This window comes from Segatella paludivivens DSM 17968 = JCM 13650 (assembly GCF_000373185.1).
Lineage (GTDB): Bacteria > Bacteroidota > Bacteroidia > Bacteroidales > Bacteroidaceae > Prevotella > Prevotella paludivivens.
Map to the genome: position 1 here is coordinate 115,343 of NZ_KB890638.1, position 57,671 is coordinate 173,013.

Genomic DNA, 57,671 nt, shown 5'->3' on the forward strand with positions numbered 1-57,671 from the left:
GACTTGTTCACTGGCACTTTAAACATGCCCTTGCTAAAATTGTGCCAACAATTTCAAGTACCCTATATACTCAACCATACACGAATACAACAGCTGTACCAAATACAGATGTTTGGCAAAATATTGATTACTATCAGACAAAATATCTCATTAAAAGTATAACTATTTCAAATGCAAATAAACAAGCTACACTTTCTTTGCAAAATAGCATAGCGAGTACTCCTGCATGGAATAATAAGATTGGTACTATTGACTATCTTTTAGACACAGAATTAAACGATGGAATAAAATATACACCAACAACAGATCAAACAAATAGCTATAATTGGAATAAGGCTGGAATATATACGACAACAACGACATTATTACCAGAAGGACAATATCTTACTTTGATACCCAAATTAGCTGCAGAAAATGGTAATTTAAGAATAAGTGTTACTTATGAAACACTGACACAGATTACAGAACAAAAACAAAAAAGAGATAAATCTTGGTGGTGGTATGGTAATTGGTATAATTATGGTTCCCCAACAACAACATATACAAATCAAGAAACCACTATTGCTAGTGATATAAATACAGATTTCATTGGAGGTAGAAAATATCAGCTTAATATTAATATTCAAGCTAACTACATTGAATTGACAGCAATCCCACAACCATGGGAAGACGTTTCACAAGTAATTGATACGGAAACAAATCTTATTACGATAGCTCCAGGTGGTGGTATAGAATTTGACGCTGTACAATATGGAGATTCTATTGACAGGACAAACGGTATTGTTTATTTAAGGAACAAGACTTGCGCTCTTAATTTCAATATTGCCACACCTCGTGGAGCAACTTGGCGCGCTGCGCTTATTCAGTCTGGAGACATAGACGCATTCCAATTTGTTGATGAAAATGGAACTGTTCTCTCAAATCAAAATCCTCAGGGAAATGTTGGAACACAAGCGACATTAAGGGTAAGAGCAAAAAATGCCACAAATAGCACTGATAATTCGGCTATATTAAGAATTTATGTTATTCAACCGAATCAGTCTACAATAGTAAAGACGCTTACAGGAAGCGACATATTTAAAGAATATAAATTTGTTGAACCTGCAAACGTAAAGAATTAAAATAGTTTGAAAAAGTATTATGAGAACCATTTTTAAATATACATATATACTAGCGATGTCATTTATAATTATGGCATTATATAGTTGCTCTGAAAAAGATCTTGCTAATGAAGAAGAAACATCTTTAAAAGATGGGTATATCTCTTTTGTATTATATCATACTACTGCAGAAAAGAATGGAATAGAAACCACAACCCGAGCAACGATAGATGGCCAAGACCAATTAAATGAAAATTATATAGACAACACTACGATATTCATTTATAAAGACACAACACAAGCTGCACTACAAACAATACAAGGGCAGAGTGTTTCTATACAAAATGATGGTTCTTATATCGCTAGAACCAGAATTACAGATGATTTAAAAACTGCTTTATCAAATGGAGGATATGCATATATTGTTGCTAATCCTACGGGAAATTTCAATGAAGGAATGACGCTCGCAGAAGTTAAGAATTCAATTGTTTCTTCTGATTTTACTGCGAATAATTCTGGCATTCAAGATAAGTTTACAATGTCTGGCGGCGAGAATATATCTTGGAATAATAATGCGGCCTATTCTACAGTCCCTTTGTATAGGTGTGCAGCTAAAGTCGTGATATACTCTAATATAAAAGAGTCTGTTGACGAAATTTCTAACAGTTCTACCATAACTTATACTCCAAACTTAGGAAGTATGACTATCAGTTTGCTCAATGGGGTGAATAAAGGCATGATCGATGCTAACTATACAGCAGCCGATGCAGACTATTTCAACAAGCAAGAAACTCTTCAGCAAACAGATTTATCAAAGACGTATGCTGGTATAGAATATAATTATTCTCATATTCCATTCTATAGTTATCCTACATCATGGAAGGAAGTTGATCCAAAAGAGACTGTCGTAGAAATATGCATACCTTGGACTGTGAAAGGAGAAAATAGATACATGAATACATATTATCAGTTAAGTATAAATAGCCAAAATAGAAAGATTGAGCGCAACCGCCAATACACTATTTATCTTAATATTAATAATATTGGAAGTCCAAATAAAGAAACACCCGTAAAACTTAGTCCATCTAGCTTTACTATCCTACCCTGGGGAACAGTTGATGTTGGCGCTGGTAGTAAGACTGACGAAAACGTTAGCGGTGAATTCCATAAATATCAATATTTAACTGTTGATCCTAAAAGTGTAATTTTAAATAACCAAACTTCAACAATAATAAAATATACTAGTTCTTCTGCCTTAGATAAAACTAACACAAAGGTTACACAGGTAGATTATTACACTTATGAGACTTCTGGAACTCCAAGATCTAATGTTCTAACCAATGCAAATGATTTGGCCCAATATAAAATAGACATAACATCAGATAAAGAGCTAACGTTTACTCATGAGTTTGACGGTACATACACATATCAGAACATACACCTGCAAGTAACAAATAATGAAGGGTTGACAGAGACCGTAATAATAACTCAATACCCGTCACTCTATATTTCTACTGAAGATGGAGGAAATGCATTTATTGATGGATACTTTGCTAGAGTAGCTAATGCGACAATGTCAGGTGCTGCAAAAAATTCAGACGGAACTTACTATAGTAATAATACTAAGTATTATAGTTCTTCAAAAGATAACTATGTAACAACTCCATATGGCTATTTATTTGCTTCTTTAGGTAATTTGGCACAAACACAAATCACAAATGTATTTGTAACTGGGTTCAATTCTGAAAATGGATACTATACTGTAGGTGGAGAAACATATTACTATAAGATTGGCGACCCACGAGTAAATGCAGGTTGGACAAGTTCTTCCATTACTAAATACCTTTATAAATCAACAGGTATTACTTCATGGAATTCTACAGATTGTGCTAATCTAATGATTGCATCAACATCATACTCATATCGTTCTGTAATAGCGCCGTCATTCAAAGTATCTTCTGCATGGGGACAATGTTCACAGGATGGTGTTACATTCTCTAACGCCCAGAAACGTGCTGCAACATATCAAGAAAACGGTTATGCAGCAGGAAGATGGAGATTACCAACTGAGGCAGAAATAATGTTTGTCGCTTATATGCAATCACAAGGTAACATCCCTACTCTATTCATTGATGGTGCAAATTACTGGGCTAGTAGCGGAAGATACTACAATAGTGGTAATTTCTATGACGCAGGTAGCAATGTTCAATGTTATGTAAGAACTGTTTATGACACATGGTATTGGGGAGGCACTAAATGCCCTATTGGAACTTATACTATAAAGACTACAAAATGATGAAAAGTAAATTACATTATATATTATATCTGATTGCTATAACAATATCTTTTATGGCATGCTCAGAACACGACTTACTTACAAACTCAGGTACATTTAAATCAGAGGGGCTACCTGTTGAGATAAATGGTTCACTAAATACTCCTGACGTTCAAGTAATAAGTACTCGTAGTCTTGGAGAAACTCCGGATATCAAAAAATTGTATGCTATAGTTTTTGATAACAATGGTCTACTATTGGAAGTTGATACATGTAAAGCCGCTAATAGCAATGGTGAGAATATAAGTAATTTTTCGACAGCAAGTGACGGTCTCACATATTTTCATGTAACACTGCATACATCAACAACTCCGAGAATAGTACATCTTGTAGCAAATTTCAATCCAGCGTTCACCACTATACTAGACGAATCCTCACTAATGAGGAAAATGGTTGTAACAGATTCTATTGACTCGTATTGGCAGAGAATTGTATTTAACGAAGGTATTTATATTAATTCAAATGGAACTGTAGATCTAGAAAAAACGCTACCCAAAATGCAAAATTTAAAATTAATAAGAAATTTTGCAAAGGTAACTGTGAGTATATCAGACAGTATAAAGAATATATTTATACCACAGGGATATTATGTATTTAATCAACCCATATCTGGAACTGTAGCTCCATATAATGTTAATACAACTATAAATGAAGATCCATTAATTAGCAGATTTGCTGACTATATAGCCAGCGATGGAACAACTATGTCTTACAAAGAACTGCTTGCTCAGAACTATTACGGATATGAACCAGAAGATAGGGCTTTTAAAGTAAACCCAGATCCAACCAGTGCTAGTTTTCCATGGAAAAGTATTTCTGAGCCGACATACATATATGAATGCACGCATCGCAACGACCAAGATAATCCTTATATCATAATAAAGGGTACATATATGGGAAACTCTATTTCAGGCTCTTCTGGAGTACCAACATATTATAAGGCTGACTTCTGCTACCCTACTGACCCAACAGGTAACGTTGATAATACATCTATGACATACTATAACCTGATAAGAAATTTTCAATACAACCTAAAAGTGACGAGAATTTCGGGGAATGGTTCAAAAACTTTGGCTGATGCAATAGTTGGAGGTCCAATGAACAATTTTATGGGGGTAACAACAGCTGGTAATATTACGAATATAGCTAATGACTCGTCACGCCTTTATGTAAGTTTCACTGATGAAATGTTTACGACAAAGGATCCTATTGTCATAAAATATAAGAACGTATTCAATATGCACAATCCATCAATTACTAGTGATGATGAGATTAGTAACCTTAGAAGAAGAGAACTCAACACAACAGATTATACAGGCAAACACTATGTTAGAATATTTGGACTTGACGAAGAAGACAAATCACCAATAGGAACTATTAAAGGTCCCATCGCAGCATCTGCAACTATTAGTAGCGGTAATGATGCCAACGGATGGAGGACTATAACGATACAACCTACAGATTTACCAACAAGTAGTCTTGAACAGAAGATCCAAACTATCAGTATTTATAATTCCGACGGATTACAACGATACATAAATCTATACTATCGTCGTCCCATGAACTTTTCGGTAGAGTTAAATCCTACGAACGTGCCTTCTTCAGAAGACCAGAATCTTGATGTAATAATTGGAATTCCAGGAGATTTAACAGCACCACGCTTTCCGCTTACATTTAAGATTGAACACAATAGCAATGCCATTTATCCAAATGTGCAAGCTACTGGATTTAACGAACTACCTGTTGTTGTAGGAAAATCAATTATTGATGGAACTACCGACTCATACTATTATACTAGGAATATAAGCTGGAACGAATACAAGAACACTGGTACTAGCAATGATGGACTTAAACGCTTCCATTGCTACTTTAAAACTTATAAAGCAAACAGTGCTGGACAAATATATGTGGCAACTGATAAATATTTCATAACACAACCAATCACTGCAACGCTAACAAACTACTAGATTGTTGAGATATAAAGTATAGAAAAAAGCATTATATCTATCAACATGCTTGCAAAATAATAAAAAAAGTATTAATTTTGCAGCCATGAGAATAGATATTATTTCAGTAATACCAGATATGATGGAAGGATTCATTAATGAATCCATATTAGCACGTGCACAGAAAAAAGGATTGGTAGAAATTCATCTACACAATCTAAGGGACTATACTCTTGATAAATGGAGACGCGTAGATGACTATCCTTATGGTGGAAGTGCTGGAATGATTATTCAATGTGAACCTATCGACAGATGTATTTCTGCACTGAAAGCCGAACGTGATTATGATGAAATCATTTATACTAGCCCCGATGGAGAGCAGTTTGATCAACATGTTGCCAACGACCTTTCATTAAAAGGTAACATCATTATTCTTTGTGGCCATTACAAAGGCATTGATCAACGAGTACGTGATCATCTTATCACACGTGAAATTAGCATTGGAGATTATGTACTTACTGGTGGAGAACTTGCAGCAGCAGTAATGACAGATGCTATAGTTAGACTCATTCCTGGGTCAATAAGTGATGAACAAAGCGCACTTAGTGACTGTTTTCAAGATGATATGCTAGCAGCACCTATATACACAAGACCGTCAGAATATAAAGGTTGGAAGGTTCCAGATATACTACTCAGTGGCAACGAAGCCAAGATTCGTAAATGGGAATTTGACGAAGCAATGAAACGCACAAAAAACATGCGTCCAGACTTGTTAAAATAATTCGGCGTTATTTTTAATAAACTCTTCACCAATACTGAATCCTTCTTCGTAAAGTCTTTCCAACTTATCAATATCTTTTTCTATTCTTCCAACTTCAATTGGACGTAAAGGACGGATACACTTTATCTGTCCACTTTCTTCTAATCTATTAACAAGTTCAATCTGCTGATTATAAGCGAAGTGGCGTCTACTCAAAGCGACCCTTAAACGTGGATAATTCTTATAAACATAATGTGGAACTTTTCTATCCTTTCCATTGTCTCTCCACCCCTTATTTCTTGTTAGAATTACAACATTGTTTTTATATCCCATGTCTATTGCTCGCTGCACAGGTATGCTATCAACAATACCACCATCAAGCATAGGAATTCCATCTACATCAACAATTTTACTAACATAAGGTAGACTACTGGATGCTCTTACAATATCCAGCGAACGCTGATGATCTTCCAACTCTTTTAAATACATAGGTTTACCTGTGAGACAATTTGTTGTTACCATCTCAAAATTTTGTGAATGTTTAAAATATTCATCAAAATCAAAAGGTAAGAGTTTGTTAGGAAACTTATCATAAAGAAGTTTGCTATCAAAAATACATCCCTGTGAAACAAGATGACGGATGCCTATATAATTATAACGCGCAAGATAATCAATATTTGAAATACGCGCACGTCGTGGTTGGCGGCTAACATAACTCATTCCATTACATGCTCCAGCAGAAACGGCAACAATATATTTAAAATAAATATTATGCTTCATGAAAGCATCAAGAACACCACTTGTAAAAACTCCGCGCATTCCCCCACCTTCAAGAACAAGACCAATATTTCGAGTAATAACCATATATTCTAATAATTTTGCACCAATTTATTCAATTTTCTTGCAAAGATAGTGTTTTTTAATTAAAAAAGTGTAACTTTGTAGGCAAAACAACAAAAAATTCGCATTATATGTTTGATACAGCTACTTATGTGAGACGCCGTAACGAACTTAAAAAGCTCGTTAAGAATGGCGTCATCATTCTTTTCGGAAACAATGAATCACCAGCCAACTTTCCAAACAATGGGTATCACCCTTTTCGCCAGGATTCATCGTTTTTATATTATTTTGGACTTCAAAGAGATGGTCTAGTTGGAGTAATAGATATTGACAATGACAAAGATATACTAATTGGTGACGATATAGATATAGAGGATATTGTTTGGTTTGGGGCAGTTGACAGCATTCACGACATGGCACAAAAGGCTGGTACAACAGATTCTGCTCAAATGAAAAGCCTAAAGTTGATTTGCAATGATGCAATGAGCAAACACCGCAAGATACATATTCTGCCACCATATAGACATGACATTAAGATTCAGATATTCGACTTGCTAGGTATACATCCTTGCCAACAGAAAGAATCAGCAAGCATGCCGCTAATTAAGGCTGTTGTGAAGATGCGCTCTACAAAGGAACCACAAGAAATTGAGGAACTTGAACGTGCTGCCGTAATAGGATATAAGATGCACACCACTGCTATGAGACTCACTCAACCAGGAGTCACTGAGAAATTTATCGGGGGACAGGTTGACGGCATTGCAAATTCTTATGGTTCTATGGTTAGTTTCCCTACTATATATACCCAGCATGGTGAAATCATGCATGGTGCACCATCAATGAATGTGCTTGAAGAAGGTAGACTTGTGCTTTGTGACGCAGGTGCAGAAACAATAAACAACTACTGCAGCGACAATACACGAACAATGCCTGTAAGTGGAAAGTTCACCCAAAAGCAACTGGAAATATATTCAATTGTAGAAGCATGTCACGACTATACTTTGGACGTAGCAAAACCAGGAACAAAATATGCAGATGTACACTTTGCTGTTTGCAGACTTATGTTTGACAAATTAAAGGAACTTGGGCTTACCAAGGGAAATACAGACGAAGCAGTTAAAGCCGGAGCACATGCAATGTTCCTTCCACACGGATTAGGACACATGATGGGAATGGATGTACATGATATGGAAAGTCTTGACCAAATAAACGTAGGATTTGACGAAGAAACTCGTCCTAACCTAGAGCAATTCGGAACAAACTGTCTTAGAATGGGACGCAGACTAGAAGAAGGTTTCGTTGTTACAGACGAACCTGGAATATATTTCATCCCAGCACTTATTGACGAATGGAAAGCAAACGGACACTGTAAAGATTTCCTAAATTTTGATAAATTAGAGACTTATAAGGACTTTGGAGGAATAAGAATAGAGGATGACGTTTTAATAACAAAAGACGGATGTAGATTCATCGGTAAGGATCGTATACCTTATCATCCAAAAGACGTAGAGAATTTTATGGATAATAAATAACATTATATTGGTTTAAATGAGAAAATTATTAGTAATGGCACTCCTTGCCTTAACGGCAGTAGGTGCGACAGCACAGGAAAAGAAGGCTGAGAAAAATGTAAACAAGCCGGTATTCACTGTAGTAAGAGAGAACAAAATTACAAGTATTAAAAATCAAAGTCGTAGTGGCACGTGTTGGAACTATTCTACACTAAGTTTCTTTGAGGCTGAGATTCTTAAGAAGACAGGCAAGACTTATGATCTTTGCGAATCATTTGTTGCTAATAAGACTTATATGGATCGTGCTATTCAGGTAGTACGCTTACATGGAGATTGCCAATTTGCAGAAGGCGGTAGCTCATATGATCCATTGTATTGCCTTGAGCATTACGGTATCTGTCCAGAAAATGCAATGCCATTTGCAGGTAGTCTTTATGGTGATTCACTAAACAATTACAATGAGTTTTTCAGTTTAATGACTCCTTATGTAATGGCTGTTGCAAAAAGCGATTCAAAGAAGTTGTCTACTCAATGGAAAACTGGACTACAAGGTATCCTTGATGCTTACCTAGGCAAGTGCCCAGAAAAATTTACTTATGAAGGAAAGAATTATACTCCTAAGTCTTTCGCTACAAGCCTTGGTATTGACGCTGACGATTATGCAAGTATAACAAGTTATACACATCACCCTTTCTGGAAGGGATTTGCTGTTGAAGTTCAGGACAATTGGCGCAACCCTCTTTCATGGAATATTCCTATGGAAGACATGATGCGTATCATTGATAATGCTGTAATGAATGGATATACTGTAGCGTGGGGTGGTGACGTGTCTGAAGACGGTTTCACACGTGATGGACTTGCTTACAATACAGACACAAAGAAAGTACAAAGCCTTACAGGTAGCGACATGGCTCGTTGGCTGAAACTAACAAAGACTCAGAAGAATAATATGATAGACTCTTTGGGCTGCAAAGTTCCAGAAATAATACCTACACAGAAAATGCGTCAGGAAAGATATGACAACTGGGAACTTACAGATGATCACGGTATGCTTATATACGGTATCGCCAAGGACCAGAATGGCAAAGAATATTACATGGTTAAAAACTCATGGGGAGAAGCTGGTGAATATAAGGGAATTTGGTATATGACAAAGAACTTTATAGCAGCAAACACTATGGACTTCATGGTTAATAAGAATGCCATACCAAATGATATCCGCAAAAAACTTGGTATCTAACATTTGATATCAAAAAGAAATAGAAGGCACAAACTGAAAAAACATTTCAGTTTGTGCTTTTTTTTTGTTTTTATTTTGTAACTTTGAGCACAGTTTTTTATTTCATAAGCAATAAAAAATCATAAAAGACATATGTTTTAAGCATATTATAACCAAGAAGAAAATAAAAACGATATAAATGCATTTCAAATGGAATTACGAACCACCTACACCAGAAGAGAAACAAGCAGCTAAAGAACTTGGTGACAAGTTGAGTATCAGTCCTATTCTAGCACAACTCCTTATCAAGCGCGGTATTAATACCGAATACGCTGCCAAGAAATTCTTTCGCCCACAATTAGCCGATCTCATAAATCCATTTCTCATGAAAGATATGGATATAGCAGTAGAACGTCTGAATGATGCAATGGGCAGGAAAGAGCGTATTCTTGTATATGGAGATTACGATGTTGACGGATGCACTGCTGTTGCACTGGTGTACAAGTTTCTTCAACAGTTCTATTCTAACATAGACTATTACATACCTGACAGATATGATGAAGGATATGGAGTAAGTAAAAAAGGAATAGACTATGCGAATGAAACTGGTGTAAAACTTATTATAATACTTGACTGCGGTATAAAAGCAATCAAGGAAATAGACTATGCCAAAAGCCTTGGTATAGATTTTATTATTTGTGACCATCATGTTCCAGACGAGACAATGCCACAAGCTGTAGCTATATTAAATCCAAAGAGACATGATGACACATTCTCATATAAAAGCCTATGTGGATGTGGCGTAGGATTCAAATTCATGCAGGGTTGGGCTAAGAACAATGGCATTCCATTTTCAAATCTTATTCCTTTACTCGATTTATGCGCTGTTTCGATAGCAGCTGATATTGTTCCCGTAACAGATGAAAACAGGATAATTGCATTTCATGGACTAAAACAGTTAAACCAAAATCCAAGCATAGGTCTGAAAGCTATTATTGATATTTGTGGTCTAAACGGGCGAGAAATATCCATGAGCGACATCGTGTTCAAGATTGGACCAAGAATAAACGCTTCTGGAAGAATGGAAAATGGAAAGGAAAGCGTTGACTTGCTTATAGAAAAAGACTATGGAGTGGCAATAAAAAAGGCGAAGCATATTGATGAATATAATGAGCTACGTAAGGATATTGACAAGCAAATGACAGAAGATGCTAATACGATTGTCTCAAAACTTGAGAATCAGAAGCATCATTCAAGCATTGTTCTTTATGACGAAAACTGGAAGAAAGGTGTTATCGGCATTGTAGCCTCTCGCCTCACAGAGATGTACTTTCGTCCAACTGTTGTTCTAACTAAAGACGGTGAATTTGCAACTGGGTCAGCCCGTAGTGTAACAGGCTTTGACGTTTATGCTGCGATTAAGAGTTGCCGTGATTTACTTCTTAATTTTGGCGGTCACACATATGCAGCTGGTTTAACTCTAAAATGGAATGATATACCGAAGTTTAGAGAAAGATTCCAAAAATATGTTGAAGAGCACATAGAACCGGAACAGACAGAGGCTAATATCAATATTGATAGTCATATAGATTTCAAAGACATAACTAAAAAGCTCCACAACGACTTAAAACGTTTCGCTCCTTTTGGTCCGGAATGCACCAAACCATTATTTTGCACTCTTGGTGTTTATGATTATGGTACTAGTAAAGTTGTAGGAAGAGAGCAGGAACATATAAAACTGGAACTTGTTGATTCTAAGTCAAGTGATGTTGTAAACGGAATAGCATTCGGTCAAAGTGCATCCGCACGATACATAAAAAGTAAAAGATCGTTTGATATAGTATATACAATTGAAGAAAATGTTTTTAAGCGAAACCAAATTCAATTACAGATAGAAGACATTCGTCCAGAAGAAATAAAAGAAGAATATAAGGCTGAATTATAATGGAATGCCGGCAGATACTACAACAATATTGGGGGTATCCTGATTTCCGGGGAATACAAAAAGATATTATTGAAAGTATTTATGCCGGACATGATACCCTTGGGCTAATGCCTACAGGTGGAGGAAAATCTATAACTTTTCAAGTACCGGCATTGGCAATGGATGGAGTGTGCATTGTTATCACTCCACTTATTGCATTAATGAAAGACCAAGTTGACCACCTGCTAAAACTTGGTATCAAAGCTGCTTCTATATATTCTGGTATGACAAGACCTAAAATAATAAAGGTTCTTGAAAATGCCGTATTTGGAGGAGTGAAGATTTTATATGTCTCACCCGAAAGACTTGCATCAGAGCTTTTCCAAGCCAAATTAAAGCACATGAAGGTGAGTTTCATCACTGTAGACGAAGCCCACTGTATAAGTCAATGGGGATATGACTTTAGACCATCCTATCTTAACATTTCAGATATACGCAAACTAAAACCAGATGTTTCCATATTGGCATTAACAGCTACTGCCACAACTGAAGTTATTGATGACATACAGGAAAAACTGGGATTTAAGGAAAAGAATGTCTTCCGCATGAGTTTTGAGAGAAAGAATCTAACTTATGTTGTAAGACTTACATCAGATAAAGACCAACAACTTATTCATATTCTAAATTCTGTAAAAGGTTCCGCAATTGTTTATGTAAGAAGCAGAAAACGCACAAAAGAAATCGCTCAAATGCTTAAAGATAATGATATTGAAGCAACTTACTATCACGCAGGGCTAGAACATTACACAAAAGACTTACGACAAAAGGAATGGCAGAATGATACAACACGCGTAATAGTGGCTACAAATGCATTCGGTATGGGTATAGATAAACCGAATGTAAGAATAGTTATCCATATAGACTGTCCAGACTCAATTGAAGCCTATTTTCAAGAAGCAGGACGTGCGGGACGAGATGGCAAAAAAGCTTATGCTGTCTTGCTATACAATGACGGAGATTGTAGAAAGTTACATAAACGTGTTACTGATAACTTCCCTGAAAAGGAATATGTTAGAAAGGTATATGACAGTTTAGCTTATTTCTATCAGATAGGTGTCGGTAGCGGCATAGGACATACATTCGCTTTTGATATAGGCAAATTCTGCCATAACTTTGGACTGTCCATGATTCTTGTTGACTCATCATTAAGAATTTTAGAAAGAGCAGGTTATATTGTTTATGAAAACGATCCTAAAAACAGTGCAAGACTTATATTCCTACTTAGTCGCAATCAGCTTTACATACTTGAAAATCTTACAAATAATGAAGATAAAGTAATAACTACCCTACTCCGTCTGTACGGTGGACTTTTCAATGATTACACATATATTGATGAAGTGCTAGTCGCTCAAAAATCAGGACTTACACAACAACAGGTATATTTGATATTAAAGAATCTGACCATGAAAAGGATAATTCATTTTATTCCACAACGGAAAACACCTTACATCTCATATTCAAAGAGTAGAGATGACGGTGAAAGGATTATCATCTCAAAGAGTGTGTATGAAGACAGAAAAATTGAATTTGTAAAGAGGATTGAGGCAATCATAGAATATGCCAAAAATGATAATGTATGCAGAAGTAGACAGTTATTAAGATATTTTGGTGAAACAGACAGTAATGACTGTGGATTATGTGATGTTTGTCTTGAGCACAATACAGACCAAGCTTCAGAAGATAGAATTTCTTTACCGAAGAAAAGAATACTTGAAATGTTGAAAGACGGGAAAAAGCATCATATTACAGAACTAAATGAAATGAACATTCCTGACAGGCAGTTGGATGAAGCATTAGAATTTTTAATTAATGAAGAATACATCATTAATGATTGTGGATATATCATGATCAATGATAAGTAGTCTTTACGCGCAACACTCAGGTTTACTTATAATATAAGTTACGATATTATTCCAGCGTGAAAATTATAAAAAGGAACATGTAGGATATCTAATAGACATGCATTAGTAAACGTAGTAATTATCAATGTTTTACATTAATCATATATGATATTCATGTAATTTTATTATTACCACTGTTCTTAGTCAATTTAGGGGGTGATGTACTTCAAGGAATAGAATTGGACTCTCTATCAGAAAAAGTTTTTTCAATGTAACTAATGTCACTTTGTCACAAACCCTTTGTTTATAAGGGNTGAGCGAGTGACATTAAGTGACATTATCGGCCTAAAAGTGACATTAAACTCCAAAGCACACCTTTTTTTAGTGTTTTTTTAGCAATTATGCTATTTACACCATACATATTTTTTACACTGATTGAGTTTTATCAAATATATAGATTGACTTTTCTAAACAGCATATCTAGTTCAAAAAACCATTACATACAAATAATAAATATGATAGAATCAATTTGAAAGTGTGGAAATAACTTTCGAAGCTGAATGCACAAACGCCTACCCAAATTTCAAAGCCTTTTGAGCAATCGGATTACATCAGCAAATATACAATTCTACTACATCAGTATATATGTAATTAAATTACATCAGCATGTGTGCAACCCGATTACACAACGTAGGTAACTCGATTACACAACGTGTGTAACCGTGTTACATAACGTGAGTAATTCAATTACACTCGTTGTGTAATAGAATTGTTGAACATGAAAAAGGATACTACTTAGAGCTGGTAAACAAATCATTATCAGAAATACTGTCTTTAGCCAGATTAGGTTTATAGAGGATATCACCCCTAAATTAACGAAAAACCATTTACATAAAAAAACTTTTAGTAATAATAAAGCATTTATGGTTTACTATTTAACCAAAACAACAAACTATATATATTATGCAAAACGATTATGAAATTATAAAGAGTACTATGAGTAACAATATACAAAAAAGGGAAATCTCCCTCACAGGAAACTTCCCCTTACAACATTATGTACGAGAAAAAAATTAATTATTTTCAGGACGAAGTTTACGAACTGTATTACCAGCCTGCCACATTTCCTTGTTGCGCATAGCCGCTAATTCAGCATTCAACTTCTCACGATAATCAGACATAGAATTCTTATCAATAGAAATCTGAGCCTCATTACCAGTCTTTACACTAAGGTATAGCCATTGCATAACTGGCTTAATAGCTTCACGGAAACGAGGAGCCCAATCAAGAGCACCACGCTGCGCTGTTGTAGAACAGTTAGCATACATCCAATCCATACCCTTAGCACCAAACAATGGCATCAAACTTTGAGTTAATTCTTCAACAGTTTCATTGAAAGCCTCAGATGGAGTGTGACCATTTTCACGCAATACATCATACTGTGCTTCAAGCAATCCCTCAATGGCACCCATCAAAGAACCTCTTTCACCAGTCAGATCAGATGTAGCCTCACGCTGGAATGTAGTCTTAAATAAATATCCAGCACCGATACCAATACCAAATGCTATAGTCTTGTCCTCTGCATGACCAGACGCATCCTGATAAACAGCATAAGAACAGTTCAATCCACGACCTTCACAGAACATGGTACGAAGAGAAGTACCAGAACCCTTAGGTGCAACCATTATGACATCAATATCCTTTGGTGGAATGACATTTGTACGATCTTGCCAATTGATAGCAAATCCATGAGAATAATACAAAGTTTTGCCAGCAGTTAGATACTGCTTAATTTTTGGCCAAACAGCAATCTGACCAGCGTCAGAAAGCAACATACAAACAATTGTACCTTTTTGTACAGCTTCCTCAATTGAGAAAAGAGTCTTTCCTGGAACCCAACCATCTGCAAGACATTTTTCATAAGTTTTACCTTCACGCTGACCTACGATAACATTAAATCCGTTATCACGCAAGTTACAAGCCTGACCTGGTCCCTGAATACCATAACCAATTACGGCAATCGTTTCATTTTTTAGTACTTCACGAGCCTTCTCCAAAGAAAATTCCTTACTGGTGACAACAGTTTCTACAACTCCACCAAAATTCATTTCTGCCATATTTTAAAAAAAATGTGCGCCCTCATTAAGGGATCGCGGGTTATTATTATCCCTTAGAATCATGCCTGTCTTTTCCAAAGACAGTCGTTTTATAGATCCATTCCACTACCTATCCAAGGTTTCAGCTAGGGATTTCAAATATTTTTCGTACGCAAAGGTAACACTTTAAAACGAAACTACCAAACATTCTTTCAATCTTTTACAAAATTAACCATACTTCTAACAACTTCGACTTCATCAGCATTTATTTTAGAACTTTTTGTTATTCTTATGCAATATTCATCTTCAGAAGTATGCTCACTGTAAAAATTCAATTTATCTCCACTGTGACTTTCTGCAACATATGCAATTTCAAAGCGTTTAATTGTATTATGAAGATACCAATCTAAATTCCATAAATCAAGAATATGTTCAATATATTTTACACTATTGATATGTCCATTTATATCAACATCACTATAGTTTGTATCTATGGTCCTTACAAGCTTTGCATCTGCAGACATCTTAACTCGTGAACATTTAGCGATAGGACATTGTTTTTCTTTATCAACATAGTCAAGAATAAGACCATCATGAACAGCTAATATGTCAACAGGCTGACGCGTATCAGTGTCTATCATAGCCCAAATGCTCTTACCATATCCATAAATCTTATTTGAATCAGAATTAACAACTGTGAAATTTCGACTTGTGAAAAATTTCATAACACCGTCTACCCATGTCTCAATATTAAACTTATCATATGATATAGGCATATCAGTCATTTCTATTGCCAACCTTGACAGGACCCAAGTCTTGTGAATTGGATTTAAATAGCTCATCCCGTATCCACGCTCATTAGAATGGAAATCAGCTGCATTCAACATATGATTTCCCAGATGTCCCATAAACAAATGTTTCGAAAAGTCGCAATGAAAAGGCTCAGCTAAAAATTTATAGCAACCAACTTTATCCAAAATATCAGTCATTATCTTTACTCTCCTGTTCGTGTAAGAAATCAGATATAGGTTCATCAAAACTTCTTGTCACTGCTATACGGCCACTTCTTGTATATTGTAGTAGACATTTAAAATCGTTTAATTTATTAAATAAGTCAGCGATATCCTCTGTCAAACCAGCTAATAACACAGTACTGTAAGTATGGTTGACTTCCATCATACGCGCATCATGCCTACGAATAGTACGAGATACTTCAGGGTTATCCAACAATACAGGCGTTGAAATTTTAAAAAGAGCCACTTCGTGAATAAAGAGCTGTTCATCAGTATAATAATCAGCTTTCACAACATCAATTTTCTTCTCAATGGCTTTTGTTATTTTATTTATCTGCTCTTCATCACTCCATGCAGTAATCGTATACTTGTGTACATTTAATATACTGCTAGCAGAAACATTTAAACTCTCTATATTTACTTGTCTACGAGTAAATACCGCCGTTATTTGATTTAATATACCGGCGATATTCTCAGAATAGACTAATAATGTATATAATTTTTTTTCCATTTACTTAAAATTTGAAATACTAATAATCAAGTTCAAGCAACATTCCATCAACACTCTTTCCAGGTAATGTCATAGGAACTATATCTTCATTTTCCTTAATGGAACATTCCAAGAAATAAGGTCCCTTTGTTGAAATCATCTTTTCAACTTTAGAACGCAAATCTTTACGGTCAACAACAAGATCATAAGGAATGTTATATGCCTTAGAAATTTCCTGATAATGTGGATTCATCATATGAGTGAATGAATAACGACCATTAAACATTAAATCTTGCCACTGACGTACATTCCCTAGGAAATTATTATTAAGAAGGATTATCTTTACAGGTGCCTGTTGCTCCATTATAGTGCCAAACTCTTGTATACTCATCTGTAAGCCTCCATCTCCACAAAAACAACAGATTGTTCTTTCTGGAGCGCCAAAACTTGCACCGATAGCCGCAGGAAGCCCAAATCCCATTGTGCCAAAACCTCCACTAGTAACAATAGAACGCTTATTTTTAAACTTAAAATAGCGACTAGATATCATCTGATTTTGACCAACATCATTCACCAATACGGCCTCTCCATTAGTAACTTCAGCAACAACATGTGTAACCTCGCCCATCAACAAAGGACCTTCTGTTGGATGAATACCTGGCTCAATGACCTTCTCCGTTTCCATATCATCATATTTCTTAAACGAATCACGCCATGCACGATGATTATTTTCATTCAACAAACTTGATATCGCAGGAAGGGTTTCCTTACAGTTTCCCAATACTGCAACATCAGCTTTAATGTTTTTATTTATCTCTGATGCATCAATATCAAGATGAATTATCTTTGCTTGTTTTGCATATGTAGAAGGTAACCCAGTAACTCTATCACTGAATCGCATACCTATTGCTATAAGTACGTCGCACTCCTGAGTTTTCATATTGGCAGCATAACTACCATGCATTCCCAACATACCAATATCTAAAGGATGATCAGATGGTAATGCAGACAATCCTAGCAATGTGCGACCAGCAGGAATGTCGGCTTTTTCAAGGAACTCGACAAGTTCATTCTGTGCATTTCCTAATTCAACACCCTGTCCTACCAATGCAAACGGTTTTTTTGCCCCATTGATTAGCTTTGCAGCTTCTTCAATAGCGCTACTGTCAATTGCAGGATATGGATTATATGACCTTACATTGTCAACTTTTATTGGATTCCATTCGCAAGTATGGTTCTGTGCATTTTTTGGAAAGTCAAGAACAACAGGTCCTGGACGGCCAGAACGCGCAATATAAAAAGCACGGCTCACAGCCCAAGCCACATCTTCGGGACGACGTATTTGGTAAGCCCATTTTGTAATAGGTTGTGCGACTCCTACTAAATCAACTTCCTGAAAAGCATCAGTACCCAAAGCTCCAACGCCTACCTGTCCTGCTATTACAACAATTGGAGTGGAATCCATCATTGCATCAGCAATACCCGTCAATGTGTTAGTAGCTCCCGGTCCACTAGTCACAAGGCAAACACCAACATCTCCACTGACTCGTGCATACCCTTGGGCAGCATGAGCAGCAGCCTGCTCGTGACGTACTAAGATGTGATCAAACATCTTCTTTTCACCTCTAGTGTAACCATACAAAGCATCGAATACAGGCATTATCGCACCACCCGGATAACCGAATATAGTCTTAACACCTTCATTATGCAAAGAACGCATCAATGCTTCAGAACCTGTAATTACTTCTTTACTCATTATATATAACTTAAACTACTAAAACATATTCAATATCAATCAATCATTCTTACGCCACCTTTATCAGCAGAACTAACACTTTGAGCATAAGCTCTTAAAGCTTTACTAACAACTCTGTTACGCTTTAAAGGTTGTTGTTTACGTACAGACAATTCCTCATCACTTAGTTTTACGTTTATACTACGGTTCGGAATATCAATTTCAATAATATCACCATCTTTTATCTTACCGATATTACCACCAGCAGCAGCCTCTGGAGAAATATGACCAATACTCAATCCAGAAGTTCCACCAGAAAAACGTCCATCTGTAATCAATGCACATTCTTTTCCCATGTGCATACTCTTAATATAAGAAGTTGGATAAAGCATTTCCTGCATACCAGGACCACCCTTGGGACCTTCATGTGTAATAACTACACAGTCTCCTTTTTTAACTTTGCCACTAAGTATGCCATCACAAGCATCTTCTTGACTATCAAAGACAACAGCAGGCCCAGAAAAATGCCATAAAGATTTATCAACTCCAGCTGTTTTAACAACACATCCATCTTGAGCTATATTTCCAAATAGAACACCAAGCCCACCATCTTTAGTATAAGCATGTTCAAAATCCCTTATACATCCATTTGAACGATCTGTATCAAGACTGTCCCATTTCTCATCCTGACTACCCATTTGAGTAGAAAATCTATGTCCAGGTGCACTATGGTAAATTCTATCGGCATCAGGATTAATAGTTGTACCTGTAATGGAATATTTAGAAAGAGTTGCATCAAGTGTCATACCATCAACTCTATTTGTATCTCCATGAAGCAATCCAGCTTTGTTTAATTCATTCAAGATGCCAAGTATTCCACCTGCTCTATTGCACTCTTGAACGCTATATTTTTGAGTATTTGGAGCTAGCATACACAAACAAGGAACTTTACGACTCAATTCATCAATATCCTTCATTTTGAAATCTACATCACCTTCCTGAGCAACAGCAAGAAGATGAAGGACGGTATTAGTACTACCCCCCATAGCAATATCAAGAGCCATAGCATTAAGAAAAGCATTGCGGGTAGCTATACTACGCGGTAAGACACTATCATTACCATCTTCATAATAAGAGAAAGCATTTTTGACTATCTGACGAGCAGCATCTTTAAATAATTGTATTCTATTTTTGTGAGTTGCTAAGATAGTTCCATTTCCAGGAAGAGCCAAACCAATAGCTTCAGTAAGTGAGTTCATAGAATTTGCTGTAAACATACCCGAACAGCTACCACAACCAGGACATGCACTACTTTCTATTTCTTTCATTTCAGCATCACTTACAGATGGGTCAGCACCCTTAACCATCGCAGTAATCAAATCGGCATTTTCGTTTTTCCAACGACCAGCTTCCATCGGACCTCCAGAACAAAATATAGTTGGAATATTTAGTCTCATTGAAGCCATAAGCATGCCAGGAGTAACTTTATCACAATTTGATATACATATCATAGCATCTGCCTTATGAGCATTAACCATATACTCAACAGAGTCAGCTATTATATCTCTTGAAGGTAAAGAATAAAGCATTCCATCATGTCCCATTGCAATACCATCATCTATAGCGATAGTATTAAACTCTGCAGCATAACACCCCATACTCTCTATTTCCTTTTTAACAATCTGACCTATTTCATGAAGATGTGTATGTCCAGGAACGAATTGAGTAAAACTATTGACTATTGCTATAATTGGTTTACCAAATTGTTCATGCTTCATGCCAGCAGCAACCCATAAAGCTCTAGCGCCAGCCATTCTTCTGCCTTCTGTACAGACAGTACTTCTTAATTGATGTTTCATACCTATAATGTATTTTTTATACAAATATCATAATTGAGAACAATCTTCTCTTTATTTAATTTGCAAAGATAATTAGAAAATACGAAACAACCAACAATTTAAAGCATATTATTCACAAATACATCATTTATGTAATATAAACGCATAAAAAAGTTTTGATTTATCAAAAATACTCGAAATTAACAATAAAAAAACCCTAGCGGCTGGTGCCACTAGGGAATATCTTAACTAATATAATTCAGTTAATTGTTTGTTACTTTACGTAAACTACAGCAAGACGGTTAGATGTAACACCCTCTACACCCTTACCAGTTGCTTCCTTAACTATAACGCCCTTAGACTTCAAGTACTTAGCAACATTGTTAGCACGAATCTGAGAAACCTTCTTGTTAACCTTTGCAGAACCTTCTGGAGAAGCTGTACCGATAATTTCAACAGTTACACCATTAGCAATATTGTCTAGAACCTTCTTAGCATCCTTAGTAAGGTTAGCCTTACCCTGAGCGAATGTTACGAAAACAGGACATGCTTGTGCCTCTGCAGGAACCTCCTTGATAACTTCCTTGATAACTTCCTTAGGCTTCTTAGCAAGTTCATTGCGAAGATCACTAATCTGAGCATTCAAACCATCAATTTCGCTCTGATCACGTAATTGAGCAATTTTGAAGTTGTGAGTACCATTAGAATTCTTGAACTTGTAAACAACACCTGCATTCAACTGAACGAAAGCATGGTTTACATCAAACTTTGTTCCATCATTTCCTAGGTTGTAAGGAGTGTTAGACTTGTCATTAAGACCATACATAATTGCTGGTTCAATGTAAATCTGCCATGCCTTATCAGCACCAAGGTTGAAAGCAAAATCAAGAGCTACCTTAGAAGTAAGGTTGTTAATGGCTCCAGCTTTATCATACTCAATTGAATTTCCAAAAAGATGTCCCCAACCGATACCAGCAACAACACTAACCTCAAATGGACGTGGCTGACCAAGATAACCACCGAACCAGTTGCTCAAATTAACAGTACCAAGAAGGCTTGTGTTAAGGTAGCGAACAACAGTACCAGTAGAATTCCAAGGTTTATTTGAGAAATAAGCGTTGCTTTCGATTGCAGCACCCAAAACAGGAGTAAAATTACGACCAATGCGTACACCAAAATTAGGATCAAGGCCCTTCATCCAAGAATGACCTGTAGCCTTTGTTGCAAGACCACCATTTATACCTACATAAATGTTGTCAAATGTTTTACTCTCTTCTACAGTCTGTGCAGAAGCAGAAACTGCTAAAACAGCAGCAGTGAATAATAAAACTAACTTTTTCATGTCTCTCTAAAATTAATTAATAATTATTGATTTTTCTATGTTCTAATTTCTGATTGCAAAGTACGTAAAAATTATCGAAACATCCAAATTTTTATTAATAAATTTATGCTATATAACATGAAAAATGAGCAAAATCAATTCAATTATTGTGTATTAAGCACTTTAGCTCATTGTTTTTTGTATTTTGTTTGGTAAATTGAATAACTTTTTGCTATCTTCGCAGTATGAAAAAAATTATCCTCATAACTGGTGGACAACGTTCCGGAAAAAGCGTTTATGCCGAAGATTTGGCTCTTAGTCTTAGTCCAAGCCCCATTTATCTTGCTACAGCACATATTTGGGACCAAGAGTTTATGATAAGAGTTAAGAAACACCAAGAACGACGAGGCTCTAATTGGACAAACATAGAAGAAGAAAAATTTCTTTCACGCCATTATATTTATAATAAGGTTTGTGTTATAGATTGTATAACATTATGGTGTACTAATTTTTTTTATGACAAAAGTCGTGAAGACAAAAATCAGCCTAGTGTTGACGAAGCTTTAAAAGCAATCAAAGAAGAATTTGATAAATTCACAAATCAAGATGCGACATTTATATTTGTAACTAACGAAATTGGTAGCGGTGGCGTTAGCGATAATGCTATACAAAGACGATTCACAGATATGGAAGGTTGGATGAATCAATACGTGGCAAGCAAAGCAGATGAAGTTATCCTTATGGTTTCAGGTATTCCTATAAAAATAAAATAATTATGAAAAGAAGATTTAACATACAATCACCTTGCTTGGATATAAAACAAGACATTCAATACAAAATTGATAATCTAAACAAGCCAAAAGGCTCTTTAGGAATGCTTGAGGATTTAGCATTGCAAATTTGTCTGATACAGCAAACTCTATCGCCAGAGTTATTACATCCTTGCCACATACTTTTCGGTGGCGATCATGGTGTTGAGAGAGAGGGCGTTTCGGTTTCTCCACGTAACGTTACTTGGCAGCAAATGATAAATTTCACAAAAGGTGGAGGAGGTGTAAACATGTTTTGTCACCAACACGGATTTGAATTAAAAATTGTGGATATAGGAGTAGATCATAACTTATCTGACTATCCAAAGATAATCAATCGAAAAATTGCAAATGGTACAAAGAATTTTCTTTATGAACCAGCGATGACAGAAGAACAATTCAGAAATGCAATTGATATAGGTGTCGCTATGACTGATGAATGTATCACAGAAGGGTGTAACGTAATCTGTATTGGAGAAATGGGCATTGCAAACACTAGTCCATCCAGTATTTGGATGAGTATCTTTGGAGGTATTCCGCTTAAAGAATGTATAGGTGCTGGAGCTGGGTTGTCGGACGAAGGTATAAAACACAAATACGACATTTTAAAAAAATCAATTGAAAAATTCAATACTAGCAATCACGATATAATTGATACAATTAGATATTTTGGCGGTTTCGAAATGGTCGGTGCTATAGGAAGCATGCTTAGAGCCGCTGAGAAGCATGTATTAATACTTGTTGATGGTTTCATTATGTCTGCATGCATTTTGGCCGCAAGCAAATTGTATCCAGAAATACTAAAATATGCAATTTTCGGACACTGCGGAGATGAATCTGGACACCGCAAAATGCTAAACATACTCAATGCCAAGCCACTATTATCTCTGGGATTGAGACTCGGAGAAGGCACAGGAGCACTATGTGCCTACCCCATCATTCAATCTGCAGTGAACATGACGAACGAAATGAATAATTTCAATAATGCACATATAACAAAATATTTTTAAAAATGCTTGTTTCAATAGAAAAAGACATAAAATTATACGATCGAATCTGGGCTGCACTAATTTTCTTTACAAGATTACCATTCTGGAGAATGCATCAACCACCCAAAGAAGCTTATGAAACCGTTGTTGAATTTTGGCCTCTTGTTGGGTGGATTACAGCACCAATAATGGCTGTTATATTATTTTTCGGACCAAGATTCATGCCATACGATCTAGCTATAATATTAGCTATTCTATCACGAATAGCGATAACAGGAGCTTTACATGAAGATGGGCTAACCGACTTTATAGATGGTTTTGGTGGTGGAGGTAATGACAGAAAAAGGATTCTCGACATTATGAAAGACAGTAAAATTGGGACATACGGTGTACTTGGAATTACATTCTATCTCTTTACATTTTATAAATGTCTATCTCTATGTTCACCAATGAATGCAGCAATAATGGTAATTGCAGCTGATCCTTTCTGTAAAATGCTAACATCCCAGATTATTCAAATGATGCCATACGCTCGGACTGCAGAAACTGCAAAAAATGGTGTCGTATATAAGAAATTCAATATGCGAGGAGGTATATTGTTGATGTTACAAGGTGGAATCCCTATTTCTATTATCTGGTACTTTTTCGGTTTATCTTATATATGTATTACAGTCCCAGGAATTGTATTGTATTTTCTATATCTATTTGTATGGAAGCGCATACATGGTTATACAGGAGACTGTTGTGGAGCAATATTTCTAATGACAGAATTAAGTTTCTACATAACGTTTATAATTACTCACTATAATTATTTTACAAATTAAGATAATGAAAGTTACACTTATCAGACACACAAAAGTTGGAGTTCCAAAGGGAACATGTTATGGTTGGAGTGATATTCCTGTGGCAGAAACTTTTATGGAAGAAGCGGCTATAACAAAAGAAAAATTAGAGTATTTAAAACCTTTTGATATTGTTTATTCTTCCCCACTCACCAGAGCTCGAAAGTTAGCTGCAGCATGTGGTTATTCAAATCCAATATTAGAAAATAGACTTAAAGAAATGAATATGGGTGATTGGGAAATGCGCTTATATGATGATATCGCTAATGAGGATCCCCATATACTTGATTGGTATAACGACTATATGCACTTGGAAGCAACAGGAGGTGAGAGTTTTCCTATATTATATCAGCGTGTTGCTGATTTTCTTGATGAATTAAAGGATAAGTCATATAAGAATGTTGCGATATTCGCCCATGGAGGTGTTTTGATATGTGCAGGAATATATGGGAAATTATTCAAAAAAGAAAATGCCTTCGAAAATCTTATAGATTACGGAGGCATTGAAACTATAGAGATTTAAGAACCTCTATAGTTCTATTCCAACAACAGAATAAGCTGGGAGTTGGATTATATTATTACCTATTATTAATGCTGAACTTGTATTATTAGCATCATTTGAAATTTTCTCTGTTGTCTTGCTTTCTGGTTTTCCTCCAAACATCACATATTTTATATTTGAAGAAAGATTCATACCATTCACTTTAATACAGACCTTTGTTGGTAATGCGTTAACAAGCTTAAGATATGTCTTACCTTTAGTTTCGTCTCTCACTACACTTGAAGCCACACGATAAGCATACTTATCATCAATATTTATCTTTGAGCTGATATACTTATCACCAGAGTAATTTGAAAACAAAGCCTGGGTTTCATAGCTCGGGGTAGTAACAATATTTGTTTCATCAAAATAAATAAGATCTGGATTCCAATTCTTATGCTTATCATTACATAGCAGCGGAGCATAACTCGCCATTTCAACAACATCAGCATTGCGCTCTATATTGCAAAGATATATCGCTTCAGCTAATGCTGATTCCATAGTTCTTGTATGTGATGCATATTCACCAAGATATACCTTCGGAGCATTTCTATCATAACTGTCATAATAATCAGTATTATGCAAGAACCAACCTGTAGATTCATAATAATGTTCATCAACAGCGTCAATATATTTCTTATTTTGATTGGCAAATTTCCATCCCTCAATATAATCTGACGAAGGATTGTGAAAAGGACCGACAGTGCCAACGACCTCAATATTTGGATATTTAGCTTTAACAGCTTTACATATCATTAAATATCTTTCCTCGAAAACTGTTGATATTAAATCTTCATTGCCAATACCTATCATTTTTAGATTGAATGGAGCCGGATGACCTGCTTCTTGACGCATTTTTGCCCATTTTGAAGTAGCAGGATCACCATTAGCCCATTCTATCATATCTAGTATATTCTGTATATATTCAGGCATTTGATCCATAGGAATACCACATTGTTGACCTCCTATACCCTTTGTGTTAGCAGAAGAATTCTGACAAGGCACTCCCGCAGCCATAACAGGTAAAGGTTCTGCTCCTATATCTTCACAGAACTGGAAATATTCGTAGTATCCCAATCCTCTAGACTGATGATAATTCCAGATATTTCTTTCAGGCTTTCTATCTTGTAAAGGTCCAATAGTCTCTTTCCAATTATATATATTGTCCAGCCCATCACCATGCAACATACATCCTCCAGGGAAACGAACAAACTTTGGTTTAAGATTTGCTATTGCCTGAGCTAAGTCAATCCTCATTCCATGACCTTTGAAGGTTTGATGAGGAAATAAAGAAATCATATCTACAGCTATCTGTCCTTGGTTCTTACCGGTTATAATCAAAGTAAGATTATGAAGCTTATCTACATATTCTTGATGCTTTTTTGTATCTAGTTTTAAATTCAAGTTATACTTAATCCATTCATTACCTTCTATTTTAATTTTTCCTTCGGCAATAGAATTTCCCAAAGAATCAACAAGAGAAATTATTAATTGATTTTTTTTACCATCAATGCAACGTGCAAACATAGAGAAATCAAAATCGTTTCCTTTAGACGAGATTATGTCATCCCATCCTGAATTAATAAGTGAGCTCTTGTTTATTATTGCATAATGCTGATTATTTTTACTTAAAGGTTTATCCGTAGATATAACTATTGGCTGATCTGACTTCCAACCAGTCGAAGCATTCCATCCAACATGATCTTTATCAGTATACTCAAAATCTCTATTTCTTAAAAGTTCAGCATACAATCCTCCATCGGCAGCGTAATTAATATCTTCAAAGAACACTCCGATCAACTTATTACTTATTTTCTTAGTTTTTGTAAAATCAATATCAATAGTTGCATTTATACTATCACCTATATTTGGAAAATGCTTTCCATCATCGGCCATTTTCTCACTATATCTTAGGTTATCCTTATCTAAAGTATTAAACCAGTTTCTGATATAATTAAGATGAAATGCAGGTATTTCAAATTCATTCCCTAAATACGACTTTCCATTTACAGTATCTCTGTCCATTTGCCATAAGACATCAGCTGCCTCCGATTCAACAGAATCTTCCTCAAAATGTCGAAAATCTTCAGAAGCATGGATATATCTCTTACCTTTTGCGGTTTTAAGATAAATATCAAAACCACCATCATCCATTTGGTAAATAATAGGATTATTAACTCCACATTCAGCAACTAAAGGATAGTCTTGCGGGCGCCATGTTATCAAATCCTCAGAATACGCAGCAGCAAAAGTAGGAGCAGTATTATTAACTCCCCAAACAGCACGCCAAGTTCCATCTTTTGCCTTAATTACAAAAGGATTATGCATCTTTTTCTCTGCACCCCATTGACCATAGTCTGAAGAGCACAACTGTCCGACATCATTCCATTTTTCATTCTCACCAAGATAAGCAAGACGCAGTCCTCCGCTTTCTCCTGGAGAATAAACAAATATTTGACATGTTGAATCTTTACCAGATATCATATATTCTGGTTCTACATTCTGCGCCATAGCACTTAATTGAAACACTAGCGATATTAAAAGTACATTTAACTTCTTCATGATAATACATTTTGTCTCATTAAAAGGGGACTGATTCGCATCACTGCGTACCAGTCCCGTAAAAATTAGAGAGTTATAAAAAAATCAAGTTATATATTCTTTTCATTTATAATATTCTTTTTTACCTGCTGCCAATGTATTCTTCATTAGAGAACATATGGTCATAGGACCAACGCCTCCAGGGACAGGGGTTATAAAAGAACATTTTTGAGCGACTTCATCAAACTTTACGTCACCATTAAGTCTAAATCCACTCTTTCGTGTAGCATCGGGAACACGTGTTGTGCCGACATCAACTATTACAGCACCATCTTTTACCATATCAGCCGTAACAAAATTTGGTCTACCAATTGCAGCTATTATAATGTCTGCTTCAAAGCATTCCTTCTTTAAATCTTTTGAATGACTATGGCAAACTGTAACCGTAGCATCACCAAAATTTTTCTGCATCATTAATTGAGCCATTGGCTTACCAACAATATTACTTCTTCCTAACACCACACATTTTTTGCCACTTGTTTCTATACCATAATGTTTTAACAATGTTATTATACCCAACGGAGTTGCAGAGATAAAACAAGGTAGACCAATTGCCATTCTTCCAACGTTAATAGGATGAAATCCATCTACATCTTTACGATAGTCAATTGCCATGATAATTTTTTGTTCATCAATATGCTTTGGCAAAGGCAGCTGAACAATAAAGCCGTCAACATCAGAATCTTTATTCAATCGATCAACGCATAAAAGTAGTTCTTCCTCTGTGACATCATCCTCATAACGAATTAGAGTTGACTTAAATCCACATTGTTCACATGCAATGACTTTGTTCTTGACATAAGTTTCAGAGCCACCATCGTGACCAACCAAAACAGCAGCTAAATGTGGTTGCTTACCACCTGCCGCTAGAATCTCTTTTACCTCTTCAGCTATTTCAGCCTTGATAGCTGCCGCTGTGGCCTTCCCATCGATTAATTGCATTATAGTAATAATTTATATTATTGTTTTGGCATTCCAGGCATTTTCATACCTTTCATGCGGCTCATCATGCCTGCCATCTGATTACCAGTAACCATTTTCATCATTTTACGAGTCTGATCAAACTGCTTTACAAGTTTATTAACTTCCTGTATGCTTGTACCAGAACCTTTGGCTATTCTTTGACGGCGACTAGTATTAAGAATCTCTGGAGTTGTACGCTCTACTGGAGTCATACTTCTAATAATAGCTTCAATACCATTAAAAGCATTATCATCTATATCAACATCCTTTATAGCCTTTCCTACTCCCGGAATCATACTTGCCAAGTCTTTCAGATTACCCATTTTTTTAATCTGCTCTATCTGATTAAGGAAGTCATTAAAATCAAATTTATTTTTCTGTATTTTTTTCTGAAGTCTCTTAGCTTCTTCCTCATCAAACTGTTCTTGGGCACGTTCAACTAGTGAAACAATATCACCCATTCCCAAGATACGATCAGCCATACGTGCAGGATGGAAAACGTCTATAGCTTCCATCTTCTCACCAGTACCAACAAACTTAATTGGTTTAGTTACGACTGTTCTGATAGAAAGTGCAGCACCACCACGTGTATCACCATCCAATTTAGTGAGGACAACTCCGTCAAAATCTAATCTATCATTAAATTCCTTAGCTGTATTAACTGCATCTTGACCAGTCATTGAATCAACAACAAACAATGTTTCATCAGGATTCAAAGCTATTTTAAGATTAGATATCTCTGTCATCATCTGCTCATCAACGGCAAGTCGACCGGCAGTATCCACAATAACAACATCATAGCCTTTAGCCTTAGCCTCTTGTATTGCATTCTTTGCAATATCAATCACATTTTTGCTTTCTGGCTCAGAATATACAGGTACAGCAATTTGTTCGCCTACGACTTTTAACTGTTCTACAGCGGCAGGACGATACACATCACAAGCTACCAACAAAGGTTTTTTATTTTTCTTTGTCTTTAGTATATTAGCTAGTTTTCCACTAAATGTGGTTTTACCTGAACCTTGAAGACCACTCATCAATATTATAGCAGGATGACCTTCAAGTTTAAGTTCAGAAGTATCCCCTCCCATGAGTTCTGCCAATTCGTCATGAACCAATTTAATCATCAATTGACCTGGTTTCACAGCGGTTAGCACATTCATACCCATTGCCTTTTTCTTTACATTGTCAGCAAAAGCTTTTGCTACTTTGTAGTTAACATCGGCATCAAGAAGTGCTCTGCGCACATCTTTAAGAGTTTCAGCAACGTTTATTTCGGTGATTTGTCCCTCGCCCTTGAGTATTTTGAATGAGCGCTCTAATCTATCACTAAGATTTTCAAACATATGATATTTCTTTTTTTATTTCTCTTTCAACGCAAAATGTACTCACTTTATGTCGTAAAAACGATGTACTATACTGCTTTCATGCAAAATTACATAATTAATAATATAAAAAAGAGTGTTAGATAATATTTTAAAAAAAATTAATAGAGTTTCTACTTTACTCTCCATGAATATTTTTATGGTATTGTTACATAATATTGCCGTTTACTGTTTGAATTTCGTAATCAAAGGTAAATGATCACTATAACCATTAAGATATTTTGCTCCTCTAAAATTTCTGAAAGGCTGCACACCGCCATAAATTTCATCTTCAACAAGAAGAAACTTATAATCAGCAATGCTACAACTTATAACCAATGATTTTAGTGTATTACTGCAAAAAACATGGTCAAGACTCCCCCATTCTCCTTTATACTTATATGTTCCTTTAGCCCCATTATTACCACGGGCATCAATCGAAACATCCGTCATTCCGAAATTGCTTATATATTGTAAACTTTTATCACTAGCATAGTCATTAAAATCTCCTGCAACAACAATCTTTGCCAATGGGGAGATTATCTTTATAGAATCAATAGCTGAAATAAGTACCTTAGCAACAGCCATTCTATTTGGTCGTGAAGCCAATTCACCACCAGCTCGACTTGGAGCATGAACAACAAATACATGAATAGTATCGCCGCTGATAATTTTTCCTGATGCGTAAAGGATATCACGAGTAGGTCTCATGTCTTTTATCGGAGTAATTCTTATGGGATGCCAATCAATTAATTGAAACGAAAATGGAGAATATAGCAAAGCCACATCTATGCCTCTTTCATCTGGAGAATTTGTAACAAGATATTCGTATCTGGCCTGGCGGAGTAATGAACGTTTTGTCAAGTCACGCATAACACTGTCATTCTCAACCTCGCACAATGCTACCATATCAGGGAGCATCCAACGTCCAGAATCCTCACCACATGCTATTATTTCCTGACCAATATGATTAATCTTCTTCCAATATCTACCATTATTCCAATAATGATAGCTATCAGGAAGAAACTCAGTATCATTCTTCAGTGAATCATGTTGAGTATCAAAAAGATTCTCACAGTTCAATTCTACGAAAGTAAAAATACTGAGCAACAAATAAAATATTTTCATAACTGAATTATCATACCAGATCCTCTTTTACATGCTGTCTAATCTTGGTAAGATATGCCTTCATCGCTTCAGCATCCTTTTTATCTATAATATCTATCAGTACCTTCAGTTCCTCGCGTATTTTGGACACCTGACCACTTGTATAAGGATTGAACAATATTTCCTGAAGCAGATAATCATCTTCACTTAATACACCTTTAGCTATACGCATGTGACGCTTAAAAGTGGTTCCAGGAGCATCCTGGTGTTTCATTACAGCTGCAAAAACAAATGTAGACACAAACGGAATACTCAATGAGTAAGCTACAGTCTCATCATGTTCAAGGAAGGTGTATTCATATATATTAAGTCCAAGCTTCTGATATAGATCCTTAAAGAATATACGTCCCATGTAATCACCCTCACTAATTATGATTGCGTTTTCCTCACTGAGTTGGTTAAGATTTGCAAAAGTTGGACCAAACATAGGGTGAGTACTGACATAAGGATGTCCACTCTGCTCATAAAAATCCTTCAAACCAGTCTTTACACTTGCGATATCACTAACGATACATTCCGTTGGCAAATATGGCAAAATTTCCTTAAATGCAGATAGAGTATATTTAACAGTAACTGCATTTATAACCAATTCTGGTGCAAAGTTCTTAACTTCGTCCAATGTTGTAAAACGTTGGCAGTTATATGTAAAGCGCATTCTCTTGGCATCTTTCTCATATACAGCCACCTCATGTTCAAAACTGAGCAGGTCGATGAAAAAACTTCCCATCTTACCTGCTCCCATTATCAATATTTTCATCTTACTGATTTACTATTTCCAACTGCTGACGCACACTCTCTTCATGAATATGCTCAAATACCTGAGCTGCAAATTCAGGATTCATTCCACACAGACTAGCCTGTGCACCACGTTTTTCTAGTATTTCATTATAACGTGTAGCTTGAAGCACAGTCATATTATGTTCCTTCTTGTATGTACCAATTTCACGACAAACTCGCATTCGTTTTGCAAGAAGGTCCATCAGCTGATTATCAAGTTCATCTATTTGTGAACGAAGTAGGCGCAGTCCCTCTGTTGTAGTATGTTCATCACGCACAACAAGCAAACTGAGGATATAATCCAATATATCTGGAGTAACTTGCTGTTTAGCATCGCTCCATGCCTCGTCTGGATTGCAGTGGCTCTCAACAATAAGACCATCAAAACCTAAATCCATTGCCTGTTGGCAAAGAGGTGCGATAAGATCACGTCTTCCACCAATATGACTTGGATCACAGATCATTGGCAACTCTGGAATACGTCTGTGCAACTCTATTGGAATCTGCCACATTGGAAGATTTCGATAAATTTTCTTATCATAGCTTGAGAAACCACGATGTATTGCTCCAAGGCGCTTTATTCCTGATTGATTGAGACGTTGAAGAGCACCTATCCATAATTCTAGATCAGGATTTACTGGATTTTTGACTAAAACAGTCACATCAACACCTTTCAAACTATCAGCCAAAGCCTGCATAGCAAAAGGGTTTGCGCTTGTGCGAGCTCCAACCCACAAAACGTCTATACCATACTTCAAAGCCTGCTCAACATGCTCAGGAGTTGCAACTTCAGTTGCAGTGAGCATGCCTGTTTGTTCTTTTACTTTTTTCATCCAAGGCAGAGCTTCCTCTCCCTTACCTTCAAAACCACCTGGTTTTGTACGTGGTTTCCAAATACCCGCGCGGAATATATGGCAGCCCTTGGCTGCTAGTTGTTTAGCTGTTGTAAGTACTTGTTCTTCTGTTTCTGCAGAACAAGGTCCGGCAATTACACATGAAGGACGTTCATTATCGCTCGGCAAATTAAGGGATTGTAATTCGAGTTCCATAATTGTATATATTTTATTATCTATTCATATTTGTAATATCACCATTCAATAGCCTTTATTCTATCAAGGGCTGTCTTAAGGTTTTCATCTTTTGCACAAAGACTTATTCTTACATAGCGTTTTCCATTTGATCCAAAAATCAAACCAGGTGTTATAAATACCCTAGCCTCATGCAATACTCGTTCAGTGAGTTCCTCAACATTTGAATATTTTTCTGGAATCTTGCCCCAAAGGAACATTCCTACTTGTTGTTTATCAAATTCGCATCCCAAAGTTTTCATTATATCTTCTGCAATATCTCTTCTGCGACGATATACATTGACATTATATTCTTGATGCCACTCCTCACTGTTTGTATTATATGCTTCGGCTGCCGCAAGCTGGATACCACGAAATGTTCCACTATCAATATTGCTTTTAATCTTCAATATCCAACTTATAAATGTGGCATTTGACGTACATAGTCCGACACGCCATCCTGGCATATTGAAAGCCTTACTCATTGAATTGAATTCTATACAACAGTCCTTTGCTCCAGGAATCTGCAATATTGAAAGTTTCTTGCCTACATTGAGTATAAACGAGTAAGGATTGTCATTTACCACAATGATATCATGCTTTTTAGCAAAATCAACCAAACGTTTGTAAGTTTCTACACATGCATTCCCACCAGTTGGCATATTTGGATAGTTAACCCACATCAATCTTACGTTTGTGAGATCCATTTTTTCAAGTTCATCGAAATCTGGTTGCCATCCATTATCTTCTCGTAAATTATAGTTTACGACCTTTGCACCAAGAATCTTACTCAAACTTGTATATGTTGGATAACCAGGATTAGGTACTAGAACTTTCTCTCCTGGATTTACAAAAGCCAAAGTAGTATGTAAAATACCTTCCTTACTACCAATGAGAGGTTGTATTTCTGTTGCAGGATTAATATCAACTCCATACCATTTTTTATAGAAATTTGCCATTGACTCTCGCAATTCCGGCGTTCCCATGGTTGGTTGATAACCATGAGCATCACTTTGTTTTGTAACTTCACAGAGCTTATCTATTGTTTGCTGCGACGGTGGCATATCAGGACTACCAATAGCCAAACTAATAATGTCCAGCCCTTGGGCATTAAGTTGTGCAACTTCTTTCAGTTTTCTACTAAAGTAGTATTCCTGTATTTCATTAATTCTGTTAGCAGGTTTCATATTCTCCAAGTATTTTTATATTCTTTACCAATGGTGTTATTGCATCAATACTCTGACGATACCTAGTAAGATTGTCAAACGATACATCTACATAAAACAAGTATTCCCATTCATGTCCGATAATTGGCAAGGACTGAATTTTCGTCAGGTTGATATCATAGAAACTTAATATTGTTAACACTTTGCTAAGACTTCCTTCCTCATGAGACAAACTAAATACGAGACTCGACTTGTTGCTTTTATCAACTTCTCTTAGTAAGGCTGCCTTATGTGGATTACTTACAACTAAAAAGCGTGTATAGTTATGTTTGTTGTCATGTATATCCTCCTGCAATATTTTCATTCCATATATATTTGCTGCACGAGACGAACATATTGCCGCCCATCCGGGAATATTATGACTTGAAATATACTCAGCACTACCAGCGGTATCTTCAGCCTCAACAGCTTTCATCTCAGGATGATTTTCAAGGAAGTTGCGACACTGTGCCAGAGCGACTGGATGAGAATGTACTTCAGTTATAGTGTCCCAGTTATCGTCTGGTAGGCAACATATAGAATGTTCAATATGCAGTTTATGTTCACCAACAACGGTCACACCACTCTCTCTAAGCAAGTCATAATTATGCAACAAAGAACCAGCTATTGTATTCTCTATTGCTATGATTCCTATCACCGTAGGGTCTTTCTTGATATTTTCAAACACCTGTTCAAATGTAGAGCAGCATATAAGTTCTATCTGTTCATCATTAAAGTATTGATGCGCAGCTATATCGTGGAACGAACCTATCTCACCTTGTATTGCAATTCTTTTCATATTTTCTTTAACAAAAAACGGTCTCACTCTTAAGAGCGGGACCGTTTCGTATTTATTTTAATTTCATTTTCCTATAAGTCGAAATTTACACGCAACTTCCCGCTTCACAAATCCTTGCAAAGTAAAAATAAAAGTAATAAAAAGATGCGTATGAATTATTCATAACTTTTTTGTTTTTTGTTATTATCGGTTGCAAAAATATAACTTTTATTTGACTCCACCAAAAGAATTACAACAAAAATTACCATTTTGCTTTCATTTTTTATATTTTATAGGCCTATACCACCTATTCCATAAGGATCTACACTGCGATATGCTTGTTCAACCTTCTGCTGTATGTTTTCTGTTCCCTCGGCTGTAAACTCTCCATTTATACCGTTTTGTTCCTTTGGATTCAATTCAAGAACTTGTCGCATATCCTCTTCAGCTCCTTCTTTATCGCCTAATGACAACTTTACAGCACCACGTTCTTTAAAAGCATCAATACAAAATGGATTTTGTTCTATAACCTTAGCATAAAATTCCAGAGCAATATCACTTTCACCCTTAGCTTTTGCTATTCTTGCTCTCAAGAGAAGTATATCCTCACTGCTTTCTGCATTTTCAGCTAACCACTTTGCATCATTTTCAGCACTGTTTAAGTCACCCATTTTTAGCAGAGTCTCACTTCTTAATAGGTATGCGCTATCATATTTTTCATTCGCTGTTATAGCTTTTGTAAGCAATGCAAGAGCATTGATAAGTTCGTTCTTGCCAATACATGCACGGGCATAAATATAGTTTGCCTCAGAATTATTATCATCTATACGTAAAGCTTCAATACATGCATGAGTCATGACATCATAATCTTCCAACATATATGCTACATTTGCCATTCGCATATATATAAGTATGTTGTCAGGTTGCGCTTTCGACATTTCATCCAACTGCTCCAACGCCGGTCTCAACTTATTATTCATTATTAATGCCTGTGAGTAATAATCCCTTAATTCAAGTTCAGGATTTATCTCCAACGCTTTCTCAAAGCATTCTAATGCATATGCAGACTGCCCTTTTTTCAAGGCTCTTACTCCTTCGTATTTTAATACGTCAAAGTTGCGCACTTTTTCGCGCAATCTGTCTTTCTCTGATTTATCGGTGTTCCCACCAAAAAGCTTTTTTAATAGATTCATATTATTCTGCAAGTTTAGAATATACATTATTAGGGATAATGTCTGTACGATCCCATTTAGGCCAGCTAGCACTCTTGACGTAATTTTCTCCGGCATCACGATACTCCATAAAAAGGAAACGTACATTAATATATCCATCAGTTCCGTCTTTAGCCAAGAGATAACAATATGCATATCTACGATAGCCTGTTATCTTGCTTCCTTCCTTGATGGCTGTCATTATCCAATCCTTTTGAGGAACTACACAATGTATAATCTTAGCATCAGGATATTTGCGGGCAAACTCTTCCTTGCTGATCTTTATTTGTTCTTCATCATCAGAGAGATTGTTGTTTGCAAAAAGATCAGTAGTATAGATTGGCATAAATTTCACACCATCGATCTCTTTTAAATCTTCGTTATTCTTTTTTGACAGTTCGTCAACACCAATAGCATCACCGATATTTTTTCCCGTTGTAGAGACCTGTTTCTTTGTTTTCTTCCAAAACGTTGAAACCTTTTTAACCAAAGTCTCTTTCGGGGCATTATTGTTTGTCTGGGCATTAACAGGAAGAACTGTCATTCCGAATGCTAAAAACATAAGATATATCAGATTTTTTTTCATAAGTTTATTATTTATAATGTTACAAAAGTAAAGTAAACCAACATAAATACAAAATATTTTCAGTTAATTTAAGCATACGGCATTATTTTAATATTGTTATAATAAAAAAAATTAATCATACTTCATTAATACTTAATCATTTAGTATCTTTGTGCCCAATGAACAGAATCTTTATATCTATATTATCAGTATTATGCTGGATTACAGCAAATGCTCAAAATGTTATCCACGAGGGACCGCTTCATAGCTTCGATTCGCCCCGTGAGGGATGGCTATTGCCTGGTGACACAATTTATAACGATACTGCTAAAATTGTATATTCAGGAGAAGCTCATAAAGTAGAGCTTGTTGAAAACAAAGAAAATAAATCCAATGACGTGGTAGCCCCTACAATGTTATCACCTTACCTAAATGATTATGGTTGGGGATTACATCGTGGACTTAACATATCTATAGACTTATCTGCTTTTGCCACGATAGGTCACAACCTTCCACACAATGGAGGGTTCACCCAACGCCTCAATGCAACATACTTAGCTCCACTAACTAAAGACAACAAGTTATGGCTTGCCGCTGGTGGATACATACAAAACATAAACTGGGGCAGTGACTCATACAAGGACGGTGCACTTTATGCAGCTTTAGGATATAAGTTCAATGACCATTGGGAAGCATGGGTATACGGACAAAAGAGTGTCACCAATAATTACAGCAATTATTCTAATACATATAATAGGTATATGTATGAACCATATATGTATGGTATGGGTTACGGTACAATGGTGTCTTCAATGGGAATGCCTGGTGCTGACGTCATCGGTGCTGCTGTTAAATATAACTTTAGTCCATCTTTCTCAATACAGTTAAACGTAGAGAGTGCATGGTACAACAATAAAGGATTCAACTATTTCGACCAATACAACTACCCAATCCCTCAACAGCGCTAAGCGGTATATTTTAAGCGAAGGCTGTTGAGTACCACGCTGACACTAGAAAAAGCCATCAATGCGCTAGACCACATAGGTGTTATCTGAAAGTTAATACCAAAAATGTACATTACTCCTGCGGCTAATGGAATACATATTATATTATATATAAAAGCCCAAAATAGATTTTCCCATATCATTCTAACAGTCTTACCACTTAACTTTATTGCTTTTGGTATATTTCTAAGGTCATCTCCAAGAAGTGTAACTTGCGCTACATCCATTGCAACATCAGTTCCATTTCCAATAGCAATACTTACATCTGCCAAAGCAAGAGCTTGCGTATCATTTATTCCATCACCGACCATAGCAACTGTCTTCCCTTGTTTTTGTAATTCCATTACGATATTTTCCTTATCTTGCGGAAGTACCTTACTTTTATAATTAGTTATACCAGCTTTTTCTGCCCAATATCTTGCAGCTTCTTCCTTATCGCCACTCATCATATAAATCTCTACCCCCATATTTTGCAATTCAGTCATTGCTTCCTTTGCGTTTGGTTTAAGCTTTTCCCTATCCTCAAGCGACAACCCATCCACATTGGTAAAATCAATATTTTTATTTGGAATAGTAAGAGTTCCCGTTTTATCTATGACAACAGCATTAACTTTTCTCATTTTTTCCAAAGCTGTAGCATCCTTTATCAAAACTTGCTCACTTGCAGCTTTGCCAATACCAACCATTAGTGCCGTAGGCGTTGCCAATCCCATTGCGCACGGACACGCAATAACTAATACTGAAATAGCAGAAATAATAGCTTGTGGTAGAAATACATTACCACCAATTAGCCACCACATAACAAATGTTATTAAAGACAAGACTGTGATAACTGGAACAAAGATAAGAGCAGCCCTATCTACAATTCTTTGAACTGGAGCTTTACTTCCTTGAGCTTGTTCAACCATTTTTATTATATGTGCGATTGCAGTATCCTCACCAATCTGCATTGCCTTCATACGTATTTTACCTTGACTTGGTATAGTTCCAGCTATTACATTGCTATCTTTAATTTTTTCAGAAGGGGTCGGCTCACCAGTTATCATACTTTCATCCACGTAGGCTGCATGACTGTTCATAAAACTTTCAGCCATTGTGACAACACCATCGACAGGTATTTTATCACCAGCCCTAACTTCCAATATATCTCCCTTCTCTATAGTCGAAATTGGAACATCGTCTATATTATCCCCAACGACTATTTTTGCGGTTTTAGGTTGCATCCCCATCAATTGTCTTATGGAAGACGCAGTTCCGTCTTTTGCCTTTTCCTCTAAAAGTCTACCAGTTAAGACAAAGGTGATTATCATAACGCAAGCATCATAATATGTATGAGCCTCGATGCCTTCTTTTGCCCAATAATCATTTCCCCAAAATGTATTGAATACACTGAACAGAAAACTTATTGATGTAGACAATGCCACTAGAGTATCCATATTGGCACTGCCATGTTTTAGATTTTTCCATGCTGATATGAAAAACTGCCTACCGCAATATATCATTGCTAACAATGCTATTATCATTGCCACCTGATTTGCATTATCTCTAGTTCCCAAATCGATCCACATCATAGATATAGACATGACTATTATAGAGAATATCCACGCCAATATGGTTTTATGTTTCAATATAACAAAACTGCGTTTTTCAATTTCCTCCAAACTTCGATCGGCCTCTATAACCATATCATACCCGATATCGTTTATCTCATGCTTCATCTTTTCAAGAGAAATAACTTCTGGATTAAAATCTATAAGAGCAGAACGTCCTGGTAATGATACAGAAGCTTCATTTATTCCTTCTAAGGAATTCAATTTTCGTTCTACGTTGGCAGAACATGCAGAGCATGCCATGCCAACAATCGGTATTATCTTTTTCATAAATACAATTAAAATATTAATTCATAACGACCAGAATTTTCAACAGCACTTTTGATATCCGTATCAAATACGACCTTATCATCAAAGTCTACAGTAACATTTTTGGCATCAATATCAGCTACAGCGTCATTAACTCCATTAATAGACTTTATTGCATTTTCAACATTTGCCTTACAATGTACACATTTCATTCCGTTTACACTAAAAATTTTCTTTGTCATAATATTCTTTGTTTAATTAATACTTCTGCAAAAGTAATGTTTTATTAGCCTACTGTGTTATAGTATTATGGAAGTTTCTTATGATTTTCTTCAGCAACCAAGCCTATTATAGACCTAGAAACATCATTTTGCTTAAAAGATGTAAAAATATATGAGTTAAATTTGCATATTCAAAATAAAGTTCTTACCTTTGCCGCGCCTTACAGAGATAAGGGCGTTTAGCTCAGCTGGTTTAGAGCATCTGCCTTACAAGCAGAGGGTCGGCGGTTCGAATCCGTCAACGCCCACCAAAGGGTGGTTACCAGAGTGGCCAAATGGGGCAGACTGTAAATCTGCTGGCTATGCCTACGGTGGTTCGAATCCATCACCACCCACTCCACAGAAGAGATTTAGTAAATACTAAATCTCTTTTTTGTTTTACTGCAAATAATTATTTTTATGGAAAAAGTTTTATACATAAAGAATATGGTTTGCGACCGCTGTAAAATGGCTGTCAGAAAGATTATTACTGACAACGGATTGCATATTATCGATTTGGAACTTGGTGTTGTAAAACTTGATGATAACATTAACGAAACAATACAAAACAGATTGCGAAACGAACTCAACACGTTAGGATTTGAGCTTCTTGACGATCACCGCCAACAGACAATCGGTAAAATTAAATCCGCCATTATCAAACTTGTCCATTACCATGACAGTAAATCAACACAGAATATTAGCGACTATCTTTCCAATCAACTGAATAGCGATTATAGCGCGCTTAGCAAATTATTCAGCGAGGTGAACGGAATAACAATAGAGCGCTACTATATTGAGCAGCGCATTGAAAGAGTTAAGGAACTTATAAGATATGACGAACTAAGCCTAACTCAAATATCATTAAAGATGAACTATTCAAGTGTAGCTTATCTAAGCAGTCAGTTCAAAAGTGTAACAGGAATGACGCCAACGGAGTTCAAGGCTCTTCGCAAAAACACTAGAAAGAATTTGGATAGTATCTAGCGTAACTCCCTGAATGTATATATCATTATTGGAATGGTTAGCATGCATGCTAAGCTATCACTTATCAACTGTGTTATCTCTAAACCAAACAAACCAAAGCATTTTGGAAGTATTATTATCAATGGTATGAAAAACAAGCCTCGTCTTGCCGATGCCAATAAATTAGCACGCCAAGGCTTACGACATGTCTGAGTACACATGTTACTAGCCATTGTAAATTCATTGAATGGATATCCTAAGAGTTGCCAACCCAAAGCAGCACCTCCTATTTTTATAACATCAGGATCATTTCTAAACAATCCGATTATGTCATTGCTGAATGATAAACCAACAACTGCACACATAATCAGAAACAATGTACCTAATTTTACGGTAAACCAATATCCCTTCTTTAGTCTTGAATACAACTTTGCACCATAGCAGAAGCCACATAAAGGCTGAAAACCTTGTCCCAACCCAATTACAATAGACATAATAAACATTGCTATTCTAGTGACAATACTCATTGCTGCTATTGCAGCATCACCAAAGGCTCCTGCTGAGAGATTAAGCATTATCGTAGCTGTGCATTCCAATCCTTGACGTGAAAGAGAAGGACTTCCTCCATAAAATATTTCACGAATTGCATTCCATGACGGCGAAAAATTTTTAAAATGAATTCCTATGTTTTGATTCATGTATGAAATTCTCAGTAGGATGCAAAAAGATACTATTTGTCCTATAACGGTTGCAAGAGCCGAACCACGCACGCCCATATTAAATCCAAATATAAACAATGGATTAAGAACAACATTAAGCAATGTACCTGTAACTATTCCCCACATTGCAAACCTTGCATTACCCTGAAATCTCATTTGGTTATTTAAAGTCAATGAAGATGTAAGAAAAGGCGCACCAAGCAATATTATTCCCATATAATCCTCTGTATATGGCAATATCGTTGGAGTACTACCGAGAAAAATAGAAAGAGGTTTAAGCATAATCTCGCCAACAATAGTAAACAACAAACCACACATCATTGAGTAGAAGAATGCTGTACTTGCCATTTTTTGAGCATTTTTGTGCCGTTTTGCACCTAATTCACGAGAAATATAATTACCTGAGCCATGACCAAAAAAAAATCCAAAAGCCTGAATGAAGAACATCACGGAGAAAACTATTCCTACAGCAGCTGTTGCCTGGGTACTAAGTTTTCCTACAAAAAAAGTATCTGCCATATTATACAAACTCGTTACAAGCATTGATATAATAGTAGGAACAGCCATTGTCAATATCACCTTGTCTACAGGTGCAGACGTCAAAAAAGTGTAATTATCTATTTTTTGCATTGCGAATACAAAAGTATTGCTATTTTTACAAACATACAAAGAAATGGTGTGCATTAACAATAATAAGTAGTTGCCCATACTTATAAAAGCGCCACATACAACATTGTATATGGCGCGAAATAATCATTCATTTTTGTCATTCGACATTTAAAAAAAACATCCTGAATAATCTTCTATTTGCTAATTACTATCGAAAAACTTGAAGCTTATAAATTCGAAAATAAATTATTACGTTAAATAGAGACTTTACTTATCATTATTATATTAACTAAAAATGTCAGTACACTCAATCTTAAAGTTGGAGCATTTATTTACACTTGAGTAATGCTTAATGCGAATTCAATTTACTATTTTTATATCTTGTCTTACAGAATAATTATCTTTTTACAAAGAAAGAAAAAGAAATAACAAAAAACAAGTAAAAATACATTTTTTAACTATGTTTCCGTACACAATTTTAAACAAAAATACTACAAAAAATTGTGTACGAAAACAACAATACTAACAACTGAGAATTTGCAACATTCTCTCTGCGCTTCTTCCATCCCATCTATCTGGAATGCCAGCTTTTTTCCAGTTTCCATCAACCATTTCTTCCAAAGCAGAACAAAGACAGTCAGGATCTTCACCTACAAGCACATTTGTACCAACTTTTACTGTTTCAATATGTTCAGTATAGCTATTTAATGTGATACATGGAACTTGATTAAATGTTGCTTCTTCAGCTACATTCCCACTATCTGTAATAATACCGCAAGCATTTGCAGTTATATATCCAAAGTCAAGATAGCTCTGTGGCTCTATAATTTTCATTATAGAAGGGAAACTAGTTGATGCGACTATATCAGCAACAACCTTTGCTGCCTTTCCACGCAAAGAAGCGATTATTGGCATTGTAGAATCTTTCATTCCACGTATCATCGCCTTAATCAACTTTTCTAGATGAGCCTCATCTCCTATCAAAGCCTTGCGGTTAAGTGTGAACAATATATATTTCTTTTCATCTAGTCCTAGTTTATCTAGAACTTCCGGACGTTTCAATCTGCTGTGATTATATCTAAGATTATCAATCAATATATTCCCTACCATATAAACTCTGCTCAATTCTGCACCTTCCTTATTAGCAATGTTGTTGTTGCTTATACCTGCAGTAAAGAGTATATCGCTCAAGCCATCAATTACAAGTCTGTTTATCTCTTTCGGCATGGAAATATCAAAACTTCTTGTACCGGCAGCTATATGGGCAAGTCTTATTCCCTGTTTCTTTGTCACGATCGCAGCAGCCATAGTACTTGCCAAGTCATCAACGACTATAACAGTATCAGTTGGATTCTGTTGAAGATATGATTCAAATTTAGACATAACCAACCCTGTAAGTTCATTGAGGTTTTCACAATCAACGCCAAGATAAGAATCAGGACGATTAATATTAAGATCGTCAAATAGAGAATCCTCTATTGTCTTGTCATCTTCCTTACCTGTAAAAACCAGTTTATAACTGATATCGCGTCCTTCTTCGTGAGCTTTCGCGATAGCTCTTATTATAGGTGCCACCTTTATGAAATTAGGTCGTGCGCCAACTACAATACATATATTCATATTCGTGTCTCATTTATTTAATGCAAAGGTAATAAAAAAATAGAGGTCGCAAATTATTGCGACCTCTATTTTTTACTCTCCCTTGAACAATTCCTTTATTCCTCCAATGCTTCCCATCAGATTTGTTGCCTCATAAGGCAGGAATACAGTCTTTGTCTTGTCGCCAGCAGCAACATCCTGCAACATCTGTATGTATTTCTGCGCAAGCAAATAGTTCGCAGGATTGCTAGACTTTCCAACAGCGTCCGTTATCTTTTGTATTGCTACAGCTTCAGCTTCAGCTTTCTTTATTCGTGCATTAGCATCACCTTCAGCACGTAATATAGCTTGTTGCTTGTCGGCTTCTGCACGGTTTATCATGGCAGCTTTGTCACCTTCACTCTGCAATATCTGTGCTTGTTTATCAGCCTCACTTGTAAGGATTGTCGCACGCTTGTTACGCTCTGCCTGCATTTGCTTTTCCATTGCCTGCAATACGCTTTCTGGAGGAGTTATATCCTGCAACTCAACACGGTTCACTTTTATACCCCACTTGTTTGTTGCGTCATCAAGTACGCCACGAAGTTTAGTATTTATGGTATCACGACTTGTCAAAGTCTGGTCAAGTTCCATATCTCCTATTATATTACGCAGTGTTGTCTGTGTAAGTTTCTCTATCGCGTTTGGCAAGTTATTAATCTCATATGCAGCTTTGAACGGATCTACAATCTGGAAATACAACAATGCGTTTATCTGCATCTGAATATTATCTTTGGTGATAACATTTTGTCTGTCAAAATCATAAACCTGTTCACGAAGATCAATGGTATTAGTATACACATATCTTCCATTAGACATTGATACCATTGCTTTTGAACGGTCTATAAACGGAATGATAATGTTAATACCTGGCTTAAGGGTTGCGAAATACTTTCCAAGTCGCTCTATAATTTTTGTTTCACTCTGTGGAATTATTACCACCGTCATCTTTATGAAGATGATTGCAAGCACTACGGCTGCGATTAAAGCATAAAAAGCAATACTCATAATTTTATTTTATTTAATGATTAAACTGGTTTTACTGTTACTATAATAGACTCTCTGCCTATTATTTCAACTTTCTGTCCTTTGGATATTGGCTCCGTTACATTACTAACGGCTTTCCATTCGTCTCCATCTACTTTTACGTATCCGCTTCCATCAGGTTCTATAGACTCTATCACCGTACCCACTCTACCTATCAGTGCGTCAATATTACTTGCCCTATCCTCTCCGCTTTTGTGCAGTCGTTCTATCAAACGTGGTCGAATCAATCGTATACTCAATATTGAGCATAAAGCCCAAATCAAGACTTGTGCCCAAAATGGCAACACAAACGACGTGAATATAGACACAAAAGCTCCTATGGCAAAGCATGTTACAAAGAAGTCTCCGGAACTTAATTCAAGTATCAGACAACAAAACATCACTATTGTCCAAACCACCCATAAATTACTTGTAATAAATTCTATCATAGCATTAAATTTTTTGTTATAATTAATAGCTACCTTCACTACATATAATTAAATGAAGGTAACAAATATTATCTCCTATTCGATTTACGTATCGACTTCTTTACAGGCTTGTTATTGTTAGCATATCCTGAAGCCTGATAATATTTTAAGGCATTAGGCATAAGTGCCTCAATTGCAGCAATACGCTTTGAATCAGATGGGTGATCGCTGAACAAGTCGTTGTTATTACTACTTCCGCCCTGCTCTGCCATTCTCTTCCAGAACGGTACAGCTACCTCAGGATTGTAACCAGCCATAGCTGCAAATATCAATCCCATGTAGTCAGCTTCACTCTCGTTATCTCTACTGTATTTCAAATTACGAAAAGAGAAGTATTCTCCAGCTATTCCTGACGCAATATCTCCAGTTCCACTTCTAACTGCAGAATTAAGTATAGTCCCCAATGCCATAGTTCCATATTGTTGACGTGCTTTCTTTGACATCTGTTCAGCACTGTGCTTAGCTACAGCGTGAGCAATTTCATGTCCTAGTACAATAGCAAGAGAAGCCTCGTTCTGCGTAACAGGTAGTAGACCTTCATAAACTACAATTTTACCCCCTGGCATACAGAAGGCATTAACCTCTTTGTCGGCAACAAGGTTAAACTCCCATGAATAGTTTTGTATTTCGGAAGTCATATTGTTATTTTTCAGATATGTATCAACAGCTGCTGCCAATCGCTTTCCAACGCGCTGAACCATAGCTGTGCTGGCAGCATCGGTTGATTTCTTAGCGCCTTGCATATACTTTGAATACTCTTGGTTACTATAACTGAGTATTTCAGAGTCAGAAAAGAGTAAATTGTGTTTGCGCCCGGTTATTGGTACAGTTTGTGTTGTACCACAAGCCGATAAGATTAATACGACAACAAGGAACAATATGAACTTGATTCTTTTCATTTTCTTTAATTGATTATAAATTTTAATTGCAAATATATAGTATTTTGAATAAAGCACAAAATAAAACCTATTTTATTTGCTAATTATATAAGTAATCAAAGCTATCATTGCATTTTGGATTATTCGATTAATAGTGACAATACTATTCGTCAGATTTCTAAGAACAAAAAAAACAGTTCCGGAATCACTTCCAAAACTGCTATATTTTGTGATTTGAAATTTCTATGTAGAGCGACGCTTTCGCTCTCGGTTATCCTACAATCTTGAATCTTTACCTTAAATCTAATACCATTCCGAATCACAATCTTTAAACCTAATAACTAAAAACCTAAACAATCTATTAACCTTTTGTTGATGCAAAGGTATGAAGGATTTGAATACATTCCAAGAATAAATAGGATTTTAATCATTATTGCATCGTTTTCTTGACCTAAATCAAATATTTGTGTGCGCACACACACATAAAACATCTTTTGTCCAGTCCTCACCGTTAATTGCCCGTATAGTATTGATACCCAAACTTTTTGCAGCTTCCACATTGTTTGGACCATCATCAATGAACAAAGTTTCCTCTGGCTTCACGTTTTCCTTGTCAAGAATGAACTCAAAAAAACATTTGGAAGGTTTCAATGCACCTATTTTATAACTCACATAAAGTTCATCCATATAATGCTGTATACTGTTTCCCTTTCCGTCAAACTCATTGCTGCAAGTCCACGACATCATGAACTCATTCGTATTACTAGCTAAAGCCAGTCGATAACCTTGTTTGCGCAAAGTATCAAGAAGTTTTATATTTCTTTCTGGTAAATCAGCTGCATAACCAAGCCATGCATGCCTGCAATCATTCCAGCTGATCTCATGACCAATATCTTTTCCTAAAGCCTCAAGAAACTCTTTATCTGTTATTTTACCTTCTTCCAGATCTCCAAATATTCCTGTTTGTGTATAAGCATTAAGACGTGAATCAGCATTGTCCAATCCCAATGCGGAAAATCGTTTCACAGATTCGTCACGATCACTGGTATAGATAACACCACCTAAATCAAACAATATAAGTTTAATCATATCACTTTGAGTTTTGTGCCACCTTAAATAATGTACCTGTAGGACAAACGAAACGGCAATAAGGACGCGGCACAAAAATTGATAATATCATAAACATAGCTGCAAGAACTAATACTGTTACAGACGCACTAGTAATGATAAAGGCTGAGAAGATTTCATAATCCATCCATTCAAAACCTACACCAACAAGCATCATCATCATTAATACAGCCCACAATATTTCTCTAAACTTTCCAAGCATCTTTACTGTTTCAGGTTTCATCTTCAACTTGTTGCGCTTATTCATCCTCCCAGCAAGCTCCTGTAAAGAGCCACATGGACAAATATATGTACAATAATGGCTTTTCTTGCCAAAAAGAGGATAAACAAATGCCGTTATGAGCATTATTATAGGTATTACTGAAATCCATATATTTATACCTGTTGACATATAACCAACCATTAGTGAATAAGAAATGAAGGTACCACACCAGAATCCCAATACAACAACATTAAGAACGAGTTGCACTGTGCGATAAGTCTTTTTACGATAAAACAATGGTATTATAGCTCCCATAAGCACAACTACAAGTCCTGCTATATTCTTTGCACTAAAGTCCATATTGTCAAAAGGAGATGGTTTCACTGCGTTTTTGGCTGCATATTGCAATCCACGCTGCACATTACCTAAAATACCACGTGATGAGTATGTAGCACCACTCATACCATCTACTTTCATTTTCTGAGCATCATCAACGGTCTTACCATTCCAAGCAGTAAGCAACTTTGATGCCCTTGCAAAGAATTCAGGGGTTTCAGAGTTTTTTAATGCCTTTATCTTAACAACCTTTCCATCTTTCAGATATATCTCCAATGGTACATTACCACCATATCCATTAACATCTTTAGCCAATGATGAAGTATTAATTATCACTGTTCCATCAGGCAATGAACTCATTGGATTTACTTTTCCATCTTTATTGACAATTTCTTTATTTGCCATGCTCATCTTATGTCCCCATACCTTTCCATCACGCACAACGGCAACAACAGCAAGGGCGATAATGCATGTAGCAAGAGCAAGTAATTGCTTATAATTTTTATTCTTCATCTCTTTATTTTGTTATATTCAGATGCAAAACTACTAATAAAATAACAGTAACATCTTTACCACTCCACCATTTTAATAAATATTGGCATAAATAATTGATTAGCTCTCATGTGTTTTTCTGCTTTTTAGCTACGCAGCTACGTCATTCGTTGAATCTCCTTTAAACAAAGGAGTTCATAAAGTATAAACCAGAAAAAATAGCTACGTCAAGCTACGGTCAAGCTACATCAATTATTATAGTAATAGTAAGCCTTATTTACAGCATACCATCCTTTTAATGAAAATACCAATTAAGTTGTAATGACATTTCGTTATGTCAACCTATTCGGTTCTTCTTCAATTTAGGGGGATATCCTCAATATATGAACTTGGACACCCAACCAGAAAAAGTTTTTTAATGTCACTAATGTCATAATGTCACAAACCCTTTGTTTATAAGGGCTGAGCGAGTGACATTAAGTGACATTATCGGGGTAAAAGTGGCATTATGCCCTAGAGTACACCTGTTTTTGGTGTTTTTTTCGCAATTATGCTATTTACATAATACATATTTTATGCTGATGGAGTTTTATCAAACATAAAGGCTGGCTTTCTAAACAGTATGGATAATACAAAAATCTACTCCATACACATATAGACACAATAGAATGAGTTTGTAAGTTTGCAAATATCATTTGAAACTGAGTGCACAATAGATTACCTAAAATTTCTCTAGTTTTGTGTAATTAGATTGCATCAATACGTGTGCAATTTGATTACATCAGCATGTGTGCAATCCGATTACACAACGTGTGTAACCATGTTACACAACGTGAAAAACCCTATTACACACGTTGTGTAATAGAATTGCCTAACGTGAAAAAGGACATTACTTGGCGCAGGTAAACAAATGATTATCAATAAGACTATAAGAATAAAATTGATGACAATTACCACTATTTTTACAATTGGGTTCTGAGATAAAAACTAAATATATAGCGAAGTATAGTGCACATAAAGACGAGTACAGACCATCATAAACGAAAAAGTGTCTATACATGTACTGCATATTTGACAAAAAATTGGTGTGATTTCAATTTTATCGTCACTTTTCTCTCAAGATCTTCACAGAATCATCACTCCGAAATAACGATAAACAGAAGGAAAGTGATGAAATAACGATAATTTCATCAAAAAAAACTTTTTCTGGTAGAGCCAAAAAATCTGCTTTTATTCTACTAACAGAAACCTAGAATAAATTACTGGCAGAAGAACGTAATGAGCAGAGGGATACTTATTTCAAGAATGATTCCATGAAATACAGCAACAGGAACCAACGTCTTATCATTGGCTGCTCGTAATATTGACGGAAGACAAACATCCATAGAGTTTATTCCGGCAATAGAAATAGCAGCAAAACAGCTACCTTTTCTTGTAAAATATTTGCAACCGAACAACGCAAGAAGCTCCCTTACCACATTTGTCAATAATGCAATTGTAGCTAATTGGGTAGCCTGAGCAGGTCCAACAGTAATAGTCTTCATCTGGGCAATAAGCACTGATGATAATGAATAATAACCAAATCCACTACCAATTGCCATTATATCACCAAGTTTGTGATTACTGAAAAATAAAAAAGCCAATGAAGTAAAAAGTAAAGTTCCTGCAATTGTGCATGCTGGTAACAAGAACATCTGCCAGTGAATAGAGCGTATCATTCTGCCAAGATTATCCATACTGCCAACTCCCATTCCAACTTGAAGAACAAGCAACGAAAGAATAATCATAGGCAACGATGCGTTATGCAACCACATGGGCGCTAAATCAAAAGCACCAATGGTAATTCCTAACAACAACGACACTAATAACAATAAATTTTCTTTCATTTTTGCTTTCCTTTCCTTGTCAATACCCGATTAAACAAATATGATGCGCCGAAACTGCCGACGATACCAAAGACTGCTATTACAACAGCCTGCCAACCGAAGTAAGCAATATTATTCAATAATGCATGATTTGAACCTATTGTTATGCCAAAGACAAACAATAATGCAAATATGGTAAGCCTTGTGGTTTTTTCCACATGCCTTATTCCACGCACATTACGCATTAAATATCCGATTCCAATACCTAGAAACAATAAGAATAATATTCTAAACATTTATAAACTTTCTTTTAAGAGTTGCAAAGGTATAAAAATTCATTTAATTTGCAAAGTATATTTATACATATTTTAAACAACACTACTATAATGCATATTAAATTGACCTATATCAAGAGTTATAAATTGCTATTAGCAGTAATATTATTATCTTTGCAAAAAGAAAAAACATTCTGTCAGGCAAGGTATATACAATATGAACATTTAGAGTGTGTAATAAACCAAATACTTTTTAAGTTATGAAACATATTAAATTTATTGCCACATTATTGCTTTTGGCATCGACAATGCCTGTTTTACAGTCTTGTCTAAACGACGACAATGACGATAACAACTACAACATGCAAATTCCTTCTGCTCTAGTAACTGTAAAGAACGAAGAAGGTAAGCTTATGCTGCAACTTGACGACAGTACAAAACTGTATCCAAGTAACATTACTAAGCCACCTTATGGTGACAAGGAAGTACGTGCTCTTGTGAATTATAATAAGGTAAACAGTAGTAACGTAAATTCTGTTTACGTAAACTGGATAGACAGTATACGTACAAAGAACATGGCTGCCGATTTAGGAACAAACAACGACACAAAATATGGAACTGATCCATTGGAAATAGTGAAAGACTGGGTGACAGTTGTTGAAGACGGATATTTAACATTGCGTTTCCGCACATATTTCGGCTACAACATTACTCACGAATTAAACCTCGTGAAAGGAAGCAGCCCTTATGAAGTAGTATTGCATCACAATGCTAACGGAGATAAAAGTGGTATATTGAAAGACGGACTAATAGCATTTAAGCTAGACTCATTACCTGACACAGAAGGCAAAACTGTTGATCTCACTGTGAAATGGAACTCTTTCAGTGGAGAAAAGACAGCAACATTCAAATACCGCTCAAGATCAACATCTAAATAATATATGAATATATTCGGCACAGGCAAGGAAGAACATATAATAAAACTATTCAGACGGGGTGACGCTTCGGCTATGGATTGCTTATATTCTGAATATGCCGATTATCTAACCGCTGTCTGTGCCAGATATATTCCCGACGATGACGAACTTAAAGATGTACTTCAGGAAAGTTTCATAAAAATATTCTCAAAGATAGGAGAATTTAATTATAGGGGAAATGGTTCGCTGCGTGCATGGATTACACGAATTGTGATTAACGAATCATTGCTATGTATAAGAAAGAAAAAAAGTTCGCCGATTGTAAATATAGAAAAAGAACCACCTGACATTCAAGATGATGAACCTGAAATAGGTAACCTAAACGAAGAGGTGCTGACAAATATGATAAGAAAACTCCCTGACGGCTACAGAACAGTATTCAACCTTTTCGTTATTGAAGGAAAAAGTCATAAGGAAATAGCTAAGATACTTAATATAAAAGCTGATTCATCAGCATCTCAATTTCACAAGGCAAAGAAACAACTTGCCAAGATGATAAAAGACTACAGATTAAAAAAAGAATAAAATGAAGGATCAATGGATTAACGATATCAAAGACCGAATAAGGGACAGCAACAGAAAAGCCCCGGAAGGTCTGCTCGACGACATCAAGAAAGAGATGGTACGTCGTGGCATTGCTCCAACACGCCCCCAAAAAGCAAACACTGTCTCTATGTGGACATTGCGTTCGGTGATAGCTGTAGCAGCAATATCTATCGCCTTTATTCTATATAACAACAAAAATAACTATAATAACAATGATGATATAAAAATTGCAAATAATAACAAAGAAACACAAGTAAGTGAAATAGTCAAGAAAAGTGATAACAATTTATTGAATTACAAGAAAAAGGGTAACATAATACTAAGAATTTCTAACAACCTAAAGAAAGAAATTGGATTAATACCAGAAGATACAGATGCAAACAAAGACGCATCTATTAATAAAGAATATCTTGTTGCCCAAAAGACGACAACAAAAGAAACAGAATACAACGTGCCCCAGAAAAAGACATCAAGTAATCAAAACTATACAGGACCGGTATATAATGACTATAAATATGAATATCATCACAGTAAGAATCATTACTCTGAATTAAGAGTTTCCACATACTACTCTGGAATAATGAATGGTTACAGCAATTCACAAAATGGAGTAATGTTGGCTAATGCATACTATTATGGAGATAGTTCCGATAAAATGGTTAACGACAATAAATATTATGCCGTATATTCAAACAATGAACTTACAACGGAAACCAAACATCACCAACCTATTAAACTTGGTGTATCCATAAACTATAAGATTAATGACAGATGGAGCTTACAGACGGGTTTCACTTACAGTTACCTTTCATCAGACTTTACCATAAACAGTCGTGGAGAAAAGAACATAAAGGAGCAAAAGCTGCATTATGTAGGTCTGCCACTATCGGCAAGCTATAGCATTTGGCATAATAATGCCATAAACATATATGCAACAGCTGGTGGAGAAGCAGAAAAACTCGTCAACGGCAAGGCTAAGACAACTCACGACGCTTATGGAACAGAAACATATTCTACTACTGAAAACATAAAGAGCAACAGGCTCTTGTTTTCAACAAACGCAGCAGCAGGTATAGAATATAAAGCCGATAAATCACTAAGCCTATATGCAGAACCAGGCATAAGCTATCATTTTAAGAACGGAAGTGATATAACAAACATCTATACAGAAAATCCTCTTAACTTCAATCTTAATATAGGAATCAGAATAAATATAAATAAATAGAAAAATGGGGAGGATAAAGCAATTTATCTTCCCCATTTACTTAAAACTCAAAACCAAGATTTATATAAAAGTGTATACAATCTGTTTTATTTGAGTACTCTAAATTAGCACCCAAAGGTCCAAATATCGTCTTGTAATAATAACCTAACTGATAACCAAGCATGGGCCCCTTATCTAAGATGTTTTTAAGTTTGTCACCATGCTGTGCTGCTGCTATATGAAACAAAATATAGTTATTTGTTCCCAAACGCTGTTGCGCCTTCAACTGCATAGCAATAAAATGAGGATCCGTTAATTCCACATTCCCTACTCCAACGAAAGGCAACTGTTGTTCAAAGTAATGCCCAAACCACTCACCACCAATTACATTCTGGCGTATATATGGAATATCACTTCCAAAAAGTAAACGCCCATAAGCCATTGGTTGCAATGTGAAACGACTATTTAAAGCAAATGAGATTCGCCACATTGCGCTTAATTCACTAAAACCAAGATGGTTCTTATATTTCGTGAAGTTATCTGTGAAATAAGCATATTCTGCATTGAACTTTGCTCCACGTGTTGGGAAAACACCTGTATTCTCTGAATCATAATGCAATTTGGTATGATAACTAAAAAAATGGTCATCACGAAGCATCACATTATTACCAAATGCCTCTCCAGATACAAGCATATTGCGATAGTTATAATAATCAAAATGTGCGCTTAAATCCAATATAAGATTTTTCATATTAACTCCCATAATATTCAGTCCCACCTGATGATGATTGAATTTTATGTTATAGTCGTTGTTACCATGATTATAAATATCTATATCATCATAGTGGAAAGTATATCCAAATCCTATTTTAATATTCTTCTTAGGTGTAAGTATTGCTTGGGCATTAGCCATAATGCGCTGTCCAAGTCGTAAAGTGGCTTCTATATCAAGAGGTTTCAAAGAAGACTTGTAAACACCGTTAATCTGCAAAGCCACGATTTCCTCAGTATCAAACCTAACACCAAGATTTCCCACTATTACGTCATGAGGAGGTCTGCTATCAACAGTTTTATTGGCGAAATCAACGGGAACCTTTGCCTCATCACTAGCATGTAGGTATTTAGGCATATAATCATCAGAATATCCCAACTTACGCTTCAGAGCCATCAACTCATCCCAATGTGCCATAGCTGCATCCTCTCCACGCCGTATAAGCGAATCAATGGCCACATTTGAAAAACTGGCAGGACCATAACCTGATGTATTAACACGTATGGGAATATCTGTTATTGCAATATTATCATCATATTTGTTCTTACAATTAATGTCAATGATTTGAGTAAGAACAGCAGCTCCTGTTGCAAGTTCGTCGGCAGTCTTTGGTTTGCTCTGTACAGTTGAACCTATTATATAATCAGCCCCCATGCTCTTTGCTACATCTGCCGGATAGTTATTGCGTAACCCACCATCCACAAGCATCATAGCATCCTTTCTTTTGGGAGTAAAAGCATAAGGGACAGACATGCTTGTACGCATTGCATCAGCCAGAACACCGCTATGAAAATCATATTCTGTATTATCAACGATATTAGTTGCAACACATGCAAACGGAATAGGAAGTTTATTAAAATCCAAAGAATCGTTATATCCGGCAGTAAGACGAGTAAAAAGTTTAGATAGATTTTTACCTTGTATAAATCCTCCACCATCTAAGATATTTTTCTTTCCTGCGGTTAATGTTTTAGAAATGAAATATGTGTTCTGCCTTTCACGGTTCAATAGATTCTGAGAATAATAATCATCACGGTCTGAAAGAAGGAATAGCCAATCCTGCACACGAACAAGAGAATCAAGTTCATTTGCATTCCAACCAACGCTATACAATCCTCCGACAATACTACCCATAGATGTTCCAGTGACAATGTCCACCGGAATACCTGCTTTCTGAATAACTTTGAGTACACCTATATGTGCCATTCCCTTTGCCCCACCTCCGGAAAGTACCACTGCAACTTTCTTTTTGCCATTATCGGCATAAACATTTTCTGTTATGGAACAACATGAAAATAATAACATCAGAAGCCCCACTCGATATACAAATCTATCCATATTAATATTTCAGCTTGATTTGTTTGCTAAGGTACATCAAAGGCATGACATCTCCAAATATTATATAAATATTTTACTTTTACAACGTACGTTGCCAATATTTAGGCAACTCAAAAATGTACATATAAATATCCGAAAAGCATTTGGTTGTTTAGATAATTATCTCTATTTTTGCAAGAAACTAGCACTATATAGTTTTTTTGATATAAAAGAATTATCGGTAAAATAGTATAATATAAATGAAACAAGAATATATTGATTACATAAACAAACTGGGACAACAGAATGTTCCATTTCTTTTTGTTATCAACTATAAAGGAGATGAAGCTATCATAAAACCGCTTGAAGAAATAAACAATACTGAGATAAAATACGACTTCAATGGTATTACAAACTGTGCCTCAACACATATAAATGAAGATGACGACATTACATGGAATATAGACATGCCAACTAAAGAATGTTATGCCAAAGGATTTAACATCGTAAGAAAAAACATCATGGCTGGCAATAGTTATCTTGCAAATTACACATGTTGTGTACCTGTAAAGACCAATATGTCTATGAAGTATATCTTCATAATTTCTAAAGCCAAATATCGTATTCTAATTAAAGACAAATTAGTTTGTTTCTCACCAGAATCATTCATAAAGATAAACAACAGAAGAATATTTTCTTTTCCAATGAAGGGAACTGCCGACGCTGCAAGTCCAGACGCAGAAAGCATATTACTTTCGGATGCTAAAGAAAGCGCAGAGCATGCGACGATAGTAGATTTGATACGGAACGACCTAAGTAAGATTGCGACAAATGTAAGAGTTGATAAATACAGATATATAGACTATATATCAAACAATACAGGAAAAATAATACAGACTAGTTCGCAAATCAGTGGACAGCTATCAGATGACTACAGACAACATATAGGAGACATTATTGAATCACAGCTTCCGGCTGGTTCTATTACAGGAGCACCTAAGAAAAAAACTGTAGATATAATCGCAGAAGCGGAAGACTATCAACGTGGTTTCTACACCGGAACAATGGGAATATGCATCAACGGAAATATTGACAGTGCCGTAATGATAAGATTCATTGAGAAACAGGGAGATGGATATGTCTTCAAAACAGGTGGAGGAATAACCTCAAAAAGTGATTGCAACAAGGAATACAACGAAATAAAACAAAAAATATATGTACCAATTTGTAGAGACGATAAAGATGATTAATGGTTGTGCATGCAATATCAGTTACCATAATGACAGATTAAACTCCACAAGACATCACTTTTGGCAAACGGGAAAAAATATAAACCTAAACGATTATATAACTCCTCAAGAAAATAATGCCACAATAAAGGTAAGGGTTGTATATGGAGAAAATGGTATTGAGGATATATCATATTCCGAATACTCTATGCGCAATATAAAAACACTAAAGATTGTTACTGACAACCATATAGAATATAGTTTTAAAAGCACAGACCGTTCAGCAATAAACAAACTGGTTGAAAAGAAAGGCTTATACGATGATATCATTATTTCTAAAAACAGCCTCATTACAGATACCTCTTTTACAAATATTGCCCTATTTGATGGAAACACTTGGTACACACCTAAGCATCCTCTACTTAAAGGAACAAAACGAGCCTATCTAATAAATAAGAATATTATTAAAGAAAAAGATATAAATGAAGAGGATATCTTTGAATACAAGGCTATAAGACTGTTTAATGCAATGATTGATTTTGGAGATATTGAAATATCCATAAACAAAGATACATTATCATTATAACAAAATAGAGTTGCCTACTTTCCTAGAAGGAACATAAACGGAACAAACAATCTGCGTGCCCAATCATTCTCACAATGTGACATACCTGGATAGAAGTTTGTGGTCCAATAAGGTACTTTCCAACCGGCATTGCGCAATACTTCGTCTACTCTTTGTTGATAAGGTGCGTAACGTGAGTCTAAAGTTTGATCACCATAATCTATATATATATGTGAACTGTTCACTTTAGGCAGATTTTCTTTAAGATATTGACAGAAAGCAACCGCTGCGATTTTCGTGTTTCGTTCATTACTTAATTTCTGAGTAACCATGAGCGTATGCATTGATAAGCATGCAGCACCTCCAAATACATTTGGATATTCACATACACCATATAGTGAAATCAAC

The 57,671-nt window shown here is 35.8% G+C and carries 49 protein-coding genes and 2 tRNA genes (2 of these 51 running past the window's edge); 21 read left to right on the top strand and 30 right to left on the bottom strand.

What is annotated here, in order from left to right:
- The 4 genes from B045_RS0105875 to trmD form a co-directional block, all read left to right on the top strand.
- A protein-coding gene (locus tag B045_RS0105875; protein ID WP_018463343.1) for a fimbrillin family protein crosses the window boundary here: on the top strand, positions 1-1,121 show its 3' portion. The gene continues 556 nt to the left of window position 1, outside the view; the window shows 1,121 of its 1,677 coding nt (coding positions 557-1,677); its start codon lies off the left edge, out of view; the stop codon is at positions 1,119-1,121.
- Between the two features lie 19 nt (positions 1,122-1,140).
- Entirely contained in the window at positions 1,141-3,396 is a 2,256-nt protein-coding gene (gene fimD, locus B045_RS0105880; protein WP_444544384.1) for a fimbrial tip adhesin FimD, read from the top strand.
- A gap of 53 nt (positions 3,397-3,449) precedes the next feature.
- Positions 3,450-5,402 carry a hypothetical protein gene (locus B045_RS0105885; RefSeq protein ID WP_154650109.1) on the top strand — a complete coding sequence of 651 codons (1,953 nt, stop codon included), beginning with the start codon at positions 3,450-3,452 and terminating at the stop codon, positions 5,400-5,402.
- Between the two features lie 85 nt (positions 5,403-5,487).
- The gene (trmD, locus tag B045_RS0105890) at positions 5,488-6,162 is read left to right on the top strand and encodes a tRNA (guanosine(37)-N1)-methyltransferase TrmD (protein ID WP_018463346.1); all 675 of its coding nucleotides are present in this window, start codon (positions 5,488-5,490) and stop codon (positions 6,160-6,162) included.
- Here the strand turns inward: trmD and B045_RS0105895 are convergent.
- The gene (locus tag B045_RS0105895) at positions 6,154-7,005 is read right to left on the bottom strand and encodes a patatin-like phospholipase family protein (protein WP_018463347.1); all 852 of its coding nucleotides are present in this window, start codon (positions 7,003-7,005) and stop codon (positions 6,154-6,156) included. The genes trmD and B045_RS0105895 overlap by 9 nt on opposite strands.
- Before the next feature lie 107 nt (positions 7,006-7,112).
- Here B045_RS0105895 and B045_RS0105900 point away from each other — a divergent pair, with 107 nt between their 5' ends.
- The 4 genes from B045_RS0105900 (at position 7,113) to B045_RS0105915 (ending at position 13,557) form a co-directional block, all read left to right on the top strand.
- Positions 7,113-8,513, top strand: a complete 1,401-nt coding sequence (locus B045_RS0105900) for an aminopeptidase P family protein (protein WP_018463348.1) — start codon at positions 7,113-7,115, stop codon at positions 8,511-8,513.
- 16 nt (positions 8,514-8,529) lie between these two features.
- The gene (locus B045_RS0105905) at positions 8,530-9,732 is read left to right on the top strand and encodes a C1 family peptidase (RefSeq protein WP_025883185.1); all 1,203 of its coding nucleotides are present in this window, start codon (positions 8,530-8,532) and stop codon (positions 9,730-9,732) included.
- Between the two features lie 178 nt (positions 9,733-9,910).
- Positions 9,911-11,656: a single-stranded-DNA-specific exonuclease RecJ gene (gene recJ / locus B045_RS0105910; protein WP_018463350.1), complete on the top strand. Its 1,746-nt coding sequence runs from the start codon at positions 9,911-9,913 to the stop codon at positions 11,654-11,656.
- The gene (locus tag B045_RS0105915) at positions 11,656-13,557 is read left to right on the top strand and encodes a RecQ family ATP-dependent DNA helicase (RefSeq protein WP_025883187.1); all 1,902 of its coding nucleotides are present in this window, start codon (positions 11,656-11,658) and stop codon (positions 13,555-13,557) included. The genes recJ and B045_RS0105915 overlap by 1 nt, the downstream gene beginning before the upstream one ends.
- Before the next feature lie 1,052 nt (positions 13,558-14,609).
- Here the strand turns inward: B045_RS0105915 and ilvC are convergent.
- From ilvC to B045_RS0105945, 6 genes are all read right to left on the bottom strand, one after another.
- Positions 14,610-15,653 (bottom strand): ketol-acid reductoisomerase, encoded by a 1,044-nt coding sequence (gene ilvC, locus B045_RS0105920; protein WP_018463352.1) that lies wholly within the window; start codon positions 15,651-15,653, stop codon positions 14,610-14,612.
- 191 nt (positions 15,654-15,844) lie between these two features.
- Positions 15,845-16,621, bottom strand: coding sequence for an acyl-[acyl-carrier-protein] thioesterase (locus tag B045_RS0105925; protein WP_018463353.1), 777 nt, complete (start codon positions 16,619-16,621; stop codon positions 15,845-15,847).
- Complete coding sequence (ilvN, locus tag B045_RS0105930) at positions 16,614-17,156, bottom strand: acetolactate synthase small subunit (protein ID WP_018463354.1); 543 nt, start codon at positions 17,154-17,156, stop codon at positions 16,614-16,616. The genes B045_RS0105925 and ilvN overlap by 8 nt, the downstream gene beginning before the upstream one ends.
- A 19-nt stretch (positions 17,157-17,175) precedes the next feature.
- Positions 17,176-18,891: a biosynthetic-type acetolactate synthase large subunit gene (ilvB, locus tag B045_RS0105935; RefSeq protein ID WP_018463355.1), complete on the bottom strand. Its 1,716-nt coding sequence runs from the start codon at positions 18,889-18,891 to the stop codon at positions 17,176-17,178.
- A 35-nt stretch (positions 18,892-18,926) separates the two neighbouring features.
- Positions 18,927-20,729: a dihydroxy-acid dehydratase gene (gene ilvD / locus B045_RS0105940; RefSeq protein WP_018463356.1), complete on the bottom strand. Its 1,803-nt coding sequence runs from the start codon at positions 20,727-20,729 to the stop codon at positions 18,927-18,929.
- A gap of 253 nt (positions 20,730-20,982) precedes the next feature.
- Positions 20,983-22,050 carry an OmpA family protein gene (locus tag B045_RS0105945; protein ID WP_018463357.1) on the bottom strand — a complete coding sequence of 356 codons (1,068 nt, stop codon included), beginning with the start codon at positions 22,048-22,050 and terminating at the stop codon, positions 20,983-20,985.
- Positions 22,051-22,274: 224 nt separating this feature from the next.
- Here B045_RS0105945 and B045_RS0105950 point away from each other — a divergent pair, with 224 nt between their 5' ends.
- From B045_RS0105950 to cobC, 4 genes are read left to right on the top strand one after another with little or no spacing between them, the layout of a single operon-like run.
- A complete protein-coding gene (locus B045_RS0105950) occupies positions 22,275-22,802 on the top strand; it encodes a bifunctional adenosylcobinamide kinase/adenosylcobinamide-phosphate guanylyltransferase (protein WP_018463358.1) in 528 nt (175 codons plus the stop codon).
- 2 nt (positions 22,803-22,804) lie between these two features.
- Positions 22,805-23,848, top strand: coding sequence for a nicotinate-nucleotide--dimethylbenzimidazole phosphoribosyltransferase (gene cobT / locus B045_RS0105955; protein WP_025883192.1), 1,044 nt, complete (start codon positions 22,805-22,807; stop codon positions 23,846-23,848).
- A 2-nt stretch (positions 23,849-23,850) separates the two neighbouring features.
- Positions 23,851-24,651 (top strand): adenosylcobinamide-GDP ribazoletransferase, encoded by an 801-nt coding sequence (locus B045_RS0105960; RefSeq protein ID WP_018463360.1) that lies wholly within the window; start codon positions 23,851-23,853, stop codon positions 24,649-24,651.
- 4 nt (positions 24,652-24,655) lie between these two features.
- Positions 24,656-25,192: an alpha-ribazole phosphatase gene (cobC, locus tag B045_RS0105965; RefSeq protein ID WP_018463361.1), complete on the top strand. Its 537-nt coding sequence runs from the start codon at positions 24,656-24,658 to the stop codon at positions 25,190-25,192.
- A gap of 6 nt (positions 25,193-25,198) precedes the next feature.
- On the opposite strand, the gene B045_RS0105970 is transcribed toward cobC, so the two are convergent.
- The 10 genes from B045_RS0105970 to B045_RS0106015 all read right to left on the bottom strand — a co-directional run bounded on the left by B045_RS0105970 (position 25,199) and on the right by B045_RS0106015 (position 36,929).
- Positions 25,199-27,772: an alpha-L-arabinofuranosidase C-terminal domain-containing protein gene (locus B045_RS0105970; RefSeq protein ID WP_025883194.1), complete on the bottom strand. Its 2,574-nt coding sequence runs from the start codon at positions 27,770-27,772 to the stop codon at positions 25,199-25,201.
- Between the two features lie 102 nt (positions 27,773-27,874).
- A complete protein-coding gene (gene folD / locus B045_RS0105975; protein ID WP_018463363.1) occupies positions 27,875-28,753 on the bottom strand; it encodes a bifunctional methylenetetrahydrofolate dehydrogenase/methenyltetrahydrofolate cyclohydrolase FolD in 879 nt (292 codons plus the stop codon).
- Between the two features lie 17 nt (positions 28,754-28,770).
- Positions 28,771-30,120: a signal recognition particle protein gene (gene ffh, locus B045_RS0105980; protein ID WP_018463364.1), complete on the bottom strand. Its 1,350-nt coding sequence runs from the start codon at positions 30,118-30,120 to the stop codon at positions 28,771-28,773.
- A 204-nt stretch (positions 30,121-30,324) separates the two neighbouring features.
- Positions 30,325-31,266 carry an endonuclease/exonuclease/phosphatase family protein gene (locus B045_RS0105985; protein WP_018463365.1) on the bottom strand — a complete coding sequence of 314 codons (942 nt, stop codon included), beginning with the start codon at positions 31,264-31,266 and terminating at the stop codon, positions 30,325-30,327.
- Positions 31,267-31,276: 10 nt separating this feature from the next.
- Positions 31,277-32,062 (bottom strand): prephenate dehydrogenase, encoded by a 786-nt coding sequence (locus B045_RS0105990; RefSeq protein ID WP_018463366.1) that lies wholly within the window; start codon positions 32,060-32,062, stop codon positions 31,277-31,279.
- Between the two features lies 1 nt (position 32,063).
- The gene (locus B045_RS0105995) at positions 32,064-33,131 is read right to left on the bottom strand and encodes a bifunctional 3-deoxy-7-phosphoheptulonate synthase/chorismate mutase type II (RefSeq protein ID WP_018463367.1); all 1,068 of its coding nucleotides are present in this window, start codon (positions 33,129-33,131) and stop codon (positions 32,064-32,066) included.
- Between the two features lie 38 nt (positions 33,132-33,169).
- Positions 33,170-34,336 (bottom strand): pyridoxal phosphate-dependent aminotransferase, encoded by a 1,167-nt coding sequence (locus B045_RS0106000; protein WP_018463368.1) that lies wholly within the window; start codon positions 34,334-34,336, stop codon positions 33,170-33,172.
- Positions 34,323-35,153, bottom strand: a complete 831-nt coding sequence (locus tag B045_RS0106005) for a prephenate dehydratase (protein ID WP_018463369.1) — start codon at positions 35,151-35,153, stop codon at positions 34,323-34,325. Before B045_RS0106005 ends, B045_RS0106000 begins: the two co-directional genes overlap by 14 nt.
- 269 nt (positions 35,154-35,422) lie before the next feature.
- On the bottom strand, positions 35,423-36,325 hold the full coding sequence (locus tag B045_RS0106010; RefSeq protein WP_025883198.1) for a tetratricopeptide repeat protein: 903 nt from the start codon (positions 36,323-36,325) through the stop codon (positions 35,423-35,425).
- Position 36,326: 1 nt separating this feature from the next.
- A complete protein-coding gene (locus B045_RS0106015; RefSeq protein ID WP_018463371.1) occupies positions 36,327-36,929 on the bottom strand; it encodes a hypothetical protein in 603 nt (200 codons plus the stop codon).
- 158 nt (positions 36,930-37,087) lie between these two features.
- Between B045_RS0106015 and B045_RS0106020 the strand changes: the two genes are divergently transcribed.
- Positions 37,088-37,876 carry a hypothetical protein gene (locus B045_RS0106020; protein WP_018463372.1) on the top strand — a complete coding sequence of 263 codons (789 nt, stop codon included), beginning with the start codon at positions 37,088-37,090 and terminating at the stop codon, positions 37,874-37,876.
- Here B045_RS0106020 and B045_RS0106025 read toward each other — a convergent pair.
- Both B045_RS0106025 and B045_RS0106030 read right to left on the bottom strand, forming a co-directional pair.
- Entirely contained in the window at positions 37,873-39,792 is a 1,920-nt protein-coding gene (locus tag B045_RS0106025; RefSeq protein WP_018463373.1) for a heavy metal translocating P-type ATPase, read from the bottom strand. The two genes, B045_RS0106020 and B045_RS0106025, sit on opposite strands and share 4 nt — an antisense overlap.
- A gap of 8 nt (positions 39,793-39,800) precedes the next feature.
- On the bottom strand, positions 39,801-40,013 hold the full coding sequence (locus B045_RS0106030) for a heavy-metal-associated domain-containing protein (protein ID WP_018463374.1): 213 nt from the start codon (positions 40,011-40,013) through the stop codon (positions 39,801-39,803).
- Between the two features lie 212 nt (positions 40,014-40,225).
- Here B045_RS0106030 and B045_RS0106035 point away from each other — a divergent pair.
- The 3 genes from B045_RS0106035 (at position 40,226) to B045_RS0106045 (ending at position 41,018) form a co-directional block, all read left to right on the top strand.
- Positions 40,226-40,303, top strand: a tRNA-Val gene (locus B045_RS0106035).
- A 2-nt stretch (positions 40,304-40,305) separates the two neighbouring features.
- Positions 40,306-40,387, top strand: a tRNA-Tyr gene (locus tag B045_RS0106040).
- 64 nt (positions 40,388-40,451) lie between these two features.
- Entirely contained in the window at positions 40,452-41,018 is a 567-nt protein-coding gene (locus B045_RS0106045; protein WP_025883202.1) for a helix-turn-helix domain-containing protein, read from the top strand.
- Here the strand turns inward: B045_RS0106045 and B045_RS0106050 are convergent.
- The 9 genes from B045_RS0106050 to B045_RS0106090 form a co-directional block, all read right to left on the bottom strand.
- Positions 41,015-42,346: an MATE family efflux transporter gene (locus B045_RS0106050; RefSeq protein ID WP_018463376.1), complete on the bottom strand. Its 1,332-nt coding sequence runs from the start codon at positions 42,344-42,346 to the stop codon at positions 41,015-41,017. The two genes, B045_RS0106045 and B045_RS0106050, sit on opposite strands and share 4 nt — an antisense overlap.
- Before the next feature lie 501 nt (positions 42,347-42,847).
- Complete coding sequence (locus tag B045_RS0106055) at positions 42,848-43,945, bottom strand: UDP-N-acetyl glucosamine 2-epimerase (protein ID WP_018463377.1); 1,098 nt, start codon at positions 43,943-43,945, stop codon at positions 42,848-42,850.
- Between the two features lie 72 nt (positions 43,946-44,017).
- On the bottom strand, positions 44,018-44,971 hold the full coding sequence (locus B045_RS0106060) for an SPFH domain-containing protein (RefSeq protein ID WP_018463378.1): 954 nt from the start codon (positions 44,969-44,971) through the stop codon (positions 44,018-44,020).
- 20 nt (positions 44,972-44,991) lie between these two features.
- A complete protein-coding gene (locus B045_RS0106065; RefSeq protein ID WP_025883204.1) occupies positions 44,992-45,438 on the bottom strand; it encodes an NfeD family protein in 447 nt (148 codons plus the stop codon).
- Positions 45,439-45,506: 68 nt separating this feature from the next.
- Entirely contained in the window at positions 45,507-46,376 is an 870-nt protein-coding gene (locus tag B045_RS0106070) for a M48 family metallopeptidase (RefSeq protein WP_018463380.1), read from the bottom strand.
- 435 nt (positions 46,377-46,811) lie between these two features.
- Entirely contained in the window at positions 46,812-47,444 is a 633-nt protein-coding gene (locus B045_RS0106075; protein ID WP_018463381.1) for an HAD family hydrolase, read from the bottom strand.
- 1 nt (position 47,445) lies between these two features.
- The gene (locus B045_RS0106080) at positions 47,446-48,534 is read right to left on the bottom strand and encodes an FMN-binding protein (RefSeq protein WP_018463382.1); all 1,089 of its coding nucleotides are present in this window, start codon (positions 48,532-48,534) and stop codon (positions 47,446-47,448) included.
- 1,238 nt (positions 48,535-49,772) lie between these two features.
- Entirely contained in the window at positions 49,773-50,399 is a 627-nt protein-coding gene (locus tag B045_RS0106085; RefSeq protein WP_018463383.1) for a lysine exporter LysO family protein, read from the bottom strand.
- Positions 50,396-50,674, bottom strand: coding sequence for a LysO family transporter (locus B045_RS0106090; protein WP_018463384.1), 279 nt, complete (start codon positions 50,672-50,674; stop codon positions 50,396-50,398). The genes B045_RS0106085 and B045_RS0106090 overlap by 4 nt, the downstream gene beginning before the upstream one ends.
- 239 nt (positions 50,675-50,913) lie before the next feature.
- On the opposite strand from B045_RS0106090, the gene B045_RS0106095 reads away from it, so the two are divergent.
- The 3 genes from B045_RS0106095 to B045_RS0106105 are packed head-to-tail and all read left to right on the top strand — an operon-like array spanning position 50,914 to position 53,401.
- Positions 50,914-51,591: a NigD1/NigD2 family lipoprotein gene (locus tag B045_RS0106095; protein WP_025883209.1), complete on the top strand. Its 678-nt coding sequence runs from the start codon at positions 50,914-50,916 to the stop codon at positions 51,589-51,591.
- Positions 51,592-51,594: 3 nt separating this feature from the next.
- The gene (locus tag B045_RS0106100) at positions 51,595-52,155 is read left to right on the top strand and encodes an RNA polymerase sigma factor (RefSeq protein WP_018463386.1); all 561 of its coding nucleotides are present in this window, start codon (positions 51,595-51,597) and stop codon (positions 52,153-52,155) included.
- A 1-nt stretch (position 52,156) separates the two neighbouring features.
- Complete coding sequence (locus B045_RS0106105) at positions 52,157-53,401, top strand: outer membrane beta-barrel protein (RefSeq protein ID WP_018463387.1); 1,245 nt, start codon at positions 52,157-52,159, stop codon at positions 53,399-53,401.
- A 40-nt stretch (positions 53,402-53,441) separates the two neighbouring features.
- On the opposite strand, the gene B045_RS0106110 is transcribed toward B045_RS0106105, so the two are convergent.
- Positions 53,442-55,457 (bottom strand): patatin-like phospholipase family protein, encoded by a 2,016-nt coding sequence (locus B045_RS0106110; RefSeq protein ID WP_018463388.1) that lies wholly within the window; start codon positions 55,455-55,457, stop codon positions 53,442-53,444.
- A gap of 272 nt (positions 55,458-55,729) precedes the next feature.
- On the opposite strand from B045_RS0106110, the gene B045_RS0106115 reads away from it, so the two are divergent.
- Both B045_RS0106115 and B045_RS0106120 read left to right on the top strand, forming a co-directional pair.
- A complete protein-coding gene (locus B045_RS0106115; protein ID WP_018463389.1) occupies positions 55,730-56,719 on the top strand; it encodes an aminodeoxychorismate synthase component I in 990 nt (329 codons plus the stop codon).
- Positions 56,685-57,284 carry an aminotransferase class IV family protein gene (locus B045_RS0106120; protein WP_025883210.1) on the top strand — a complete coding sequence of 200 codons (600 nt, stop codon included), beginning with the start codon at positions 56,685-56,687 and terminating at the stop codon, positions 57,282-57,284. Before B045_RS0106115 ends, B045_RS0106120 begins: the two co-directional genes overlap by 35 nt.
- Before the next feature lie 14 nt (positions 57,285-57,298).
- On the opposite strand, the gene B045_RS0106125 is transcribed toward B045_RS0106120, so the two are convergent.
- Positions 57,299-57,671 carry the 3' end of an alpha/beta hydrolase gene (locus B045_RS0106125; protein ID WP_018463391.1) on the bottom strand. It continues 563 nt past the right edge of the window, so the window shows 373 of its 936 coding nt (coding positions 564-936); its start codon lies beyond the right edge, outside the window — the gene reads right to left on this strand; its stop codon occupies positions 57,299-57,301.

Excerpts from the sequence above, each read along its gene's own strand:
- fimD (WP_444544384.1), top strand. The coding sequence starts at position 1,141 with ATGAGAACCATTTTTAAATATACATATATACTAGCGATGTCATTTATA.
- B045_RS0105885 (WP_154650109.1), top strand. The coding sequence starts at position 3,450 with ATGGCATGCTCAGAACACGACTTACTTACAAACTCAGGTACATTTAAA.
- trmD (WP_018463346.1), top strand. The coding sequence starts at position 5,488 with ATGAGAATAGATATTATTTCAGTAATACCAGATATGATGGAAGGATTC.
- B045_RS0105895 (WP_018463347.1), bottom strand. The coding sequence starts at position 7,005 with ATGGTTATTACTCGAAATATTGGTCTTGTTCTTGAAGGTGGGGGAATG.
- B045_RS0105900 (WP_018463348.1), top strand. The coding sequence starts at position 7,113 with ATGTTTGATACAGCTACTTATGTGAGACGCCGTAACGAACTTAAAAAG.
- B045_RS0105905 (WP_025883185.1), top strand. The coding sequence starts at position 8,530 with ATGAGAAAATTATTAGTAATGGCACTCCTTGCCTTAACGGCAGTAGGT.
- recJ (WP_018463350.1), top strand. The coding sequence starts at position 9,911 with ATGCATTTCAAATGGAATTACGAACCACCTACACCAGAAGAGAAACAA.
- B045_RS0105915 (WP_025883187.1), top strand. The coding sequence starts at position 11,656 with ATGGAATGCCGGCAGATACTACAACAATATTGGGGGTATCCTGATTTC.
- ilvC (WP_018463352.1), bottom strand. The coding sequence starts at position 15,653 with ATGGCAGAAATGAATTTTGGTGGAGTTGTAGAAACTGTTGTCACCAGT.
- B045_RS0105925 (WP_018463353.1), bottom strand. The coding sequence starts at position 16,621 with ATGACTGATATTTTGGATAAAGTTGGTTGCTATAAATTTTTAGCTGAG.
- ilvN (WP_018463354.1), bottom strand. The coding sequence starts at position 17,156 with ATGGAAAAAAAATTATATACATTATTAGTCTATTCTGAGAATATCGCC.
- ilvB (WP_018463355.1), bottom strand. The coding sequence starts at position 18,891 with ATGAGTAAAGAAGTAATTACAGGTTCTGAAGCATTGATGCGTTCTTTG.
- ilvD (WP_018463356.1), bottom strand. The coding sequence starts at position 20,729 with ATGAAACATCAATTAAGAAGTACTGTCTGTACAGAAGGCAGAAGAATG.
- B045_RS0105945 (WP_018463357.1), bottom strand. The coding sequence starts at position 22,050 with ATGAAAAAGTTAGTTTTATTATTCACTGCTGCTGTTTTAGCAGTTTCT.
- B045_RS0105950 (WP_018463358.1), top strand. The coding sequence starts at position 22,275 with ATGAAAAAAATTATCCTCATAACTGGTGGACAACGTTCCGGAAAAAGC.
- cobT (WP_025883192.1), top strand. The coding sequence starts at position 22,805 with ATGAAAAGAAGATTTAACATACAATCACCTTGCTTGGATATAAAACAA.
- B045_RS0105960 (WP_018463360.1), top strand. The coding sequence starts at position 23,851 with ATGCTTGTTTCAATAGAAAAAGACATAAAATTATACGATCGAATCTGG.
- cobC (WP_018463361.1), top strand. The coding sequence starts at position 24,656 with ATGAAAGTTACACTTATCAGACACACAAAAGTTGGAGTTCCAAAGGGA.
- B045_RS0105970 (WP_025883194.1), bottom strand. The coding sequence starts at position 27,772 with ATGAAGAAGTTAAATGTACTTTTAATATCGCTAGTGTTTCAATTAAGT.
- folD (WP_018463363.1), bottom strand. The coding sequence starts at position 28,753 with ATGCAATTAATCGATGGGAAGGCCACAGCGGCAGCTATCAAGGCTGAA.
- ffh (WP_018463364.1), bottom strand. The coding sequence starts at position 30,120 with ATGTTTGAAAATCTTAGTGATAGATTAGAGCGCTCATTCAAAATACTC.
- B045_RS0105985 (WP_018463365.1), bottom strand. The coding sequence starts at position 31,266 with ATGAAAATATTTTATTTGTTGCTCAGTATTTTTACTTTCGTAGAATTG.
- B045_RS0105990 (WP_018463366.1), bottom strand. The coding sequence starts at position 32,062 with ATGAAAATATTGATAATGGGAGCAGGTAAGATGGGAAGTTTTTTCATC.
- B045_RS0105995 (WP_018463367.1), bottom strand. The coding sequence starts at position 33,131 with ATGGAACTCGAATTACAATCCCTTAATTTGCCGAGCGATAATGAACGT.
- B045_RS0106000 (WP_018463368.1), bottom strand. The coding sequence starts at position 34,336 with ATGAAACCTGCTAACAGAATTAATGAAATACAGGAATACTACTTTAGT.
- B045_RS0106005 (WP_018463369.1), bottom strand. The coding sequence starts at position 35,153 with ATGAAAAGAATTGCAATACAAGGTGAGATAGGTTCGTTCCACGATATA.
- B045_RS0106010 (WP_025883198.1), bottom strand. The coding sequence starts at position 36,325 with ATGAATCTATTAAAAAAGCTTTTTGGTGGGAACACCGATAAATCAGAG.
- B045_RS0106015 (WP_018463371.1), bottom strand. The coding sequence starts at position 36,929 with ATGAAAAAAAATCTGATATATCTTATGTTTTTAGCATTCGGAATGACA.
- B045_RS0106020 (WP_018463372.1), top strand. The coding sequence starts at position 37,088 with ATGAACAGAATCTTTATATCTATATTATCAGTATTATGCTGGATTACA.
- B045_RS0106025 (WP_018463373.1), bottom strand. The coding sequence starts at position 39,792 with ATGAAAAAGATAATACCGATTGTTGGCATGGCATGCTCTGCATGTTCT.
- B045_RS0106030 (WP_018463374.1), bottom strand. The coding sequence starts at position 40,013 with ATGACAAAGAAAATTTTTAGTGTAAACGGAATGAAATGTGTACATTGT.
- B045_RS0106045 (WP_025883202.1), top strand. The coding sequence starts at position 40,452 with ATGGAAAAAGTTTTATACATAAAGAATATGGTTTGCGACCGCTGTAAA.
- B045_RS0106050 (WP_018463376.1), bottom strand. The coding sequence starts at position 42,346 with ATGCAAAAAATAGATAATTACACTTTTTTGACGTCTGCACCTGTAGAC.
- B045_RS0106055 (WP_018463377.1), bottom strand. The coding sequence starts at position 43,945 with ATGAATATATGTATTGTAGTTGGCGCACGACCTAATTTCATAAAGGTG.
- B045_RS0106060 (WP_018463378.1), bottom strand. The coding sequence starts at position 44,971 with ATGAGTATTGCTTTTTATGCTTTAATCGCAGCCGTAGTGCTTGCAATC.
- B045_RS0106065 (WP_025883204.1), bottom strand. The coding sequence starts at position 45,438 with ATGATAGAATTTATTACAAGTAATTTATGGGTGGTTTGGACAATAGTG.
- B045_RS0106070 (WP_018463380.1), bottom strand. The coding sequence starts at position 46,376 with ATGAAAAGAATCAAGTTCATATTGTTCCTTGTTGTCGTATTAATCTTA.
- B045_RS0106075 (WP_018463381.1), bottom strand. The coding sequence starts at position 47,444 with ATGATTAAACTTATATTGTTTGATTTAGGTGGTGTTATCTATACCAGT.
- B045_RS0106080 (WP_018463382.1), bottom strand. The coding sequence starts at position 48,534 with ATGAAGAATAAAAATTATAAGCAATTACTTGCTCTTGCTACATGCATT.
- B045_RS0106085 (WP_018463383.1), bottom strand. The coding sequence starts at position 50,399 with ATGAAAGAAAATTTATTGTTATTAGTGTCGTTGTTGTTAGGAATTACC.
- B045_RS0106090 (WP_018463384.1), bottom strand. The coding sequence starts at position 50,674 with ATGTTTAGAATATTATTCTTATTGTTTCTAGGTATTGGAATCGGATAT.
- B045_RS0106095 (WP_025883209.1), top strand. The coding sequence starts at position 50,914 with ATGAAACATATTAAATTTATTGCCACATTATTGCTTTTGGCATCGACA.
- B045_RS0106100 (WP_018463386.1), top strand. The coding sequence starts at position 51,595 with ATGAATATATTCGGCACAGGCAAGGAAGAACATATAATAAAACTATTC.
- B045_RS0106105 (WP_018463387.1), top strand. The coding sequence starts at position 52,157 with ATGAAGGATCAATGGATTAACGATATCAAAGACCGAATAAGGGACAGC.
- B045_RS0106110 (WP_018463388.1), bottom strand. The coding sequence starts at position 55,457 with ATGTTATTATTTTCATGTTGTTCCATAACAGAAAATGTTTATGCCGAT.
- B045_RS0106115 (WP_018463389.1), top strand. The coding sequence starts at position 55,730 with ATGAAACAAGAATATATTGATTACATAAACAAACTGGGACAACAGAAT.
- B045_RS0106120 (WP_025883210.1), top strand. The coding sequence starts at position 56,685 with ATGTACCAATTTGTAGAGACGATAAAGATGATTAATGGTTGTGCATGC.